Origin of the sequence: Pseudomonas sp. Os17 (assembly GCF_001547895.1) — a bacterium.
Lineage (GTDB): Bacteria > Pseudomonadota > Gammaproteobacteria > Pseudomonadales > Pseudomonadaceae > Aquipseudomonas.
The window spans coordinates 2,980,075-3,037,745 of record NZ_AP014627.1 but is presented as its reverse complement, the minus strand read 5'-3'; the positions used below and the strand labels follow the sequence as shown (position 1 = coordinate 3,037,745).

Below are 57,671 nucleotides of genomic sequence, written 5' to 3'. Positions count from 1 at the left end.
CTGCTGCCCCAGTGCATCGCCGCCCTGCGGCGGCGCTTTCCCGATACCCCTTGCAGTCTCCTCAGCCACGGCACCCGGGACATGGTCGAGCGCCTGCTGCTGCGCGATTGCGACCTGGGCCTGAGCCTGCATGACCCCGAACACCCGGACATCCACAGCCAGGCTCTGGCCCAGGGCAAGCTGTTCCTGCTGGCCCCCCACGGCTGGCTGCAACCCCGGCAGAAATACGCCGCCCTGCAGGATCTGGCCGGCCAGGCCATGCTCGGCCTGGAAGGCCAGGACCCGCTGAGCGTGATGCTCGCCAGTAAATTGCAGAATCTGCGGCCAAGCCCGGTGATCCAGACCCGGGTGCAGACCTATCAGATGATGCGCAGCCTGGTGGAAGCCGGTGAAGGGCTGGCCATTGTCGACCCCTTCACCGCCGTCGGCGCCCGCAGTGCCGGGCTCGATGCATGCCCGCTGTCGCCGCCGATCGGCGTCACCCTGTACGCCCTGCGCCGCCAGGGCAGCGAAGTCTCGCCCCTGCTCAATGCCCTGCTGGAACTGCTGACGCAACAGGCCGAGTCCCTGCTGGCGGGCTAAGGCTGGCGGACCTGGGGTTCATCGGCAAACAGGCAATACCAGAAGATCGCCACTTCGCGGGTCTGCGGATCGATGCCGCGATAACGCAGTTGATCCACCCCGCCCACCACATAGCCGCACTGCTCGTACAGGCGACAGGCCCCCAGGTTGTTGTTCTGGGTTTCCAGCATCACCCCCGGCAGTTGCTTCTTGCGACTCCAGAACTGCGCCACCTCCAGCAGTGCCCGGGCCACGCCGTGGCGTCGGGCCGGTGCATGCACCGCCAGTTCGTCGACATGCCCGTAGCCGTTCCAGTTGGTGCTGACCACCACATGCCCCACGGGCTGGTCATCGAGATAGGCCATGAAGATCTCGCTGTCCGCGGCATTGCGGTAGCTGCCGAACTCCTCCGGATCGATGCCATAGCACTTGCGATACGGCACCACCTTGCGCAGCGGCCAGTCCGCCACCGCCTGGCTTGGCGCAGGCTCGGCGTAGGCGCTGACCTCGAAGCTGAAGTCGCTGCCCCAGACATAGGCGGCGAACCCCTGGTCGGCCACACGGATCGCCAGCCCCGGGTGCACGGGGTTCACAACAGGCTGCATAGCGGGAAAACTCCTCATGCTTTGATGCAATCGACGGTGTAGTGGCGCCCGTCGCCCAGATCCTCATGCTGCAGACCGTGCACATCGGCGACAAAGCCCGGGAAGCTGCTGTCGAAGGCCCGGGCGAAAGCCAGGTAATCGATGATCGAGCGGGTCGACTCGGTGAAGCGCTCGCCGGGCATGATCAACGGAATGCCCGGCGGATACGGCACCAGCATCACCGCGGCGATACGGCCCTGCAACTGATCGATGGACACCGCCTCGACTTCGCCGCGCACCAGTTGGTCGTAGGCATCGGCAGGCTTCATCGCCACCTCCGGCAGCACGGTGTACATGCGTTTGAGGTGCTTGGCCGTGGCGTTGCTGCGGTAACAGGCATGCAACTGGTCGCACAGGTCCTGCAAACCCATGCCCTGATAGCGCTGCGGGTCCTGACTGGCGACGCTGGGCAGGCAACTGGCGAGGCTGACATTGGCGTCGTAGTTGCGCTTGAACTCCAGCAGCTCGGTCAGCAGCGTGCTCCACTTGCCCTTGGTGATGCCCATGGAGAACAGCACCAGGAACGAATAGAGCCCGGTCTTTTCCACCACCAGCCCGCGCTCCCAGAGAAACTTGCTGACCACCGCCGCCGGAATCCCGTGCTCGCTCAGGGCCCCGCCTGCGGTCAGCCCGGGCATTACCAGGGTCACCTTGATCGGGTCCAGCAGCACATAGTCGTCGGTGACGCCGGCAAAGCCGTGCCACTCGCCTTCGGGTTCCAGCAGCCAGTCGCCGGTGCGCACCTGATCGATGCCTTCGACGCGCTCCGGCTGCCAGATCGAGAACCACCAGTCATCGGCGGCGATGTGCTGCCGCAGGTTGGCCAGGGCCCGGCGGAAGCTCAGGGCCTCATCGAACATTTCCTGCAGCAGCGAGCGCCCCGCCGGCCCTTCCATCATCGCCGAGGCCACATCCAGCGAGGCGATGATGCTGTATTGCGGCGACGTGGAGATATGCATCATGAACGCTTCGTTGAAACGGTCCCGATCCAGTTGTCGGGCGCCGCCATCCTGGACATGGATCATCGACGCCTGGCTGAAGGCCGCCAGCAGCTTGTGGGTGGAATGGGTGGTGAACACCAGCGGGCTGTCGGCGCTGCGCGAGGTGCCCATGCCATAGCGCCCGGAAAAGAATTCGTGGAAAGCGGCGTAGGCATACCAGGCCTCGTCGAAATGCAGCACCTCGACACTGTTGCCCAGGCTTTGCTTGATCAGTTCGGCGTTGTAGCACAGGCCGTCATAGGTGGAGTTGGTGACCACCGCCAGCTTGACCTTGGGCGGCCGGCCACGGGTCAGCGGACTGGCGTCGATCTTGGCCTGGATCGACTCGGGGCTGAACTCGCTCAAGGGAATCGGCCCGATAATCCCCAGTTCATTGCGTTCGGGACACAGGTACAGGGGGATGGCCCCGGTCATGATGATCGAGTGCAACACCGATTTATGGCAGTTGCGATCCACCAGCACCAGGTCATCGCGCCCCACCATGGAATGCCAGACGATCTTGTTGGCGGTGGACGTGCCATTGATCACGAAGAAGGTATGGTCGGCACCAAAATTGCGCGCCGCCCGCGCCTCGGCTTCCGCCAGGGGCCCGGTGTGATCCAGCAGCGAGCCCAGTTCCGGCACCGATACCGACAGGTCGGAACGCAAGGTGTTCTCGCCGAAAAACTGGTGGAACGCCTGCCCCACCGGGCTCTTGCGATAAGCCACGCCACCGCCGTGCCCCGGGGTATGCCAGGAATAGTTGGAGTCGGCAGTGTGCTGCACCAGGGCCTTGAAGAACGGCGGCAGCAGGCCGTCGAGATAATTGCGCGCGGCCCGGGCCACCTGCCGGGCCAGAAAGGGCACCGTGTCCTCGAACAGGTAGAGAATGCCTCGCAGCTGGTTGAGCTCGCTCATGGCATCGGCCGGAGCGTTCTCCAGGGTCATCTGCTCCCCCAGGGCGAAGATCGGCAACAGGGGCGCGCGCACCCGGGCCAGGCGGATCAGCTCCACCATGTTTTGCAGCAGATGGGTGTTTTCCCCGGCGCCCTCGGCGGCGATCAACATGCAGGCCAGGCCGTGGTGGGTAGCGGCCACCAGGCGCCCTTCGGCGTAGTTGACCGCCGAGAAGATGCTGAAGCCGTCCTTCTCCAGCTCCCGGGCGATGCCCCGCACCCGGTCCCCGGCCACCGTATCGGCCTTGATATCGCGGTGCACGATCAGGATCGGAAACTGCAGGTCTTTGTACATGGGGCAGGCTGTCCTGAGGCGGCGGGTAGGTCCCGCCAATGGACTCAGGGTAGAAGCTCCTGGCGTCGCCTGTCACCCCGAGCACAGACTGGATGTAACAAAAGGTCGCACAGGCACAATTGCCGGCCCACGCCCCACACACCTGTAGCCGCTGCTGAGCCATGGCGAAGCTGCGTGAAGGCCCACAGGGCCTTGCTTGGCGATCTCCCGGCAAACCTCTGTCGCCTTCGGAGCCGTTCGCAGCCTGCGGCAGCGGCTACAGGGCCACGGATGACAACGGCTTAGTGTTGGTTTTCGAGCAACTGGGTCCACAGGGCCGGGCCGCCGGCAGACTTGGCGATGATTTCCAGACGCGTCTGGTGCTCGGCCAATTCGGCTTCGCTGGCCTGGATGATCCGCCCCCGTGGACGATCGGCCGGCAGACGGCGGATTTCCGTGGCGCGGTTGCCCGAGCCTTCGCCGGAACCGTTGCCGTCCGAAGCGTTGCCCGCCAGGGACAGGCTGGTCTGGCCACCGGTCATGGTCAGGTAGACGTCGGCCAGGATCTCCGAGTCGAGCAAGGCGCCGTGCAGTTCACGACCGGAGTTGTCGACGCCATAGCGCTTGCACAGGGCATCGAGGCTGTTGCGCTGGCCCGGGTGACGCTCACGGGCCATCAACAGGGTGTCGAGGATGCTGCAGTGCTGGGTGATGTCCGCGCGGTCGTGGCGCCCCATCAGGGCGAATTCGTTGTTGATGAAGCCAACGTCGAACGCCGCGTTGTGGATGATCAGCTGAGCACCCTGGATAAAGTCGAAGAACTCATCGGCGACTTCGGCAAAGCGCGGCTTGCCCACCAGGAACTCGTTGGTGATGCCGTGGACGCCGATGGCGCCCTCATCGCTCTCGCGATCCGGTTGCAGGTAAACGTGGAAGTGCCGCCCGGTCAGGCGCCGACCGATCAACTCGACGCAGCCGATTTCAATGATCCGGTGGCCGTCGGTCACCGGCATACCGGTGGTTTCGGTATCGAGTACAACAGATCTGTTGGCCATCAGTGGTCCGTTCTCAATCTGGCAAAGGGCGGGATTTTAGCATGCCCGGCCCAGGGACAGCGCGCCGCAGGGAACAGGCCGCTGCCGCGCACTTTTTAACAGTTATTCGCAAAGCTGATGAGGTTCGCCCAAGGCCCGGCTGCTAGGGTGCCGCCGATCTTTTCCAGGGAAACTCGCGGTCATGAAGACTCTCCGGCGCCGTCTGCAAAACCTGCTGTTCATCGCCCTGCTCATTGCAATGTTCAGCAGTTCCAGCCTTGCCACCAGCCTGGTGATCAGCACCGACCTGAGCATGAGCGGACTGCTGAGCAGCAGCCAAGGCACGGCCAAGATCAGCAGTTCGTTCAGGGATGACAAGCTTGTCCTGGAAGCCCGCAGCGACGCCGCGGCCTTCGTCGCCAGCGACGGCGCGATTCGCGGGGCGCGACTGGAATCGGCGTTGCGGCACATTCGCCGGACACTGCACAACCCGCCCTACAGCGACGAACAACTGGCGGCGGCGATTCTCACCCTGTAACGCCCTCAGCCCTTGTAGCCGCGAACCTCATCCACGCCGCGGTTGGCCAACTGGTCGGCCCGCTCGTTGCCGTGGTGACCGGTGTGGCCGCGGACCCATTTCCAGGTGACCTTGTGCCGGTTGACCTGCTCGTCCAGCTGCTGCCACAGGTCGGCGTTCTTCACCGGCTCCTTGGCCGCGGTCTTCCAGCCGCGCTTCTTCCAGTTGGCCATCCACTCGTTGATGCCCTTCATCACGTACTGCGAGTCGGTGACCAGCAGCACGTCGCACTCGCGCTTGAGTTCTTCCAGGCCGCGAATCGCCGCCATCAGCTCCATGCGGTTGTTGGTGGTGTTGGCCTCGCCTCCCCAGAGCTCCTTCTCGACGCCCTTGAACACCAGCAACGCACCCCAGCCACCCGGGCCGGGATTGCCCTTGCAGGCACCGTCGGTAAAGATTTCTACGCTATCGCTCATCCACGCCTTCCATCAGAAAATTGCCAGTGGCCTGCCGATTGCGGTCGACAGCGCCCAAGGCCGAGGTCACTCGGCCGGTCTATATAAAAAGAAGGTTGCTGCAGGTCATCAGGGTTCGCTGTTACGGCGATTGACCTTGGCCATGGGCAGCGGCACCAGCTTGCCCATGGGTTCGCGTCGCACCTGGCGCACCGGGCGCAGGCCGACGGCGATCTTGCGCGCCACCAGCAGGTAAAAGCCGCCGCCGGCCAGTTGCCACTGCCCGGCCTTGCGCTCCCAGCCGGCCAGTCGCGCCTGCCATGCCTGTGAGGCAAGCGGCGGACGATAGCACCCGAAGCGGCGTTTCTCCAGCGCGAAGCCCAGCAGGTTGAGCCAGTCGCCAACCCGCGAAGGCGAGATGCAACGGGCCTGGCGCAAGGCGTCGTGGGCGAACACATGGCGCAGGCCCCAGGTGCTCCAGGGGTTGATGCCGACAATCAGCAGATGACCACCGGGGCGCACGCTACTGGCGGCCTCGCGCAGCAGGCCGTGGGGCGACAGGCAGAAATCCAGGCCATGCTGCAGCACCACCACATCGGCGGCATGCTCGCTCAGGGGCCAGGCCTGTTCCTCGCAGACGATCTCCACCCCCGGCAGCGGTGCCCCCAGGCGCACGTTGCGCTGCACCTGAGGCGCCACCGGCGGGTTTTGCGCCGAAGGCCCGTAATGCACCAGGTAACCGCCGAAGAAACGCCCCAGTTCCTCTTCGAGCATGCGCCGCTCTTCGTCCAGCAAAAATTGCCCCAGGGGACCGGACAGCCAGTCCCGGGCCGCACTGATCAGGGCCAGCCAGTCGGGATCTGCCTGAGCGAAGGCTTTATCGGTCATTGCATTCTCCAACACGCCAAGAAGCTCTAAGATGCGCCATTGTTTTCCGCTTGGCGAATCCGAAGATGATACAGATCAGTGCCCTGCCCGCCTTCACCGACAACTACATCTGGTTGTTACAAGATCATCGCAGCCAGCGCTGCGCGGTCGTCGATCCGGGCGATGCGGCGCCGGTCCTGGCCTGGCTGGAGCAGCACCCGGGCTGGGTCCTGAGCGACATCCTGGTGACCCATCACCACCACGACCACGTCGGTGGTGTCGAGCGTCTGAAGCAGCACAGCGGCGCCACCGTGTATGGCCCGGCGCAGGAAAAAATCCCCGGTCGCGATGTGGCCCTGGACGACGCCCAGCGCATCAGCGTCCTCGGCTGGGAATTCCAGGTGCTGGCCGTCCCCGGCCATACCCTGGGGCATATCGCCTATTACCACCACGGCCTGCTGTTCTGCGGCGACACCCTGTTCGCCGCCGGATGCGGGCGCCTTTTCGAAGGCACCCCGGAACAGATGCACCAGTCCCTCGGCCGTCTCGCCGCGCTGCCGGAGGACACCCTGATCTACTGCACCCACGAATACACCCTGAGCAACCTGCGCTTCGCCCAGGCGGTGGAGCCGGCCAACCCGGAGATCGCCCAGCGCCTGGAGAAGGTCACGCAATTGCGCGAGCACGGGCGCATGACCCTGCCTTCGACCCTGGCCCTGGAGAAACTGACCAACCCGTTCCTGCGGACTGGCGAAACATCCGTTAAACAAAAAGTGGACGAACGGACCGGCTCGGATAACCCGTCGCAGAGTGCGGTCTTTGCGGCCCTGAGGGCTTGGAAAGATAAATTCTAAGCAAGCTATCTATTGGTACAAAAATTCTGAATGGTTGACCGCACCCCGGGTGCTTTCTAGAATCGCCCGACATTTTTGCCCGGAACTTACTTCCAGCCAATGTCGTCATCTATTCGTTATTCCATCAGTTCAGACGCATTGACGCGCTTGGCCCAGGCCATCGCGGTAGCTGTGTCAGCGACTCTTGCGGGCTGCCAAAGCACCGGCCATGCCCCGCAGAGCGACGCGACACACACCCAGAATTTCAACGCCCGCATCAAGCAAAAACCCATCTGGCTGAGCAACAAGCCAAGCCCGCAAGTGCCCCAGGATGTCTGGGAACGCATGCGCCAGGGGTTCCAATTGCAAGAAGGCCTGGGCGTCAACCCGCGTATTGAACAGCAGCGCCTGTGGTTCGCCAGCAACCCTTCCTTCCTGGAAAACGCCGGCGAACGCGGCAGTCTCTATATCCACTACATCGTCGAACGTCTCGAAGAGCGCAACATGCCGCTGGAGCTGGCCCTGTTGCCGGTGATCGAAAGCGCCTACAACCCGCTGGCCTATTCCCGGGCCGATGCCGTGGGCCTGTGGCAATTCGTCCCGGCCACCGGACGCTACTTCAACCTGCGCCAGACCCGCTTCTACGATGGCCGGCGCGACATCACCGCCTCCACCACCGCCGCCCTGGACTACCTGACCCGCCTGCACGACATGTTCAACGGTGACTGGTTGCTGGCCCTGGCCGCCTACAACGCCGGCGAAGGCACCGTGAGCCGGGCCATCGAGCGCAATGACAAGCTCGGCCTGCCCACCGACTACTGGAACCTGCCACTGCCGGCCGAGACTCAAGCCTACGTGCCCAAGCTGTTGGCCCTGTCCCAGGTGGTGCTGGCCCCACAGGCCTACGGCGTGAACCTCAACCCGATCGCCAACGAGCCGTACTTCCAGGTGGTGGAAATCAACCAGCGCATGGACCTGTCCAAGGTCGCGGCGGTGGCCAACATCGACGAAGACGAGCTGTTCCAGCTCAACCCGGCGTTCAAGCAGCGCACCACCGTCGATGGTCCCCAGCACCTGCTGGTGCCCACGTCCAAGGCCCAGCTGCTGACCACCAGCCTGTCCACCATGAAACCCGAAGAGCTGATCAGCAAGCGCTCCCTCAAGCCGGTCTTCGACCGCGACGATGGCCGCGACTCGCTGCGGCCCAAGCGCATCTACCGGGTCAAGAACGGCGACAACCTGACGCTGATCGCCAAGGCCAACAAGGTGGATGTGCAGGACCTGCAACGCTGGAACAAGCTCAGCGGCAAGGACCTCAAGGTCGGCCAGACCCTGGTGATGCAGGACACCCGCAAGAGCGCCGGCAAGAAAACCACCGTGGCCAGCAGCGGCAAGCAGAAGTCGACCCGCTACAAGGTCAAGCAAGGCGACTCGCTGTACATCGTGGCCAAGCGCTTCAATGTCGAGATGCAGCACCTCAAGCGCTGGAACCCTCGGGCGGCCCAGGCCCTCAAGCCCGGCCAGATGCTCACGGTCTACCTGCCGCACTGAAATCCGCCCCTGTAGAAGCCGGCTCGCCAGCCAACAACCTTCGCCGGCAAGCCGGCTTCTACAGGAGGTTTCAATTGCACGAAGCTCGCGCCAGCGAGCTTTTTCCTGCTGATACAAGCTGTTACTGTACGGAGCATTAAGCCCAAGCCGCCTGGAACGGATCTCTGACTCGATGCGTCCCCTCCTTCTGCTCTTCTTCAGTCTGGCCTTGAGCTTTCCCGCAAGCGCGACGATCACCGAAAGTCATGGTTATGCGCAGTTTGGCACGCTCAAGTACCCGGCCAAGTTCACCCACTTCGACTGGGTCAATCCCGCTGCGCCCAAAGGCGGCACCTTGCGGGTCATGGCCTTTGGCACCTTCGACACCCTCAACCCCTACACCTTCAAGGGCACCAGCCCGGTCGCCACGCCGAACTTCCTGCAATACGGGGTCAACGAACTCAACGAACCCCTGATGGTAGGCACCGGCCTCTACGCGCCCTCCGGCGACGAGCCCACCTCCAGCTACGGCCTGATCGCCCGCTCCGTGGAATACAGCGAGGACCGCAGCTGGGTGGTGTTCAACCTGCGGCCCGAGGCACGCTTTCACGACGGCCAGCCGATCACCGCCTATGACGTGGCGTTTTCCTACCGCCTGCTGCTCAAGGAAGGCCACCCGCAATACCGCACCAACCTGCAGGAAGTGCAACGGGTGGACATCCTCGGCCCGCAGCGCATCCGCTTCGTGTTCAAGCGCGCCGGCAACCCGCTGCTGATCCTGCGCCTAGGGGAGTTGCCGGTCCTGCCTCAGCACTACTGGAAAGACCGCGACTTCAAGGCCACCACCTTCACCCCGCCCCTGGGCAGCGGCCCCTATCGCATCACCCAGGTCCAGCCCGGACGCCAACTGGTGTTCGAACGGGTCCAGGACTACTGGGGCAAGGACTTGCCGGTCAACCGCGGCTTCAACAACTTCGACCGGGTCGAGGTGGAGTTCTACCGCGACAGCGACGTGGCCTTCGAAGCCTTCAAGGCCGGCGAGTTCGACATCTACATCGAGCACCAGGCCAAGAACTGGGCCAACGGCTACAACTTCCCCGCGGTCAATCGCGGCGAGGTGATCAAGGCCCAGGTGGCGCACCAGATCCCCACCCAGACCCAGGGCCTGTTCATGAACACCCGGCGCAGCCTCTTCGCCGACGTGCGAGTGCGTGAAGCCCTGGGCCTGATGTTCGACTTCGAATGGACCAACCGCACCCTGTTCAGCGGTGCCTACCAGCGCGCCCTGAGCTACTACCCCAACAGCGAATTCTCCGCCACGGGCCTGCCGGTGGGACACGAATGGCTGCTGCTGTCGCCTTACCGCGACCAATTGCCGGCCAGCCTGTTCACCCAGGCCTTCGGCCTGCCCCGCACCGAGGGCCGCGGCATTCCCCGGGAAACCCTGCGCCGCGCCCTGGGGCTTTTGGCCGACGCCGGCTGGAAGCTCAACGGCCAGCGCCTGCAGAACAGCACCGGGCAGCCGCTGCGTTTCGAGCTGATGCTGGTCAATCCCAACCTGGAACGGATTCTCCAGCCCTATGTGGAGAACCTGGCGAGCATCGGCATCGAGGCGCGCCTGCGCACCGTGGACCGGGCGCAATACAAGCAGCGCCTGGACCAGTTCGACTACGACATGATCCTCATGACCCTCAACCAGACCCTGAGCCCGGGCCTGGAGCAATGGCAGTACTTCCACTCCAGCCAGGTTTCGGTCAAGGGCAGCAAGAACTATGCAGGCATCAACAACCCGATCGTCGATCACCTGCTGGAGCAACTGCTGGCCGCCCAGAGCCGCGACGACCAACTGGCCGCCGGCCGCGCCCTGGACCGGGTGCTGCTGTGGCAGCACTACATGATTCCCAACTGGTACCTCAACTATCACCGACTGGCCTACCGAAACCGGTTCGCCTTCGTCACCACGCCGCCCTACAACCTGGGCCTGAACGCCTGGTGGCTGAAGTCCCTGGAGACTCCCCAATGATGCCTCTGCGAGCCCTGCTCCTGCGCACCGGCGGCCTGTTGTTCGGCGTCATCGCCTGCTGTGCCCAGGCTGCGCCGCAACATGCCCTGACCCTGTACAACGAAGCGCCGAAATACCCGGCGAACTTCCAGCACTTCGACTTCGTCGATCCCCAGGCCCCCAAGGGCGGCACCTTCCGCATGGCCGGCTTCGGCAGCTTCGACAGCCTCAACCCCTTCATCAGCAAGGGCGTGCCCGAGCAGAACATCGGCCTGATCTACGACACCCTGATGACCCAGAGCCTGGACGAACCCTTCACCGAATATGGACTGGTGGCGGGCAAGATCGAGAAAGCCCCGGACAACAGCTGGGTGCGTTTCTACCTGCGCCCGGAAGCGCGTTTCAATGACGGCCAGCCGATTCGTGCCGAGGACGTGGTGTTCAGCTTCCAGACCCTGATGAGCGCCGGCTCGCCGCTGTACCGCGGCTACTACGCCGACGTCGACCAGGTGATCGCCGAAGACCCGCTGCGGGTGCTGTTCAAGTTCAAGCACAACAACAACCGCGAGTTGCCGCTGATCCTCGGCCAGCTGACGGTCCTGCCCAAGCACTGGTGGGAAAGCCGCGACTTTGCCAAGAGCAACCTGGAAGTGCCCCTGGGCAGCGGCCCCTACCGGGTCACCGCGGTCAAGGCCGGACGCTCGATTCGCTACGAGCGGGTCAAGGACTACTGGGGCCGCGACCTGCCGGTGAACCGCGGCTTCTACAATTTCGACGTGATCACCAGCGACTACTACCGCGACAACACCGTGGCCCTGGAAGCGCTCAAGGCCGGCCAGTTCGACTACTGGCTGGAAATCAGCGCGAAGAACTGGGCCAACGCCTACAACATCCCGGCCGTGGCCCAGGGCCGCTTGATCAAGGAACAGATCGCCAACGGCAACCCCACCGGCATGCAGGGCTTTGTCTTCAACACCCGCCGGCCGATGTTCCAGGATGTGCGGGTGCGCCATGCCCTGAGCCTGCTGCTGGACTTCGAGTGGAGCAACAAGCAGCTGTTCAACGGGGCCTACACCCGCACCCGCAGCTACTTCGAGAACTCGGAGATGGCCGCCACCGGCCTGCCGGGCCCGGAGGAGCTGGCGATCCTCGAACCGCTGCGGGGCAAAATCCCGCCACAGGTGTTCGACCAGGCCTTCTCGCCTTCGGTGTGCGACGGCAGCGGCATGATCCGCGCCCAGCAGCGCCAGGCCTACCAACTGCTGCAGGAAGCCGGCTGGCGCATCGTCGACGACAAGATGGTCGACGCCCAGGGCAAGCCGGTGGTGATCGAGTTCCTCCTGGCCCAGACCGAGTTCGAGCGGGTGCTGCTGCCGTTCAAGCGCAACCTGGCCGACCTGGGCATCGACCTGGTGATTCGCCGGGTCGACGTGTCCCAGTACATCACCCGGGTGCGTTCGCGGGACTTCGACATGATCGTCGGCAGCTTTCCCCAGTCCAACTCCCCGGGCAACGAGCAGCGCGAGTTCTGGATGTCCTCCAGCGCCGACAAGCCCGGCAGCCGCAACTACATCGGCCTCAAGGACCCGGCCATCGACAGCCTGGTGGAAAGCCTGATCAACGCCGATTCGCGCAGCAGCCTGGTGGCCCACGCCAAGGCCCTGGACCGGGTCCTGCAATGGGGCTACTACGTGATCCCCAACTGGCACATCAAGACCTGGCGCGTGGCCTACTGGGACCACATCGGCCACCCGCAAGTCGCGCCCAAGTACGACATCGGCATCAACACCTGGTGGATCAAGCCCGATGCCAAGCCCGCCGTAGAACCGGCCCCGGACCAGGCGGCCCCGGCCGACAGGGAGCAATGACATGCTGGCCTATATCTTTCGCCGACTGCTGCTGATCATCCCCACCCTGCTGGGCATCCTGCTGATCAACTTCGTGATCATCCAGGCCGCCCCCGGCGGCCCGGTGGAGCAGATGATCGCCAAGCTCGAAGGCTTCGACGGCGCCACCAGCCGCATCGCCGGCGGCGGCGCCGAAGTCTCGGTGGCCGGTTCCAGCTACCGCGGCGCCCAGGGCCTGGACCCGGCGCTGATCAAGGAAATCGAGCACATGTACGGCTTCGACAAGTCGGCGCCGGAACGCCTGTGGATCATGATCAAGAACTACGCCACCCTGGATTTCGGCAACAGCTTCTTCCGTGACGCCAAGGTGGTGGACCTGATCAAGGAGAAGATGCCGGTGTCCATCTCCCTCGGGCTGTGGAGCACCCTGATCATGTACCTGGTGTCGATCCCCCTGGGGATCGCCAAGGCCACCCGCCACGGCAGCCACTTCGATGTCTGGACCAGCTCGGCGATCATCGTCGGCTACGCGATCCCGGCCTTCCTGTTCGCCATCCTGCTGATCGTGGTGTTCGCCGGCGGCAGCTATTTCAACTGGTTCCCGTTGCGCGGCCTGACCTCCAACGACTTCGACCAGCTGAGCTGGGGGCGCAAGATCCTCGACTACTTCTGGCACCTGGCGCTGCCGGTCACCGCCCTGGTGATCGGCCACTTCGCCACCATGACCCTGCTGACCAAGAACAGCTTCCTCGACGAGATCAACAAGCAGTACGTGGTCACCGCCAAGGCCAAGGGCCTGACCCAGCGCCGGGTGCTCTACGGCCACGTGTTCCGCAACGCCATGCTGCTGGTGATCGCCGGCTTCCCCTCGGCCTTCATCGGCATCTTCTTCACCGGCTCCCTGCTGGTGGAAGTGATCTTCTCCCTCGACGGCCTGGGCCTGATGAGCTTCGAGGCGGCGATCAACCGCGACTACCCGGTGGTGTTCGGCACCCTGTTCATCTTCACCCTGCTGGGGCTGGTGGTGAAACTGATCGGCGACCTGACCTACACCCTGGTCGACCCACGCATCGACTTCGACAGCCGGGAGCATTGAGATGAACCTGTCCCCCCTCAATCGCCGGCGCTTCGAACGCTTCAAGGCCAACAAGCGCGGCTGGTGGTCGCTGTGGCTGTTCCTGGTGCTGTTCATCCTCAGCCTGGGCGCCGAGCTGATCGCCAACGACAAGCCGCTGGTGGTGCACTACGAAGGCGGCTGGTACTTCCCGGCCCTCAAGCGCTACCCGGAAACCACCTTCGGCGGCGAATTCCCCCTGGAAGCCAACTACAAGAGCCCGTACATCCGCGAGCTTTTGGCACAGAAGGACGCCTGGGTGCTCTGGGCACCGATCCCCTACAGCTACCAGAGCATCAACTACGACCTGCGGGTGCCGGCCCCGGCGCCGCCCTCGGCGGACAACCTGCTGGGCACCGACGACCAGGGCCGCGATGTGCTGGCCCGGGTCATCTACGGCTTTCGCATCTCGGTGCTGTTCGCCCTGACCCTGACCGTCCTGAGTTCCATCATCGGGGTCATCGCCGGCGCCCTGCAGGGCTTCTACGGCGGCTGGGTGGACCTGGCCGGGCAGCGCTTCCTGGAAATCTGGTCCGGGCTGCCGGTGCTCTACCTGCTGATCATCCTCGCCAGTTTCGTGCAACCGAACTTCTGGTGGCTGCTGGGGATCATGCTGCTGTTTTCCTGGATGAGCCTGGTGGACGTGGTGCGCGCCGAGTTCCTGCGCGGGCGCAACCTGGAATACGTGCGCGCGGCCCGGGCCCTGGGCATGCAGAACGGCGCCATCATGTTCCGCCACATCCTGCCCAACGCCATGGTCTCCACCATGACCTTCATGCCCTTCATCCTCACCGGGGCCATCGGCACCCTCACCGCCCTGGACTTCCTCGGCTTCGGCCTGCCGCCGGGGGCGCCGTCCCTGGGCGAGCTGGTGGCCCAGGGCAAGTCCAACCTGCAGGCGCCGTGGCTGGGCATCAGTGCCTTTGCCGTGCTGGCGATCATGCTCAGCCTGCTGGTGTTTATCGGCGAATCCGCCCGCGATGCCTTCGACCCGAGGAAATGACATGACCCAGGACACTCTGATCGAAGTCCGCGACCTGGCGGTGGAATTCGTCGCCGGCGCCCAGTGCCAGCGCGTGGTGGAAGGCATCAGCTTCGACATCAAGCGCGGCGAAACCCTGGCCCTGGTAGGGGAAAGCGGCTCCGGCAAATCGGTGACCGCCCACTCGATCCTGCGCCTGTTGCCCTACCCCCTGGCCCAGCACCCGTCCGGCAGCATCCAGTACGCCGGGCACGACCTGCTGACCCTGAAGGAAAAGACCATTCGCCACATTCGCGGCAACCGCATCGCCATGATCTTCCAGGAGCCCATGACGTCGCTGAACCCGCTGCACAGCATCGAGAAGCAGATCAACGAGGTGCTGGGCATCCACAAGGGCCTGACCGGCAAGGTCGCCAGCAGGCGCACCCTGGAACTGCTGGAACTGGTGGGCATTCCCGAGCCGCACAAGCGCCTCAAGGCCCTGCCCCACGAACTGTCCGGCGGCCAGCGGCAACGGGTGATGATCGCCATGGCCCTGGCCAACGAGCCGGAGCTGCTGATCGCCGACGAGCCGACCACCGCCCTGGACGTCACCGTGCAGTTGAAGATCCTCGAACTGCTCAAGGAACTGCAGGCGCGCCTGGGCATGGCCTTGCTGCTGATCAGCCACGATCTGAACCTGGTGCGGCGCATTGCCCACCGGGTCTGTGTCATGCAGAAAGGCCGCATCGTCGAGCAGGCGTCCTGCGAGGAGCTGTTCCGCGCGCCGCAGCACCCCTACACCCGGGAACTGCTGGCCGCGGAGCCCAGCGGCTTGCCGGCGAGCAATGAAGTCGGCCCGCCGTTGCTGCAAGTGGACAACCTCAAGGTCTGGTTCCCGATCAAGAAGGGCCTGCTGCGCCGCACCGTGGATCACGTCAAGGCGGTGGACGGCATCCACTTCAGCCTGCCCCAGGGCCAGACCCTGGGCATCGTCGGCGAGAGCGGCTCGGGCAAGTCGACCCTGGGCCTGGCGATCCTGCGCCTGATCGCCAGCCAGGGCGGCATTCGTTTCGAGGGCCAGCAGCTCGACGCCCTGAGCCAGCAACAGGTACGGCCGCTACGGCGGGAAATGCAGGTGGTGTTCCAGGACCCCTTCGGCAGCCTCAGCCCGCGCATGAGCGTGAGCCAGATCGTGGGCGAAGGCTTGCGCATCCACAGGATCGGCAACGAACAGGAGCAGGAACAGGCGATCATCGAAGCGCTCAAGGAAGTGGGCCTGGACCCGGACACCCGACACCGCTACCCCCACGAATTCTCCGGCGGGCAACGCCAGCGCATCGCCATCGCCCGGGCCCTGGTGCTCAAGCCGCGGCTGATCCTGCTGGACGAGCCGACCTCGGCCCTGGACCGCACCGTGCAGCGCCAGGTAGTGGAGCTGCTGCGCAACCTGCAACGCAAGTACAACCTGACCTACCTGTTCATCAGCCACGACCTGGCAGTGGTCAAGGCCCTGAGCCACCAGTTGATGGTGATCAAGCACGGCCAGGTGGTGGAACAAGGGGACGCCCAGGCAATCTTCGGCGCCCCGCAACACCCTTACACACAGCAACTGCTGGAAGCCGCCTTCCTGGCTCCGGCACACACCCAATAACCTGCAACAGGAGTAGCCACTTATGGGTTTTCTCGCTGGGAAGCGTGTCCTGATCGTCGGTGTCGCCAGCAAGCTGTCGATCGCCTCCGGCATTGCCGCCGCCATGCACCGTGAAGGCGCCGAGCTGGCCTTCACCTATCAGAACGAAAAACTCAAGGGCCGGGTCGAGGAATTCGCCGCCGGCTGGGGTTCCAGCGCCGAGCTGTGCTTCCCCTGCGATGTGGCCAGCGACGAGCAGATCGCCCAGGTGTTCAGCGAGCTGGGCAAGCACTGGGACGGCCTGGACTGCATCGTCCACTCCGTGGGCTTCGCCCCCGGCGACCAGCTCGAAGGCGACTTCACCGACGCCACCACCCGCGAAGGTTTTCGCATCGCCCACGACATCAGCGCCTACAGCTTCGTGGCCCTGGCCAAGGCCGGCCGCGACATGATGAAGGGCCGCAACGGCAGCCTGTTGACCCTGTCCTACCTGGGCGCCGAGCGCACCATGCCCAACTACAACGTGATGGGCATGGCCAAGGCCTCGCTGGAAGCCGGCGTGCGCTACCTGGCCGGTTCCCTGGGCCCGGAAGGCACCCGGGTCAACGCGGTCTCCGCCGGGCCGATCCGCACCCTGGCCGCCTCGGGCATCAAGAACTTCCGCAAGATGCTGGCGGCCAACGAAGCCCAGACCCCGCTGCGGCGCAACGTCACCATCGAGGAAGTCGGCAACGCCGGGGCCTTCCTCTGCTCGGACCTGGCCTCGGGCATCAGCGGCGAGATCATGTACGTCGACGGCGGCTTCAACACCACCGCCATGGGCAACCTCGACGAATGACTCCCGGCTGTGGCGAGGGCCCTCAGGCCCTCGTCGCAGCGCCGCGACATTGGCTGATCACCGATCCAGGCTCACCGGCCGCAGTGCAGATACCTGCCCCTCACGGATGCCCGATGCAAAGAACCCCATGGAAAACCCGGCCGGCTGCTCGCCCGCCGAAACCGTCCGGCATCAAGCTGCCGTGCCTGCTGCTGGTGATCTTTCTCGCCGGCTGCGACAAGCCTCAAGACACCCAGCCCAATCGCCTGACCGACACAGTCGCCAGCCTGCACATCCCGTTGGCCGCAACGGTTGACGAGGTCATTGCAAACAGCCCGGTACGCTTTGGCGCCGACTGCCTGGAGGCGGTGGACATGTGCTGGTATGAAGCCGATCGCCAAGGCGCGCTCCTTGACCTGAGCCTTTCCCAGCCCGAGGGCACGCTTGAGCTGGATCAGGTGTCCGGGCTGAGCATGGCCGTGGATGGCCGGGTTTCGAACAACATCCAGGCATTGAACATCGACCTGCGCGGCCTGCCGGACAACAGCACGCACAAGCAGAACAAGGACCTGATCTATCGCCTCATCGGGAACTTGAAGAGCGCCGGCTGGCAAACCTACTACTTCCCTTCAGACCCGCGGATACCCGGCACGCAATGGCACAAGCTCGACGGGCAGGAGAGCCTCCTGGGCATGACCCCGCTCAGCCATCCCCTGTTCGATGCCAAGCGTGAAATGAGCCTGGAAGAATGGCTCGGCGTCGGCACCTTCTATGACTGGTATCTCTACCAGGGCAACTTCATCGCCCATGTCCGGGCCCTGCGCTACGACTCGAAAAGCGCGCCCCTGGAAACCGCTGTCTACCTGATCAGCGTCAACCTGATGTCCCTGGACAGGTTCTGGGCGAGCCATTTTGCCGAGCACCAGCGAGCACACTGGAAAGCCCTGCTCCCGGCTCAATTACAAGCCCTGCTGCAGCGGCGCTCGCAAGCGGAAACCCGCGCCAGGGCCGCCGGGGTGACCCTCGAGGAAGGCTATGCGCCACCGGCCATCGAGCGCGCCCCGTAGCGGCCGGCCAGCGCCTTGGGTTGCAGCCCCGCTCCACGCTGCCGGCCTTGCCGGCAGCAGATTCAGTGGCTGCGCTTGCCGGCCTGCTTGTGCAGGTACATGGCCTGGTCGGCATCGGCCAGCAGCGCTTCGATACCGGCGTGGCGCTCGGGGTCGTATGCGATCTGGCCGACGCTGAAGCGGATGTCGTAGCCGCGTTTCAGGGAAGCGTTGCGCTCATCGAGGATCTCCCGCAGGCGCGCCATGATCGCCGACGTCTCGACGTCATCGGTCCCGGTCAGCAGGGCCACGAACTCATCGCCGCCCAGACGGCCGATCACATCACTCTCGCGAAAGGCAATACGCAGCACATCGGCAAAGGTCTTCAAGGCCCCGTCCCCTTCGGCATGACCGTAGCTGTCGTTGATCCGCTTGAACTCGTTGAGATCGAAAAACAGCAGGGTCGCCGACTTGTCCAGACGCGTGCACGCCGCCAGGGCATGCCGGGCCAGGGCTTCGAAGCCGCGCCGATTGGACAGCAGGGTCATCTCGTCCATGCTGGCCATCTGCACGGCCGCCAGTTCCTGCTCGGCCATGCGGGCCAGGTCTCGCAGCAGGGCACGCTCTTCGTCGTCCAGGTCCCGGGGCCGGGTATCGATCAGGCACAGGGTGCCCAGCTTGCTGCCATTGGGCACGCTCAGGGGACAACCGGCGTAGAAACGGATCCGCGGTTCGCCAGTGACCAGTGGGTTGTCCTGGAAACGTTCGTCGCACTCGGCGTCGCGGACCATGAAGATCTGGTCATCCAGGATCGCGTGGCCGCAAAACGAAATGTCCCGGGAGGTCTGGCTGGCCTCCAGCCCCGCGGCGGACTTGAACCACTGGCGATCGCTGTCCACCAGGCTGATCAGGGCAATGGGCACATTGAACAGGCGCTTGGCCAGTCGGGTCACCCGGTCGAAACGCTCCTCCGGCAAGGTGTCGAGCACATTCAGTTCGCGCAGGGTCTGGACTCGCCGGGCCTCATCACTGGGTTTGCTGGGATACAACATCGCGGACTCCATTCGCGGCTAAGACCGCAAGCGTAGTCCAGTTTCACCGCCAGCCCCTGGCGAGGCGGCTGGCGGTCCTCGATCGCGGCCTGTCACAGCCGCGCGGTCAACAGGATCCGCGCGTAGCCGCCGACGAACAGGGCAAAGGCCAAGGCGCCCAACAGCGCCGAAATCCCCAGGCCCAGGGCGCTGAATGGCACCAGCAGCACCCGGCACAGGGCCGCCAGGAACAGCAAGGCAAAGGCCCCGACCATGGCCCGGGTCACCTGCAGCGGCCGGCCGCTATGGCCCAGGCTGACCCGGGCGATCATGCCCAGCACCAGCCCGCCGAGGCCGCCTAGCGCCAGGGCGTGGGTCACCAGACTCTGCGACGACAGACCGCCCAGGTGCCACAGCGCCATGCCCAGGGTGGCCAGCGCCAGCCACAGGTAGCCCAGGTACAGCGACCACAGCAGCGGCAGCCGCCACAGCCCCGGCTGGTGCCAGCGCCACAGGCGCCACAGATGCAGGGCCGCCAGCACTGCGAACAACGCTGCCAGCCAGGGCCGTGGCGCGTCACCGCCGCCCAGGGCCATGGAGATTGCCGCCAGCAGGCTGCCCAGCAGCAACACGCGAGTGGGCCAGGGCGAAGCCGGTGGCGCCGGCGGCCGATTGAGCCCGCGCTGGATGAAGAACGGAATGACCCGGCCGCCGATCACCGTCATCAGGGCCGCCACCAGCCACAGCGCCCCCAGCTCGCCGTGGCGCTGCCAGAGTTCCTGCGCCGCCAGCAGGCCCAGCAGGGTCTGCCCCTGAAACAGCGTCAACAGGCCCAGGATCAGCACCATGGGGTAGTTGTCGCGCTTGCCCGCACGCCACAGCTCATGCCCCACCACCGCGGCCAGCGCCGGCATGAAGGCCAGTTGCAGCACCAGGAACAACGGCAGCGGCAGCGCCAGCCACCAGGCCAGCCGCGCCAGCAGCCAGAGCAGCCACAACAGGATCAACGGCGTGCGACTCAGTGCCGGGCGCCCGGTCCAGTTGGCCACCGCCGTCAGCAGAAATCCGGCGATGATCGCCACGGCGAAGCCGAACAGCATCTCGTGCCGATGCCACGCCAGCATGCCGCCCAGCGGCTGGCGGCCGCTCCAGCCGCCGTGCAGCCACAGGCCCCAGCCCAGCAGGGCGAGGCAGGCAAACGCCGCTCCGGCGAGGAAAAACGGCCGGAAGCCCAGGCTCCACAGCGGCTGCGCGGCCCATTGCCGCCAACGTTCAGGCAGCGACACAGGCATCCCTCCCCTGGCTCGGGACAGGCAACGGCGAATTGCAGCGACGAATCATGCTCGGAACTCCTTGGCCAATCAGCGATGCATCAGCCCCATCAGGTTTCATGCCAAGACCGCCGCCCGGCAAAACCGCGGCCGCCAGCCGCACCGAGTCTTTATGACCCGAAAAAATCAGGTCATAACGACCACACAACAGGTCAATCCGACTCGATTATGCGAGCTGCGTTTTTCCGCCCAAGGGCGTAGATTGGCAGCCCTTGCCATCCCCCTACGCCACAAGGATGTCCCCGGTGCCCTCCCGTCCCAGCGCCCCGTCCGAAAAAAGCCTGTCGCGCCTGTTGCTGGAACTGCTCTGGCAGTTGAGCGCCCTGCTGATCCCGATCTTCCTGGTCACCGTGCTGCCGCCGCCCCTGGCCCTGGCCGTGGTGCTGGGCTGCGCCGCCGGCATGGTCCTGGCGGCTCGCCTGGGCTGGCCCCGCACCGGCCGCGCCATGGCCCGGCTGATGATCAGCGCGGTGTTCGGCCTGGGCTTCAGCCTGGGGCGGGCATTGCCGGCGTACTGGGACATCGCCGCGGCCTTCGCCAGCATCCTGGTTGGCATGGGCACCATCAGCCACCTGGAGCGCCGCCTGGGCCTGGTCCAGGCCTCCGCGGCCAGCACCAGCGCCTGGGGCGGCAGCGAACCGCAGAGCACCCCGGAAGGCCTGCCGATCCGGGTGTTCAACCAGGGCGAGATCGCCATGGGCGGCCCCACCTATTGCGACTACCTGTTTCCGGACGGCGTGTTGCTGCAAGGACTGGGGTCGTCGGCGCGCTTCTCCAGCGATGGACGCTACTTCGCGGCGCCCTTGCCATCGCGGCAACGCTGGGGCCTGGCGATCCTCGATCGCTCGCTGCGCCGGCTGTACCGCTGCGACTACAGCGAGTTCTGGGAGCTGGACGCCTTCAGCGAAGAGCGCCTGAGCGGGCGGTACAGTCCCCTGGTGGACAACGGCTCGCGCCACGCCAGCCTGGCCACGCTGCTGGAGGGCGCCGAAGCGATCGACCTGCTGGCGGTGGCCGATCTGTGGCTGGAGCCCGGTGCCTGGGTCGACAGCCTGGCCCGGCAGTGCTTCGAGGAACAGTCCCCGGACGGACGTCACCGGCTCCAGGCGCGGATGCTCCTGCCCCGTTGCTTGCGAGACTTGCCCCAACCCCTGGAACCCCTGCGGGCACCGCCTTACCAACTGAGCCTGGACGGCCAGCCCACTGGCCTGCTGATCGGCGCCGACAGCCCCCGCTGCTGGAGCCGCGACAGCCGCTCCCTGGCCTGCAGCGCCCGCGAGGAACAACAACCCGATCTGGCCGCGACCTGGCTGTGGCAGGCAGACCACGGCTGGCGCCCGCTGCCGGCGCCCTGGGTTGCCAGTCCGGCGGAACCCTCCTTTTACCCCGGCCCCCTGCTGGAGCTGGACAGCCACTACCTGCGCCACGCGGCCTACCTGGACTGCGCCGAAGCCGACCGGGGCCGCTACGGCTATCGCCTGCACAGCATCCACAGCGACACCGAGACCGGCGTCGGCCACGACCCCGAAGGTTGCCTGCAGGTCGCACCGCTGCCCCTAGTGCGGACCCGAGTGCGCCAGCCCCTGGACAGCGGCGGCCAGCGCGGTGACAGCCAGATCGAGTCGGAGCCGCTGCTGGACGGCCAGCGGGCGCTGTTCAGCTGGCTGGCCGACGATGAACACGGCCTGGGCGCCTACGCCTGCCGGATCGGCGACTGGCAACTGCCCGGGCACTGGCGGCTGGACCATCGGGTTTCCGACTGCCGGCGCTACCTGGCCCTGCTGCCTGTTGCCCGGCTTCCCCTGGTCAGCGACCGGGCGGTGGTGGCCGACCTGCAACAGCGACGCCTGCTGCACAGCCCGCCGCTGCTGGCGGCGCGCCTGCTGGACCTGCGCCATGGCCAGTTGAGCCTGGCGGTGATCGTCGGCCGCCTCGATCAGGACCTGCCAAGCAGCCCCCTGCAACGCTTCAATCAGCCCGCGCCGGCACCCGACGACGCTGCCGCGTTCTGCGCCGAGCAAGACGGCTCCCAGCTGTGCTACCAACGCCAGCGCTTGCAGATCACCGAGCAGCAGCTGCTGCCGCTGGCCGACTGGCGCCTGGTGGACCGGCCCCAGGCCGCGGTGGCTGAAGGCGACTTCATCCAGCCGGCCCCCGACGGCCGGGATGCCGCGTGGCTGTTCGGCAGCGAAACCGAATACGCCGACAGCTGGCTGCGGGAAGGCAGCCCGCGCCTGGGCGGCCACTTGCTCACCGCCAGCGGCTGCGCCCTGACGGACCTGGCACCGTCGCTGATCTGGTCCGCCGATGGCCGTTACCTGGCCCTGACCCGGCTGCGCCTCGACGTCGAGGACGGCCACCGCGCCTGGCAGCTGTTGCTGCTGGACGTGCACCAGCGCAGCCTGCGCATCGCACCGCAATGGCTGCGCCACCGGCCGCTGTTGCGGCACTTCGACCACCAGGACCTGGAGTTGCGCCTGTTCGAACGGGATTGGCAGGCCGCGGACGACGCCGATCCGGGCCGCAGCCTGCGCCTGCCCCTGGCCGAGCTGCTCGCCCTGCCCGCCCAGGCCCTGGAGCCCCATCAGGGCCTGTGGCTGCTCGCCGCCGACGCGCACCTGGCCGGCGCCTGGCAGGCCCTGGCGCGCCCGGAACATCCGGCGTTTGGTCCCGCAGCCTGAAGCGCCGCCTCAGTCCTCGCGGGCGGCCAGGGCACTGTGCGCCCGCTGGCTGACAAAACCGGGGATCTGCTCCCCGGGCAGGGACTTGCTGTAGTACCAGCCCTGGATGATCAGCTCCGAGCTCGATTGCAGAAAGTCCAGTTGCTCCCGGGTTTCCACCCCTTCCACCACCACCTTGAGCTTGAGCGTCTCGCAAAAGCGCAACAGACCGTTGAGCACTTGGGCGCCCCTGGGCTCGCGCTGGGCCAGGACGAAGCTGCGGTCGATCTTGATCCCGTCCACCGGAAACTGGTGCAGGTAGCTCAAGGCGGAAAAACCGGTGCCGAAGTCATCGATGTAGACCCGCGCCCCCAGGGCGTGCAGCTTGCCGATCCATTGCTGGGTCAGCAGGGCATCGCCCACCAGCGCGTCCTCGGTGATCTCCACTGACACCTGCCCCTGGGCCCAGGCGAGAATCTCCAGCAGGCGCCGACCATGCTCCGCCGAGGCCAGGGTGGCACTGGAGATATTGATGGTGATGGGCAGTTGGAAACCGCTCTTGCTCCAGGCCAGGTGCTGGCGCACCGCCTGGGAGGCGACCCAGAAATCCACCTCGGGCATCAGCCCGGCCTGCCCCAGCCATTGCAACAGCTCCCAGGGCGACTGCACCTTGCCCTCGCCGTCCCGGGCGCGGATCAGCGCCTCGCAGCCGGTGCACAGGCCACTGCCCTTGGCCACCTGGGGCTGGTACTCCAGGTGAAAGTCGTAGCCGCTCAGTTGCTGGATCCGCGCCAGTTGCAGGGACTGCTGCGCGGCCTGCCGGTAGGCCGCCACCATCGGGTCCAGCTCGAACAGCCTGCCGCGCTCCTCCAGGCCGCGGAAGGTGGTGTCGAAGGTTTTCAGGTAGACCTGCCCGGCGCCTTCGCCCTGGCGCTGGATGCTGCGCACATAAGGCAGGTAGATCAGGGTACCGATCCCCAGCAACAGCAGTTGCAGAAGCACCGCGCCCCAGTCGCCCTGGGTGCTCAGGTAGGCATTGAGCAGCACCGGCGAGGTAAAGGGCAGGCTGACCAGCGCCGGGCTGACCCAGCCCAGTTGCACCACCAGCAGGGCCAGGCAGGCGTTGACCATGGGCACCAGCATGAAGGGCACCAGCAGGCGCGGGTTGAGGATGATCGGCAGGCCGAACAGCAGCAGTTCGTTGACGTTGAACAGCGACAGCGCCAGGCTCGCCATGGCCAGCAGGCGCATGGAACGGTTGCGGGAAAAGCCGAGGATCGCCAGCACCAGGGCCAGGGATCCGCCGGAACCACCGATAAAGGCGAAACAGCCCAGCAGCCCGCTGTTGAGGGCAAAGCGCAGGGGCTGCCCGGCAGCGTGATCGGCGGCATTGAGGGCCACCGCCTGATCCATCACCTCCATCAATGGCTGCATGGCGTAGGTGCCGTGAATGCCGAAGAACCACAGCAGGGAGTTGGTCGAGGTCAGGAGAATCGCGTTGAGGTAGGGGTGATCCAGGCTGTCGATGTCGAGCGGGCGCTGGATGTAGGCAAAGTCGTGGACCTGCAACAGCAGTTGCAGCACGGCCACCAGCGCCAGGCAGGTCAGCCCTCCCGGCAGCACCATGTTGATGGTGCCCTTGAGGTTGTGCCCCACCAGGCCTTCGTCCACCAGCCGGGTCCAGCGTCGGCGGTGCAGCCAGGCCATGACCGGGACATTGACCAGGGGCGAGGCGATGGCGATGAACAGCACGAAGGTCGCCGACGCCAGCGGATAGTCCCGCAGCAGGTAGATGGCGATCACCACATGGGCCAGGCAGAGAAAGGCCACCGGCAGCTGGGGCAAGCGGTGCTGGATCGCCAGCATGTAACCGATGGACGCCGCCACCAGCAGGGGAATGATCGAACTGATGCGGTTGTGCAGCCCGGTCAGCAGGTCCACCAGGGAGCCGGGGGCGCCCAGGGCCTGGGCGCATTGCGCGAGGATCAGGAACAGTGCCGACACCAGCAGGCAAGGCAATAGCCAGAGCAGGCCTTCGCGAATCGAGCGCAACGACTCGGCGCCCGCCAGCAACGCCAGGCGGTGGGTGAAAAACAGCTTGAACCCCAGTTGCCGCATCGGCCTCTCCCCTCTGCCAGCACACGTCCGTCCCCCGCAGACGGCCCCCGCCACGGCCGCCCGGCGTCTGGCGGCGCCGTGAGGCAAACAGGGGGTGCAGGCGAAGATACCACTGTAGAAACCCTGGTCGGCAAGCACTCGATGGCACTGCCTTGAGTGTTTTATCGCCCCGGTGGCGCCAGACTTGACCCCGACGCCGCGCCTCGGGCCCGGCTGCACCCCGGTATAACGGCGAATCAATATCATTTGCAGCGTATCAGGGGTTTTGCTTTAATCGCGAGCAATTCCCATTTGCAACGCCACCCGCCACCGGACCACGCCCTTGCCTTCCATGCCGCCCGCCAGCCCCGCTCTGGTCCACAACCTCTATGACGCCCATCACCCCTGGCTCTATGAACTGTTGCGGCGCCGCCTGAACCACGCCTGGGATGCCGCCGATCTGGCCCACGAAATCTTCGTCCGGGTACTCAAGCGCCCGCCGCAGCTGGACGGCGAGGTGCAGCAGCGCTCCTACCTGGCCACCATCGCCCGGGGCCTGTGCATCGATCACTGGCGCCGCCGCCAGCTGGAACAGGCCTGGCTGCAGGCCCTGGCGGCGCGTCCGCCGGCGTTGCAACCGTCTCCGGAGCAGCGGGCGATCATCGTCGAGACCCTACACGAAGTGGACGCCATGCTCGGCCGCCTGCCCCAGCGGGTGCGCGAGGCCTTTCTCCTGGCGCAGTTGCATGGCCGTCCCTACAAGGCCATTGCCGAAGAACTGGGGGTCTCGGAGCGCATGGTGAAGAAATACCTGGCCCAGGCCCTGTTGCATTGCGCGCTGCTGGAGTCCGAACTCGACGGCCTGCTGATCGAGTAGAGACCCATGAGCGAACACGGCGCCCAGCGCTTGAGCCACGCCAGCCTGCAACAGGCCGCGCACTGGTACGTGCAATTGCAGGACGAGGCCGTCAGCGACGAACAACGCCGCCACTGGCAGGCCTGGCTCGAACAGCACCCGGAACACCGTCGGGCCTGGGGCTACGTCGAGCGGGTCAGCCAGTGCCTGCTGCCGCTGCAGGAGGCCGGCGCCCAGCAAGCCGCCGGCCAGGCCCTGCGCGGTGGCCGGCGAGCGCCACTGGGGCGGCGCCAGGTGCTCGGCGCCTTGCTGCTGCTCGGCCTGGGCTGGGGCACTTGGCGCGGTACGCCGCTGCCCCAGGCTCTGGGTCGCTGGCGGGCCGACTACGCCACCGGCACCGGGGAGATCCGCGAGGTCCGGCTCAGCGACGGCACCCACCTCTGGCTCAATGCCCTGAGCGCGCTGGATGTGCGCTACAGCGCCCGGGAGCGACTGTTGCAACTGCACCAGGGCGAAATCCTCATCGACACCGCCAGGGATCCGCAGCGACCGCTGCGGGTGGACACCGAACACGGACGGCTGCAGGCCCTGGGCACGCGCTTCAGCGTGCGCCGGGAGGGCGCCCGCACCCTGCTCAACGTCTACGCCGGCGCGGTGCAAGTGCACAGCGCCAAGAGCGGCCGGCAGCAGCGAGTCGACGCCGGCCAGCAGCTGGCCTTCGACGCCGTCGCGCTGGGTCCGCTGCAAGGCGCCAGCGCCGCTCGCGAAGCCTGGAGTCGCGGGCTGCTGCTGGCCGACAACCTGCCCCTGGCGCAACTGCTCGAAGAGTTGGGGCGCTATCGCCCGGGGCATCTGGGCTGTGACCCGGCCCTGGGTCGCTTGCCGGTGATGGGCGCCTTCCCCTTGCACGATTCCGACCAGGCCCTGGCCCTGCTGGAAGCCGCCCTGCCGGTGCGGGTCCAGCGCCTGACTGCCTGGTGGGTGACCCTTGAGCCTCGGGCCTGAACCCCGCGCCTGAACATCCGGCGAACATTTTTTTAAGGTTGCGGTTCCCTTTTGCCTGTCTGGTTCGGTTAACCGGGTAACAGCACTCACATTGCCGATCCACAAGGGAGCCCCATGCCAACCCCCAACCGTCCCCGCTTGCGCCCGTCCCTGCGTCCCCTGACCCTGTGCAGCGCCCTGCTGTGCCTGCCCGCCCCCTGGGCCCAGGCCACCGAAAACCCCGCCAGCCAGCAGGCGGACAGCCAGCGCCGGAGCTACGACATCGGCCCCGGCCCACTGGTCAGCGTGCTCAATCGCTTCGCCGAACAGAGCGCGGTCTTTGTCGCCGGGCACAACGACCTCGCCGCCGGCAAGCAGAGCCCAGGGCTGCGGGGCCGCTACAGCGTCGAACAAGCCCTGCAGCAGTTGCTCAAGGACAGCGGCCTGCAAGCCCAGGCCGTCAGCGGCGGGTATGTGCTGCAAGCGCTGCCGACCGCCAGCGGCCCGTTGCAGCTGGGCACCACTCAGGTGTCCGCCCAGGGCCTGGGCAGCGTCACCGAAGACAGCCGCAGCTACACCACCGGGGCCAGCGCCTCGGCCACCGGCCTCAACCTGTCGCTGCGGGAAACCCCGCAATCGGTGACGGTGATCACCCGCCAGCAACTGGACGACCAGGGCAGCAACAGCATCGCCGATGCCCTGCGCCGGGCCCCGGGGGTCAGCGTGCAGAACTACGACAGCGAACGCTGGGAGTTTTCCAGCCGCGGCCTGCCGATCACCAACTTCCAGTACGACGGGGTCAACGTCACCTACGACGGGGTCTACGACTACGGCACCACCAGCACCGACATGGCGACCTTCGACCGGGTGGAAATCATCAAGGGCGCCACCGGCCTGATGACCGGCTCCGGCGACCCCTCGGCCACCGTCAACCTGATCCGCAAGCGGCCGACCAAGGACTTCAAGGCCTCGGTCACCGGCACCCTCGGCTCCTGGGACAACTACCGCAGCGAAGGCGATATCTCCGGGCCACTGACCGAGACCGGCAACCTGCGCGGGCGCTTCGTCGGCGTCTACCAGGACCGCAGCTCGTACCTGGACCACTACCAGAACAGCAAGGACATCGCCTACGGCGTGCTGGAGGCCGACCTGACCCCCGACACCCTGCTGACGGTGGGCCTGGACCAGCAGAACACCCGCTCCCGGGGCGCCACCTGGACCGGCTTCCCGATGTACTTCAGCAACGGCTCGCGCACACACTTTTCCCGCTCGTTCAACCCGGCCACCGACTGGAGCCGTCGCGACTTCAAGAACCAGACCCTGTTCACCTCCCTGGAACAGCAACTGGCCCATGACTGGACCCTCAAGGTCAGCTACGACCACCTGCGCCGCGAGCACGACACCCTGCTGGGCTCGGCCAGCGGCGGCAACCCGGACCAGGCCAGCGGCGACGGCATGTTCATGTACATGGGCAAGTTCAAGGGCGAGCAGACCCAGGACAACCTCGACATCAACCTGCACGGCCCCTTCAGCCTGCTGGGCCGCGAACACGAGCTGATCGCCGGCTTCATGCTGATGAACGCCAAGCAGGACATCCCGGTCCACGGTTCGGTGTACCCGCCGGTGGGCGGCAGCATCTATCAGTGGCGCGGCGAATTCGCCAAGCCGGACATCCCGCAGATCGGCGACAACGACATCCTCCAGCGCCAGACCGGTGCCTACCTGGCCACCCGGCTCAAGCCCAGCGACGACCTGGCGGTGATCCTCGGCACCCGGGTCAGCGACTTCAAGGGCATCGACAACACCCGCTACTTCGAGCCCGGCCGCGCCGACGCGCGCCAGCGCTACCAGCAGACTGGAGTGGTCACGCCCTATGCCGGGCTGGTCTATGACCTCAACGACCGCTACTCGCTGTACACCAGCTACACCAGCATCTATCAGCCGCAGATGAGCAAGGACGCCGACGGCAGGATCCTCGACCCGGTGCAGGGCGACAGCTACGAAGCCGGGATCAAGGCCGAATACCTGGACGGCCGGGTCAATGCCAGCTTCGCGGTGTTTCATGTGCAGCAGGACAATGTCGCGCAACTGGTGGACGGCTGGGGCACCGATGCCGTCTACCGCCCGACCAAGGGCGCAACCACCAAGGGCTTCGAGGTCGAGGTGGCCGGCGAGCTGCTGGACGGCTGGAACCTGTCCGCCGGCTACAGCTACAACCACACCCGCGACGCCAATCACGACTACGTCTACGGCTCGGTCCTGCAAACCACCGAGCCGCAGCAGGTGGCGCGGCTGTTCAGCAGCTACCGCCTGCCCGGCGCCTGGGACCGCCTGACCCTGGGCGGCGGGGTCAACTGGCAGAGCCAATTCTTCGGCAAGGTCTACCAGCCCGACCCGAGCGACGCGGTCAACGGCGGGCATGACTCGCGCATCACCCAGGACGGCTACTTCCTGGTGGACGCCATGGCCCGCTACCAGTTCAGCCAGCACCTGAGCTCGACCCTGAACGTGAAGAACCTCTTCGACAAGAAGTACTACACCGGCATCGGCAACTTCGGCACCGGTTTCTACGGCGAGCCACGCAGCCTGCAACTGGCGACCCGCTGGGACTTCTGAGCGCGCCGATCCACGGTCGCGCTGCGCGGCAGCGGGTTGACTACGCTTGAGCCAGCGTGATCAACCCGCAGAGGACCGACACCATGCCACGTATCCAGACCATCACTCCGTGCCTGTGGTTCGACCACCAGGCACACGAGGCGGCACAGTTCTACTGCTCGGTCTTCGAACAGTCGCACATCACCCACATCAGCCACTACGGCAAGGCCGGCTTCGACATTCACGGACGCCCCGAGGGCTCGGTGATGAGCGTGGCGTTCGAACTCGACGGCCAGGGTTTCACCGCCCTCAACGGTGGCCCGCTGTTCTGCTTCAACGAAGCCATCTCCCTGCAAGTGCATTGCCGCAGCCAGGCCGAGCTGGATCACTACTGGAACGCCCTGGGTTTTGGCGGCCCGCCACAGGCGCAGCGCTGCGGCTGGCTCAAGGACCGCTTCGGGCTGTCCTGGCAGATCGTGCCGCAGTGCCTCACGCCGATGATCTGCGACCCCGACCCGGCCCGTTCGCAACGGGTGATGCAGGCCCTGCTGGGGATGAAAAAACTCGATATCGCGACGCTGCAACGCGCCTTCGACGGCCAGAGCTAATACAATCGCGCCAGCTTTCGCAGACGGACAACCTCAATGAAGCCTGCCCTCACCGCCGACCAGGAACCGCAGTTCTGGCGCGACCCTGCCCTGCCGTTCATCGAAGCCCGCTCCATCGCCGATGGCCGCAAGGTCTGCTACAGCCGCCATGCCCACCAACAGTTCTCCATCGGCAGCATCACCGCGGGTGTCAGCACTTACCTCAGCGGCCACTCGCAGTGGCGGGTCAGCCGCGGCACCGTGGTGCTGATGAACCCGGGGGTGGTGCACGCCTGCAACCCGATCGACGATCAGCCCTGGTCCTATCGCATGCTGTATGTCGACACGCCCTGGCTGACCGCCCTGCAGCACGACCTGGGCTTTTGCGCCGAGCTGGGCTTTCGGCCGTTTCGCGAGACTCACAGCCGCGACCCGCAGCTGTTCGCCGAGCTGGAGCAGCTGTACCGGACCCTGGTGGCCGCCGAGGCCGAGCCTCTGCTCAAGCACAGCGCCGTGGTGAGCTTTTTCAGCGACCTGCAGCAGCGCCTGAACCCCGCCGAGGCGCCGCCCCGGGGCGACAACCGCAAACTGCAGGAAGCCGCCGACTACATCCGCCGGCATTGCACCCAGGCCCTGAGCCTGGACGACCTGTGCCAGGCGGCGCAGCTGTCACCGTCCTACCTGATCCGCGCTTTCAAGCAGCAGTTCGGCATGCCGCCCCACGCCTACCTGGTGAACCAGCGGGTGCAGTTCGCCCAGGCCCGCCTGCGCAGCGGCGCGCCGATCGCCGAGGTGGCGCTGGAGGCCGGCTTTGCCGATCAGGCGCATTTCCAGCGCGCCTTCAAACAGCACCTGGCGGCCACTCCCGGCCAGTACCGCGGCCAGCGCTAGAACAGCAGATAAGCCGCGCTGGCAGCCAGCAACGCCGCCATGCTGCGGTTGAACAGACGCACCCCCGGCGGATGACTCAGGTAGTGGCGCAGGCAGCTGCCGACATAGGCCCAGCAGGCAATCGACAGGTAGCAGATCACCAGGTACACCGCGGTAAACAGCCACACCTGGCGCAGCTCGCCGTCGGCGGCAAAGGCCCCCATGCCGGCCACGCAGGCCAGCCAGGCCTTGGGATTGAGCCACTGCATCAGCGCGCCATACCAGGCCGAAGGCGCCCGCGCCTGGTCCTGGGTGTCGAGCCGGCCATCGTCGCTGGCCAGTTTCCAGGCCATGAACAGCAGGAAGGCCACGCCAAACAGGCGAATGCCCTGGGTCAGGATCGGCCATTGGCGCAGCAGTTCGTGCAGCCCCAGGCCGATCAGCACCAGCAGCCCGACGAAGCCCAAGGTGGCTCCGGTCACATGGCGCATGCTGCTGCGCAAGCCAAAACGCGCGCCGCTGCTGAGGGCGACGATGTTCACCGGCCCCGGGGTGATGGAAGCGGCCAGGGCAAAGGCCGCCATGGAAAACACCAGGCTCATGTCTTGTTTCTCCAATCTGGGTCGGATTGACCGCCGCCCAGATTAGGGAGCCAGGATCGCGGCGTATTGAAGAAAACTGCCCTCGTCGGCCTCTAGCAGTGCAAGTGATTGAGCTGGCAATACTGGTCCCACTCCATGTCCACCATCTCGGCGATTTCCCGATGTGCCTCGAGGGTCATCCGCTTCAGTTCCTGGGGCGTGCGGGCAATGAACGACAGCGCCAGCTCCCAGTTGCCCATGCCGCGCAAGCGGGCTTCTTCGTCAAACAGCCGACTGGCGTGCTGGATCTGCAACTCGCTCAAGTCCCCGGGTTGCCAGGGGCGTCCCGAGGATGGGCCAAGCCCCAGCTGGGCCGCGAGCTCCGGACGTTCGGCGAGGTAACGCAGCAAGGCTTGCTGATAGTCGAGTTCAGACATTTGCATGACGCTCACTCCCACCATGAAGTCAATCCCGGGCACTGCCTCACTGCCCCGGGGGGCCGGCTCACGCCGGCGTCAGGCTGGCGATCCGGTCCACCACCCGCCCGGCCAGATCGTCGGGGCGGAACTTGGCGAGAAAATCATCGGCACCGACCTTCTTCACCATGGCCTGGTTGAAGGCCCCGGACAGCGAGGTATGGAGCACGATGTAGAGTTGCCTCATGCGCGGGTCGTTGCGCACTTGCGCGGTGAGGGTGTAGCCGTCCATTTCCGGCATTTCGATATCGGAGATCATCATCAGGAACTCCTCGTCCGGGCGCTTGCCCGCGTCGAGCAGGGCCTGCAGGTACTCCAGCGCCTCGCGGCCGTCCTTCAACGACACCACTTGCACCCCGACGCTCTCCAGGCAGCGGGTCACCTGCTTGCGTGCCACCGCCGAGTCGTCCACCGTCAGCACCCGCCAATGGGCCGCAGCGACCTGGGTCTGCGGCGGGATCACCCCCTGGGAGATGTCCTCGCAGACCGGCGACACCTCGGCCAGGACCTTCTCCACGTCGATGATCTCCACCATGCGCTCGCCGACCCGGGTCACCGCCGTCAGGTAGTTGTCCAGGCCGCTGCCTTTGGGTGGCGGGTGAATTTCCTCCCAGTTCAGGTTGACGATGTGCTCCACCGCACTGACCAGGAAACCCTGGGTCTTGTTGTTGTACTCGGTAATGATCACGTAAGCGTTGTCGATATCCTCGACTCCGGGCAAACCGGTGGCCAGTGCCAGGTCAAGTATCGGAATGGATACACCGCGAACATTGGCCACGCCACACACCACCGAATGTGACATGGGCAGTACATTCAACTTGGGGCACTTGAGAACTTCTCTGACTTTAAAGACGTTGATGCCGTACAACTGTGACTCATTAAAACGAAACAACAATAGTTCCAGACGATTCTGCCCGGCCAACTGAGTACGGCTATTCACCGCTTCCATCACACTGGACATATGAACCCCCTGCCCTGATCTAGTTGATCAATCGGCGATTAAATGAAAGTTGCTGACTGCTGTTGGCGTTCAACTATTGAAACGGGTCACCAAGGCGTTCAGTTCGTGAGCGGTAGACTCCAGATCGCCGCCCACGGTGGACGAATGCACGGCAATCTCGGCGTTCTGGTCCGAAACCCGGGCAATTTTGGTGATCTGCTCGGAGATTTCCTCGGCGACATGGGCTTGCTGCTCCGAGGCGGCGGCCATTTGCTGGCTCATCTGGTGAATGCGTTCCACCGCCGAGTTGATGCCATTCAGGGCTTCCTGGGTGCTGATCACCTGGGCCACCCCGGACCGCGCTTCGACGCTGCCCTGGCGCGCCACTTCCACTGCCTGGGTGGCCACTTCCTGCAGGGTAACGATGATGCGCTGGATGCTCTGGGTCGACTCCTGGGTCTTGGAGGCCAGGGCCCGGACCTCGTCGGCCACCACCGCGAAACCGCGGCCCTGCTCACCGGCCCGGGCGGCCTCGATCGCCGCGTTGAGGGCCAGCAAATTGGTCTGCTCGGCAATGGAGCGGATCATGTTGGCCGCCTGCTGGATCGACTGGGTTTCCGCGGCCAGGCCCTCCACGGACTGGCTGACCGCATCCACGGTGTCCGCCAGCTTCTCGATCACCACCCGGGTTTTCTGGGCTTCCTCGGAGCCCACCTGGGTCAGGTTGTTGACCTGATCGGCGGCCGAGGCGGTGTCGTGGATATGCACCGACACCTCGGAAATCGACGAGGCCATCTGGTTCATCGCGGTGGCCGCCATGTCCGCTTCGTCGCGCTGCTTGCCCAGGGCGGTTTCCGCCTGCTTGGACAGACTCTGGCTGGTGGATGCCAGGGACGCCGCCTGGTTGGCGTAGTCGCCAAGCCGGCTGAGGGCGGTGCGGATTTTCGCCGATTCGCTGATCAGGATCATCTGCAACTGGGCCACCGGGCCGTGTTCGTCGGTGTAGGTACGCGCGATCAGCTCGCTGTCGAAACTGCCCAGAGACACCGAGCTGATGCGCTGCAACATCTGCCGCGCGCGATAGAAGGCATACCCCTGTACCGCGAAATAACCGGGAACCGCCGCCCCCAGTGCCGCCCAGGGGCCACCCAGCCAATAGGCCCCGGCCGTAGCCGCGAGGGCCAGCAGCGGCGGCAAGGCAAAGCCGCAGACGCTGGCCACCCGGTAGCTCCAGGGCAAGGCCAGGTTGTCGCTGCGCATGCGTTGATAGAGGGCGCCGGCGCGTTCCACCTGTTCGCGCTCAGGCTTGACCCGCACCGACTCGTAGCCGGCAATCACGCCCTTGCTGAAGATCGGCGTGACGTAGGCGTTGACCCAGTAGTGGTCACCGTTGCTGCTGCGGTTCTTGACGATGCCCATCCAGCTCTTGCCGTCCTTGAGGTAGGACCACATGTGCGCGAACACCGCTTCGGGCATGTCCGGATGGCGCACGATATTGTGCGGGCTGCCGATCAGTTCTTCGCGGCTGAAACCACTGACCGCAACAAACTCGTCATTGCAGTAAGTGATCTTGCCGTGAACATCAGTGGCGGAAATCAGCCGTTGTTCTGCAGGAAACACCAGCTCGCGCTGGGTCACAGGAAGATTGTTTCTCATCTAAAGAGCCTCGCAGGAAAGTGTTCATTTTCCATTCGGTATCAAATAAAGATTTCCGCATCCTGCGATGACTCGAAGACTTCCTCTGCCGACTTGCAGAACTTTTCAGAGCCAAGTGGATTATTGCAAATGGCCATTATCAATCCAGTCGAGGCAAGTCTAGATTCCGGCGTCAAAAAAAGTGTGAAAATTTCATAAAGCCATTCAACTTAGAGGGCAAAAAATCAAAGATTTTCTGATGTAAATCAACAATTGAAGCCAGAATAGAAAGCTAGCTTTCTAGTTGTTGAGAAGCATTCTTTCCAAAACACTTTGCGCCCGCACAAACTCCATCCGCTGAACATGGGCCACGAACTCGTCGAACGTCGTTCTATCGACCGGCAACGCATGTTGCGCCAGGGCTTCAGTGAGCGTCAGGGCCTGCAAGTTGCTCTGCCGCAACAGCGGCAGAATCTCCTGCAGGGCGCTCTGGAAAAGCGCCAGGTGCAAAATGTCTTGAGAGGCGCGGGCCATCTCCGGTGAAACACGGCCGAACTCCACCTGCAAGCTCGCCAACGTGCTGGCCAGCAACCGTTGCAGTTCATCCAGATGGCCCTCGGTGAGGGTCAGCTGCAGCGCCGCGCCGTCTCGCAGGGGCTGTTCCAGCTCTGCGCAGTAGAGCGCGAACCCGCGTCCCCCGAGGTTGCCGGCAGCGCCCTTGAGGGTATGCAGCAGGTAGCAGGCGTCCTTGGCGTTGTCCTGGGCAAGACTCTGGCGCAGCCGTTCGAGCAGTTCTCCCAGCGTGGCCTCCGAGCCCTCGAGCACCTGCTTGAGCAAGTCACGGTTACCGCCGAAGCGTTCGAGAATCAGCGTCGGATCCTCGAGCAGGCCGGTGTCCGTGGAGGGCTCGGCAACCTGCGCGGCCCGCACCGCACCACCGGTCCAGAACAACAGGCTGTTGACCAACTGCGGCAGGTTGATCGGTTTGCCGACGTGGTCATCCATGCCCGCGGCCAGGCAGCTCTGGCGGTCGGCCTGGGAGGCATTGGCGGTCATGGCAATGATCGGCAGGCGGGCAAAGCGCGCATCGGCGCGGATCCGCCGGGTGGCTTCATAACCATCGATATCAGGCATCTGGATGTCCATCAGCACCGCCGAAAAGGGCTCTTGGGCATCAAGGGCCATCTGCACCCCCTGCAGCCCGCCGTCGGCCAACTGTACCTGGGCCCCTTCCAGGGTCAGCAGTTCCCGGGCGATCTGCCGGTTCAAGGCGTTGTCTTCCACCACCAGCAACCGCAGGCCACTGAGGGTCGAGCGCCGTACGGGCGTCTTGGCCGGCGGGTCATCGAGGGCGGCAGTGCGCTCGGCCAGCAGCGCCTGCGCCAGTTGCCGGGGGGTAAAGGGCTTGCTCAGGTAGTGGGCAAAGGGCGCCTCGGCGCAGTCCAGCCGGACCAGCAGCGCCGTGGCATCGTGGTGACTGAGCATCACCACTATCGGCGGTGCTTCAAGTCTCATGTCCTTGATCAGTTGGGCGGCGTGCAGGCCGTCCATGCCCGGCATCAGCCAATCCAGCAGGACCAGATCGAACGCCTCGCCCCGGGCCGCGGCGGCATCCACGACGAGCAAGGCCTGAGCGCCGCTGGCGGCGTGTTCGACGCTCCAGCCGAAGTTGCGCAAGGTGCGCACATTCAGCGCCAGCGCCAGGGGGTGGTCATCCACCACCAGTACCCGCAGGGCCTTGCCGCCCAAGGGCAGGGTTTCGGCGACACAGGCGCCGTCCAGCCCCAGCTCCAGTTCGAAGCTGAAACAGCTGCCGGCGCCAAGCTGGCTGCGCACCTGCAACTGCCCGCCCATCAGCCGCACCAGGTGCTTGCAGATCGCCAGCCCCAGGCCGGTGCCGCCAAAACGCCGGGTGGTCGAGGCCTCGGCCTGATGGAAGCCTTCGAAAATCACCTGCAGGTGTTCGGCGCTGATGCCTATGCCGCTGTCACTCACCGCCACTTGCAAACGCACGCTGTGCTCGCGCTGTTCAAGCAGCTTCAGGGCCACCACCACCTGGCCCTGGGCGGTGAACTTCAGGGCATTGCCCGCCAGGTTGATCAGCACCTGCTGCAGGCGCAGGCTGTCGCCCACCAGGTTCAGCGGCAACTGCGGGTCGAGATCGAAGATCAGCTCGATATCGCCCACGCCCTGGTTGCCGGCCAGCACCACCGCCAGATCGCGCAGCAGCTGGTCGAGGTCGAAGGCGTGTTCCTCCAGCTGCAACTTGCCGGCCTCGATCTTCGAGTAGTCGAGAATGTCGTTGAGCAGCCCCAGCAGCGACTTGGCGGCGGTCTGCGCCTTGGTCGCGTAGTCCAGCTGGCGCGGCTCCAGGCCGGCCAGCTGCAGCAGTTGCAGCATGCCCAGCACGGCGTTCATCGGCGTACGGATCTCATGGCTCATGTTGGCCAGGAACGAAGACTTGGCCTGGCTCGCGGCATCCGCCTGCTCCTTGGCGTAGAGCAACTGGGACTGCAGTTCGCGCTGGGCGGTGATGTCCAGGTTGATCCCGGTCACCCGCAGCGCCTTGCCATCGGCGTTGCGCTCCACATAGGCCCCGGACTGGATGAAACGCACCTGCCCGCTGGGACTGACCACGCGAAAGATCGGATCGTAGATACCCTGGCCCGCCACCGCCTCTTCCAGCTTGCGTTGGGTCAGCTCCCGGTCCTCCGGGTGCACCCGGGCCAGCCAGTGCTCATAGTTCAAACCGTTGCCCCGCAGTTCCAGCGGCTGCTCGTAGAGCTCGAACATGCGCTCGTTCCAGTCCAGCGAGTGGTCATCGAGGTTCCAGGACCAGATCCCCAGCCTGGCCACTTCGGCGGCCATCAACAGTTGGTCGCGGGCGGCAGCCAGGGTCTTTTCCGCGGCCTTGCGCTCGGTGATGTCCACGGCGATGCCCAGGTAGCCGGTCAGTTGCCCGCCTTCATCACGCAAGGCACTGACCACCAGGGTCGCGGCGAAGTGCGAACCGTCCTTGCGCACCATGGTCCATTCGCGGGTTTGCGCCCCTTCGGTTTCCGACTGCTGGACGAACACGCGAAAGCCTTCGATGGGGCGCTGATGCTGGGCACTGAGTTCGATGCCGCGCTGGCGGACCTCTTCCGGCAGGTGGATCACCTCCGGGGTGTGCAGCCCCACCAGCTCCTCGGCCAGGTAGCCCGACAGGCGCTCGGCGCCGCGATTGAACACACGGATGATGCCGTCGCGGTCGGTGGCGATGATCGCCACCTCCGAGGCCGAGCGCAGCACGCTGGAGAGCAGCAGGTTGATCTGCCCCAGTTCGGCGGTGCGTGCCGCCACCTGGTCCTCCAGGCTGGCGTTGAGCTCCAGAATCCGCGCCTCGGCGGCTTTCTGCGCGGTGATGTCACGGACCGTCTTCGAGGCGCCGATGACCTGACCGCGCTCATTGAGAATCGGCGAAGCGTTGATCGATACCTCCACCCGGCTGCCGTCCCGACGCAGGCGTTGGGTATCGAAGCTGTGCACCCGTTCGCCATTGCGCAGCTTGCGCAGGATCTGCTGTTCTTCCTGCGCCAGCTCCGGCGGCACGATCAGTTCCAGGATCAAGCGCCCCCGCGCCTGTTCGGCGCTATAGCCGAAAATCTCTTCGGCGCCGCGGTTCCAGCTGGTGACGCGCCCTTCCAGGGTCTTGCCGATGATGCCGTCGGTGGAGCTCTCGACGATGGCCGCGAGCCGGGTCTGGTCACGGCGCAAGCGGTTCTGCCGGTTGACCCCCAGGGCGATGATGGTGCCCACCACCACGAGAAACAGGGTCAACAGGCCACCGACCCACAGGACCCAGGCCAACGAGGTCTGATGCAGCGGCTCGACGAACCCCGGCCCCACGCTGAACTCGAAGGCCCAGCGCCGCCCGAACACCTGTTCCTCACGGGTCCGCAAGGCCAGCGTGTCCTGCAACGGCTGGGTCGAGCTGGCAAAAAAGCTGCCGGCGTCGGCGTCATCGGTGATGTCGCGCAACACCAGGCGCTGGCTGGCAGGATCGAACGACAGATCCTTGAGCACCTGGTTCATCACCAGGGGCGCAAAGGTCCAGCCAAGGAGCTGGGCCTCACGCTCCTGCGGCGAGGGCGGCACTTCGGCGCTGCGGTACACCGGCAACAGGAACAGCAACGAGCCCATCACCACGCCGGGCTCCTGGCGCAGCGACAAGGGCCCGGTCAGCCGCGGCTCGCCACTGCGCATCGCGGCCACCGCGGCCGCCCGGCGCACCGGCTCCGACGCCAGGTCCAGGCCCAGGGCCGACTGGTTCGGCGCCAGCGGTTCGATGTACTGCACCACGTAACGATCACCGTGGTGGGGCTGCCATTGCTGCAGGTGAAAGCCCGGCGCGCCGTCGAGTTGCGCCGCGGCCAGGAACGAGCTCTCCTGCGCCTCGGGCACACGCCGGACAAAGCCGAAACCGTGGGCGCCGAAAAACTCCCTGTGCAGGTCCCGACCCTGGCTATAGCGATAGAAGATCTCCCGGCTCACGCCATCTGCACCGGCCGTGACAATCACCCCGCGGGCGCCGCGCAAGCCGTACTGGTACAAGGTCATGCGCTCCAGCACATGGTGCGCGGCGTCCTCGGCGGCCCGCGACACCGCCTGTTCCAGCTGATGGGCGTTGACCCGTGCCACCAGCCAGTAAACCGCGGCGGTGGCGCTGCTACCCAGGACACTGATCAGCGCCAGGTAGACAAATCCCATTTGCACAGTGCGTCCAGGCTTCACGGGCGATCCTCGTCGGGGCCGGCAGGGTTCAGGGCAGCGCCGGCAGGCGGCCCGCGGCCAGGTACTCACTCATGTTGGGGTACGACAGCGGACGGCAGTACAGAAAACCCTGCATCACGTGGCAGCCCTGGGCGGACAGGGCCCGGGCCTGTTCCTCGGTCTCCACGCCCTCGGCGACCAGCTGCAGGCCCAGGGCCAGCCCCAGCTGGATGATGGCCTGGGTAATCGCCGCGTCACTGGGATCGCTGACCATGTCCCGCACGAAACTCTGGTCGATCTTCAGCACATCGATGGGCAAGCGCTTGAGGTAGGCCAGGCTGGAATAGCCAGTGCCAAAATCATCGATGGCGATGCTCACCCCCAGGGCCTTCAGGTCGCTGAGCAAGTCGCAGCTGTGCTCGCCGTCCACCAGCGCCAGCACCCCTTCGGTGATTTCCAGTTCCAGGGTCCGGGGTTCGATGGCGCTTTCCGCGAGCGCCTGCTTGACCAGATCGAGAAACTGCGGATCGGAAAACTGCAGCGGCGAGATGTTCACGCTGACGCTGATGGCATGCCCCTGTTCGTTCCATTGGCGGATCGCCCGACACGCCTGGCGCAACACCCAGCGCCCCAGGGGCACGATCAGCCCGCAATCCTCGGCCAGGGGAATGAACTCGGCGGGAGAGATCATCCTGCCGTGCTCGTCGCGCAAACGCAGCAGGGCTTCGACGCCGACCACCCGCTGCAGGCGCAGATCGACCTTGGCCTGATAGAACACCTCGAAGCGCTCCTGCTCCAGCGCGGTGCGCATCTCCTGTTCCAACTGATGCCGGGCACGGACCCGCTGATGGGTCGGGTGGTCGAAGAAGCGGTACTGCCCGCGCCCCGCCTGCTTGGCCTGATGCGCTGCGGCGTCGGCGTGCTGCAGCAGGGACTCGGCGTCCAGGCTGTCATCGGGATAGACACTGATGCCGATGCTGGCGGTCAGGTCATAGCGCGACGGGCCGATCACCAGCGGCTGGGCGATGGTCTGCATGACCCGCTCGGCGCATTCGCTCAAGTCGTCCACGGTGTTCAGCTCGGGCACCAACAGCATGAACTCATCGCCGCCCTGGCGGCTCAGGGTGTCGGTCAGGCGGCAGCAATGGCGCAGGCGCAGGGCGATTTCCTGCAGCACCGCGTCGCCTTCGCGATGGCTGCTGGTGTCATTGATGACCTTGAAGTGGTCGATATCGATCGACAGCAAGCCGACCAGCCCCTGGCCCGCGGCGGCCTGGCGAATGGCCTGTTCCGTGCGGTCGTGCAGCAATTGACGGTTGGGCAACTGGGTCAGGGGGTCGTAGTTGGCCAGGCGCCGGGACTCTTCGCCCAGCTTGATATGGGCTTCGACCCGCGCCCGGGCAATGGGCACATTGATCGGTTTTTGCAGAAAATCGGCGCCGCCCAGGCGCAATGCGCGCAATTCGTGCTCGGTCTGGCGGTGCGAGGTGACGAAGATCACCGAGGCCTGGCACAGCCGCGGGTCGGACTTGATCAGCTCGCACACCGAGTAGCCATCCATGTCGGGCATTTCGATGTCCAGCAGGACAATGTCCGGGTGGCATTGGCGGGCCACTTCCAGGGCCTGGCTCCCCTGGGTGGCGACATAGACCTCGCCCAGGTCCTGAAGCGCCTGACCGAGTATCCGCAGGTCATTGACCTGATCGTCCACGATCAGAATGATCGGCTTGTGATTGAGCATCGCGCTGGTCCCTCTGCCCGATTCTCCGAGATGAATATCCTCCCCCGGCCAGAGAATCCTAGACCAAGATCCATGAGCACAATGCCACTACCTTGGTATAGGCCTGCAAGCCAGCATTTTTTAACGGTTCAAGCCAATGGGACGCAGTTGCACATACCCTGTCCACGCCCCGGACCCCGGCGCTGCCGGCGTCCCACAACGCCCCGGACCGACCGGAGCTGGAGTGAACGTTGATGGAACACCTCGAACTGCGCCCGGCCGCTCGCGACGACTGGCCCTGCCTGGAAAACCTCATGCAGTTCTATCTCTATGAGCTGAGCCGGTGGCTGCCCATCAAACTGGCGGCCCAGGGGCTGTATGCCCTGCAGTCCCTGGACGACTACTGGCGCCACCCGGCCACCCATCCCTGGCTGATCCTGGTGGCGGGAGAGCTGGCGGGCTTTGCCGTCGTCGACCAGCAACGCTGCGACAGCGATGCCCGCCACAATCTCGGCTACCTGTTCATTGCCCGACGGTTCCGGCGCCTGGGCGTCGGCCGGCAGGTGGCGCAACAGCTGTTCGAGCAGCACAAGGGGCCCTGGCAGGTGATGCACTTCGAGGCCAACCTGCCCGCCCGGGATTTCTGGCAGGCCATGCTGGCGGGGCAAACCCCGACCTCGATCGTCGCCCAGGGCTATCCCGCCAGCCTGTACCGTTGGCCGGGCTGACGCCGCACCGGCACCCGCGCCGGGTTGCCCAGGCTGCGCTGGCGCGCGGCTTCCGGCACCGCACCTTGACGACATTGGCAACGTCCGCGCCGATCGCCTACCTTCTCCGGGACCACCCGCACAGGCCCGGCCCCCCCCGCCGCCTGGCGCTCCACCTGCGCTTGATGCAAAGAGCCTCGTCCATGTCATCGTCCACCACCCGCACCACACGCCTGCTGTTACGTCCACCGACCCTGGCCGACCTGCCGCAGGCCTGCGCCATCCACGGCGACCCGCAGACCCACCGCTTCAACCCCAGCGGCCCCGACAGCGCCGAAGCCACCAGCGACCGGCTGCACAGCTGGATTGCCCATTGGCAGCAGTACGGCTTTGGCTACTGGGCCATCGCCCGGCTGGACGCACCGCAGCAGCTCATCGGCTTTGGCGGGCTCATGCGGGCGCACTTCGGGCAGGAGGCCGGGCTGAACCTGTACTTTCGCTTCACCCCCCAAGCCTGGGGCCAGGGTTTCGCCAACGAGATGGCCCAGGCGGCCCTGCAACTGGCCTTCGGCGAACTGCTGGCGCCCCGGGTCACCGGCCTGGTACGGCCCGACAACCTGCCGTCCAGGCGGGCCCTGGAACGCCTGGGGATGACCCTGGACGGCGAGCTGGAGGATTTTCCCGGGCAGCCACCGAGCCTGCTGTACCGGCTCAACGCCCAGGATCACCGGATGATCCGCAGCGGATGATATGCCGCTGCGCTGAATATTTTTTCTCGGCGCTGCATCCAGATACGTCGCTCAGGGGTAGTACCCATAGCAGTCCTGAAAACTGCCGAACCGATCCCCAATGGAGAGCCACCATGCACGCCAGACAACGTCTTCTCTGCCTCAGCGCAACCCTGACCATCGCCTGCCTCGGCGCCCTGCCCGCCGCCCAGGCGCAGAGCGCATTGCCCGACAGCATCAAGGTGCCAGAGGGCCACAAAGTTGCCCTGGAAACCGTGGGCACCGGTGAAATCACCTACGAATGCCGGGACAAGGCCAACGCACCGGGCGAGACCGAGTGGTTCTTCGTCGGTCCCAAGGCGGTGCTCAGCGATCGCGGCGGCAAAGTGCTGGGTGACTACTTCGGCCCACCGGCCACCTGGCAGGCCAAGGACGGTTCGAAGATCACCGGGACCCAGGTCGCCGTGGCACCGTCCAGCCCCGGCAACCTGCCCTATCAACTGGTCAAGGCCAATCCGGCCGAAGGCAAGGGGCTGATGAGCGGCATCAGCTACATTCAGCGAGTGGCCCTCAAGGGCGGCGTGGCCCCCGGCAGTGCTTGTACCGCGGCCAACAAGGGCACCCGCGAAACAGTGAAATACCAGGCGGACTACATCTTCTGGGCGGCCCGCTGACTCGCCCCGCAAGATGCCAGTACCGGCACCGGCAACTGGTCTACGCTGCTGACAGCCACCGCGCCGCCAGGGTGGCGGTGGCTGTCATCTGTCGCAGGTAAACGCCCTTGTCTCTACCCGAATCCCTGTTTGACCACGCAGGCTGTATCGCCGCTTGTGCCCGAGGCGAGCGCCAGGCCCTGGAGGCCCTCTATCACGAGGAAGGGCCGCGCCTGCTTGGCGTCGCCAGACGCCTGGTACGCGACACGGCCCTGGCTGAAGACATCCTGCACGACGCCTTCATTCGAATCTGGCAAGGGGCAAGCAGTTTCGACCCGGAACGGGGCAGTGCCCGCGGCTGGATGTTCAGCATCACCCGGCATCTGGCGCTGAATTTCCTGCGCCGCCATGGCCGTGAGGTGCCCATTGATGAACCCTATCCCGAATACCCCCAAGCCCTTGATGTGCTGGCCATGAGCACGGCGCCAGCCACCGCGCTGGCTGATGCCGGACGTCTTGAGCATTGCCTGGGGCAACTGCCCTCGCAACGCCGCGAGTGTCTCCTGCAGGCCTATGTGGACGGTTATTCACACGGGGAGATTGCCGCCAGGATGGCCACCCCGCTGGGGACGGTCAAAGCCTGGATCAAACGCAGCCTCAGTGCTTTACGGGAGTGCCTGGGATGAAGATCGCGCCACGGGACGACAGCGATCCCGCGCTCCAGGCCCTGGCCAGTGAATATGTCCTGGGCACCCTGGACGCCGAACAACGGCGCCTGCTCGAACAGCGCCTGCCCCATGAGCCCGCCTTGCGTAACGCCGTGCACAGCTGGGAACAACGCCTGCATCCACTCACCGCTTTGGCCGCTCCCGTCACGCCGTCGCCCCGGCTCTGGCGGCGTATAGAACGCAGCCTGGAGCAACTGGCTGAACCTGGGCCGGTTTCGGCTTCCGGCAACCCCGGGCGCTTCAACTCCCTGGCGCTGTGGCGCGGACTGGCCGCTGCCGGCCTGGCCGCCAGTGTCCTGTTGGCCAGCCTGCTGATGCTGCGCCCCCCTGCCCCGCCCGGTTACCTGGTGGTGCTGGTCGCCCCTCAGGACAAATCACCCGGTTGGGTGGTGCAGGCCAATGACACCCGGGAGTTGCAGTTGATTCCACTGGGCAGCATCGAGGTTCCGGCGGACAAGGCCCTGGAGTTCTGGACCAAGGCCGACGATTGGCAGGGCCCGGTGTCTCTAGGACTGGTCAAGCCCGGTCAGCCGCTACGTGTGCCGCTTGATCACCTGCCGCCCCTGCAAACCAATCAGTTGTTCGAATTGACCCTGGAGGACCGCCAAGGCTCGGCGCTAGGCAGGCCCAGCGGCCCGGTGCAGTTCATTGGGCGCGCGGTAAAAACCCTGTAGCCAGGGTCAATCCCGTCTCGCCCCGGCGTGGCCACACCCCGGCAAGCGAGTCGGGTTCGAGGATTGACAAAGCCCGCGCCGGCTTTTACAACTGTGCACCTGATTTCAGAGTCTGCCGAACCATGTCCCAAGCCCCGACCCTCGATTCTCGCGCCATTGGCCTGCTGGCCAAGGCCGGAGCCTGGGTGGCTTGCAACTCTAAATCGAAGAAACAGTCGCTCATGTGACCGGGGCGCTGTGTCCCGTCAGATGAGCTGACAGGACATCAAGCGCGACGGACCTCCCCCCTGCTTACCGCCCTTCTACTCTTCTGACGACGACCCGACGGTCAACCTTCAGGAGAACACGCATGTCATCGTTTCAAGGAATCTGGGTCCCCATCGTCACGCCCTTTCACAATGGCGCCATCGACTTTGCCGCCCTGCGCCGACTCAGCGCCCATCTGCTGGAAAGCGGCGTGGCCGGGCTGGTGGTCTGCGGCACCACCGGCGAGGCCGCGGCCCTGGACAAGGACGAGCAACTGGCGGTGCTCGACGCCGTGCTCGAACAGGCCCCCGCCGGGCGCGTCATCATGGGCCTGGCGGGCAACAACCTGAAATCGCTGCTGAGCCTGCAGCAGGAAATCCTCAAGCGCCCGGTGGCGGCCCTGCTGGTGCCCGCGCCCTATTACATCCGCCCCTCCCAGGCGGCCCTGGAAAGCTTCTTCCACAGCGTCGCCGATGCCTCCAGCGTGCCGCTGATCGTCTACGACATTCCCTACCGCACCGGGGTCAACCTGGACAAGGACACCCTGCTCAACATCGTGCGCCATCCGCGGATCGCCGCCGTCAAGGACTGTGGCGGCAGCCTGGACAAGACCCTGGCGCTGCTGGCCAGCGGCGCGGTAGAGGTGCTGTGCGGCGAGGACCTGCAACTGTTCAATGCCCTGTGCCTGGGGGCCAGCGGCGCCATTGCGGCGGCGGCGCACATTCGTCCGGAGTTGTTCGTGCAGTTGCAGCGCCAGGTCATGGACCAGCAGCTGGATGCCGCCAGGGCCAGCTTCCGGCAACTGGTGCCCTTGATCCAGGCGCTGTTCGCCGAACCCAACCCGGCGCCGGTGAAGGCCCTGCTGGCCCATCAGGGTCTGATCGAGCCACACCTGCGGGCCCCGATGCAGGATTGCAGCGCTGCCACCGCCGCCCACCTGCAACACCTGCTGGCCGGCCTGCCCTGAAGGGCTTGCCCTACGGATCATCGGCATTGCCGTGCCTGCGGCCCGTAGGAGCTGGCTTGCCAGCGAAAGCGTCCTCAAGCCCGATGCAAGGTGCGAGGGCCTCTTCGCCGGCAAGCCGGCTCCTACAGAGGCGGGGGGGCACAGTGGCGCGGCAATCCCGATGCCCGCAAACGCCGATCGCTGCGGCGCGCGGGCGCTCTCAGCGGATCGGCGGGATGCGGATGTCGCCGGCCCGACACTGGGTCTTCACCCCTTTGCCGCACGGGCCGAACTCCAGGTCCCGGGTCAGGCACACGCGCACCTCGGACAGCTCGGGACCGCTGCAGAGAATGGCCACGCCGTTTTCCCCGATGCCCGGGTTGCTCTGGCGCAACTGCCGGGCAATTTCAGTGGCAGGCAAGTAGCGCACCGTGGTCGAAGGCTGCAGGACCTCGGGAATCTTGACCGAGCCCAGGGCCCTGTCCGCCGCGTCCAGGTAACCCATGCCCCCCAGGCCGCTGCAGGTGCCGTGCTTGGTCCACTCATGGTTCATCAGCTTGGCGGTGGGAAACAGGGTCAGGCCCTTGGCCCGCTCTTGCGGGGTCAACGGGGTCAGGGGTGGACAGGATTCGGGCCAGCCGCCCTTGGCGTACTGCGGCCACAGGCCGTGGAGGACCAGGCCGTAGCCCTTGCCCGAGCATTGCTCGTTTTCCGGGTGCATCAGGCAGAAAGTCGGCGACCAGGACAGGGTCAGCAGGTAGTAGTCGAAGGTCCCCGCCACCGAGTCCCGCTGCTGTTTGGGCTGACGTGCGTCGCTGATGCCCACCAGCCCCAGGGTCAGCACCAGGGCCGCCATCAGGGCAAAAAACTTTCTCATCGTGACCTCTCCTTGTGGAATCGAATCGTCCTGGCCCCGCCATCGGGGTGGAGCCGCCGGCACACCGCTCCACCTTCTTGGCATGCCGGGGTTGCAGGAACATGACATGCGCCGCGCCTGTCCCGGCAAAGCCGGCCAGGCGCGGCGGCGACAATACAACAGGCAGGCGCTCAGGCGCGATCAGTGACCAACATCCAGTGCCGCGACCTGCTCGGGCACGCTGACAAAGACGCTGTAGCGGGCCCCTTCCATGGCCTCGAAGGCGATCAGCTTGTGCACCAGCGGCTCGCTGAGCACCTTGCCGGCATTGAGCAGCAACATGCCGTTGTCGGCATTGAGGTTGCGACGCAGGACCATCCCGGCCTGCAACTCCCGGGTGCCCAGGACCCTGACGCTTGGATCATCGACGGTCACGTCACTCAGATAGGCCGCGCAGACCTGGACGAAGCTTTCCACCAGATTGGGGTCGTACAGGCGACCGGCGTACTTGCGAATGAACAGCAGGGCTTCGTCGCTGTTCATGTGGCGCTCCAGGATCAGCCCGCACTGCAACTCGATGAAATCCACCGCCAGCTTGAGCAGGCGCGAGCCCCAGGGAATCGCCTCGCCCTTGAGGTGCCGGGGAAAACCGCTGCCGTCCCAGCGTTCCTGGTGATGCAGGATCAGGCGTGCCGCGTCCTGCATCGGCTCCAGGGCCATCAGCACCGACTCGCTCTGCTCGGGATAGGCCCGGTAGCGCTCCTGTTCGGTATGGCGCAACAGGTCCGCGGGGGCGACCAGCATGGCATCGCTCCAGCTCAGCTTGCCGATGTTGTACAGGGCGGCGGCCATGGCCAGGTCGCGGCTGGCGCTCTCATCCAGGCCATGGGCTGTGCAGCAGGCGCGCACCAGCTCGATGATCTTGCGGTTGGTCTGCTTGTCCGCCGGCAGGCGCAGGTTGGCCAGCAGCGAGAACACCTCGGTGGCGGTGACGTAACTGTGCTTGAGCTCCTCATAGGCCAGGTCCAGCATGTCGGCGGTCTGCTGCAGCTCCGCGGTGCGTGACGCCACCCGCTGTTCCAGCCCGGCATTGCTGGCCTTGAGCTGGCGGTTCTGCTCCAGCACCAGTTGCTGCAGGCGCTTGAGTTCACGTTCGGCCTGCTGGTGCTCCAGCCCCTGACGCAGGATCAGCAGCAGTTCTTCGTCATTCCAGGGTTTGCTCAGGTATTGGTGGATCTGCCCCTGGTTGACCGCCTTTATGATGGTGCTCACGTCGGCGTAGCCGGTCAGCAGAATGCGCCGGGTGCCCGGATAGCTCTCGCGCACCCGGGCCAGCAAGGTGGCGCCGTCCATGTTGGGCATGCGCGCGTCGCTCATCACCAGGTCAACCGGACGCTCGGCGAGCATCTCCAGGGCCCTGGCGCCGCTGTCGGCCAGTAGCACGTCATAAGGTTGGCCGCGCAGCAGGCGCCGCAGGCTGTTGAGAATCGATTCTTCGTCATCCACCAGCAACAGGCAGGGACGCCGGCCAGGTTCGACGGACTGCGGCTCTTCCATGTGATGCATCTCCCGGTGATCCCTTGGATTGGCCGGACACCCCTGACAGGCCACCGGCCAGTTGCTCGATTGCCTTGGCAATCCTAGTCATATTTTGCTTTTGCGCTCTGGCCCAACGTTAAAAAAACCTCCGCAGGTGCAGAACACAGTGACTATGCTCACAGCGTTGAACGCAGGCTCAGGGCACTAGGGACGGTCTATGGATACTGGCTGCGACCCGCAGACAACAGCGCAAGACACTCCGGGCCCGCCCTCTGCGCGGGTCAATCGGCGAGTGCTGATCGTCGATGACAGCCCGGAGATCCACGAAGACTTCTACAAGATCCTCGCCCCGCGGCAGGCACCGGACCTGGGCCCGCTTGAGGAGCAACTGTTCGGTCAAGCCGCGCCTGGCCCCGCGCCGACCTTCAGCCTGGACTCGGCATTCCAGGGCCGCGAAGCCCTGGCCAGGGTCGAGGCGGCACTGGCCCAGGGCACGCCTTATGCCATGGCCTTCATCGACATGCGCATGCCGCCGGGCTGGGACGGCCTGCAAACCATCGAACAGCTGTGGCTGGCCGACCCCGAGCTGCAGATCGCCCTGTGCACCGCCTACTCCGACTACTCCTGGGAGGCCCTGGCCGAGCGCCTGGACTTCGGCGATCGCCTGCTGATTCTGAAAAAGCCCTTCGACAGCCTGGAAATCCGCCAGATGGCCAGCGCCCTGACCTGGAAATGGCAGATGGCCCAGGACGCACGGAACAAGCTCGACGACCTGCAGCGGACCATCGAGGAGCGGGTCGCCGAACTGCTCAAGGTCTCGCACCTGCTGCACTACGATGCGCTCACCGGGCTGCCCTCCAGCACCCTGCTGGGCGACCGCCTGAGCCAGGCCATGGCCCGGGCCCGGCGCTATGGGCAACAGCTGGCGGTGCTGTTCCTGGGCCTGGACCGTTTCAAGCGGATCAACCAGGCCCTGGGCTACCCGGCCGGCGATGAACTGCTCAAGCGTATCGCCCAGGGCCTGCAGCAAAGCATGCGCGAGTCGGACTCGGTCTTCCGCTACGGCTCCGACGAGTTCGTGGTGCTGGTGCATGACCAGCAGCCGCCGCCCCAGGTGCGCAGCGTCGCGCAAAAACTCCTGGCCACGGTGAACCAGGTGCACGACATCGCCGGGCACGAACTGCAGGTCACCGCCAGCCTGGGGATCAGCCTGTATCCCGAGGATGGCCAGGACGCCCTGACCCTGATCAAGAAGGCCGAGATGGCCATGCGCAACAGCAAGGACCAGGCACCGGGCCGCTACGGTTTCTTTACCGAGGACATGACCCATCGGGCCCGGGAACAGCAACACCTGGAGTCGGGCATTCGCCAGGCCCTGGAGCATCGGGAGTTTGTTTTGCACTACCAGCCAAAAATCCACCTGGCCTCGGGCCAGGTGGTGGGGGCCGAAGCGCTGATCCGCTGGTTCAGCCCGCAACGGGGCTGGGTCAGCCCGGCCCAGTTCATCCCGGTGGCCGAGGACAGCGGCCTGATCAACGCCGTCAGTCGGTGGGTGCTGGGCGAGGCCACCCGCCAGTCCCGCGCCTGGCAACAGGCCGGGCTCGCACCGATCCGCCTGTCGGTCAATCTGTCGCCCAGCGATTTCCGCCAGCCGCAGTTGCTCGCCCAGTTGCAGAGCGCTCTGCAGGACAGCGGCCTGGACCCGACCCTGCTGGAGCTGGAAATCACCGAAGGGGTGCTGATGCAGAACGTCGAGGCAACCCTGGTCACCCTGCTGGCCATCAAGACCCTGGGGGTGCGCCTGGCGGTGGACGACTTCGGCACCGGTTACTCCAGCCTCAGCTACCTGCGCAAGTTTCCGCTGGACGTGCTGAAGATCGACCAGTCCTTCGTCCACGGCCTGAGCCACGACCCCAAGGATGCGACCCTGGTCAGCGCCATCATCCAGCTGGGGCGCAACCTCAACCTGAACGTGATTGCCGAAGGGGTGGAGACGGCGCAGCAGCTGGCCTTCCTGACCCAGCAAGGCTGTGAGGAAGGCCAGGGCTACTACTTCAGCAAGGCCCTGCCGGCGGCAGACTTCGCCCGGTTCCTGCAAGGGCGGGCCGCACCCGCCGGGCAGGGCCAGCCATGAACCGCGCAGCACCTGCGGGCCGGCCGCGGCGGCGCCACCTGGGCGTGGCGCTCTGGTTGCTGCTCGGCATCGCCCTGCCCGCCGTCCCGGCGCCCCTGGACGAACCGCTCAAACCCCTGCCCGCGGCCCCCGACCTCGACCCGGGGCGGGTGGAACTGGGGCGCCGGCTGTTCAACGAGCCGCGCCTGTCCCAGGACCACAGCCGCTCCTGCGCCAGCTGTCACCGGCTGGACCACGGCGGCGCCGACACTCAGGCCAAGTCCCTGGGCATCAAGGGCCAACCGACCCTGGTCAACGCTCCCAGCGTATTCAACGCCGCGCTGAACTTTCGGCAGTTCTGGGACGCCCGCGCCGACAGCCTCGAAGCGCAGATCGACCAGGTGGTGCAAAGCCCGATCGAGATGGGCAACAACTGGCCCGACCTGCTCCGCACCCTGAGTGACGACCCCGACTACCGCCAGCGCTTCGCCGAGCTGTACCCGGATGCGCTGACCGCGGCCAACGTGCAGGACGCCCTGGCCAGCTACGAACGCACCCTGCTCAGCAGCGGCTCGCGCTTCGACCAGTACCTGCAAGGCAACACCGAGATCCTCAGCCTGGACGAGAAATACGGCTACCAGCGCTTCAAGGACTACGGCTGCATCGCCTGTCATCAAGGGGTCAACATCGGCGGCAACATGCTGCAGAAATTCGGCGTGATGGGCGACTACTTCGCCGCCCGGGGCAACCCCACCCAGGCCGACCTGGGCCGCTTCCTGATCACCGGCGACGAGCAGGACCGCAACGTCTTCAAGGTGCCGAGCCTGCGCAATGTGGCGGTCACCGGGCCCTACTTCCACGATGGCTCGGCGCAGACCCTGGAACAGGCGGTCGAGGTGATGTTCAAGTACCAGCTGGGCCGGACCCCAAGCCCCCAGGACACCGGCCTGATCGTCAAGTTTCTCAAGACCCTGACCGGGCAATGGCAGGACAAGCCCCTATGAAGCTGCCCCGCCTGCCCGTCACCCTGTTCACCCTGCTGATCCTGGGCCTGGTCCTGGCGCTGGCGTTCCTCTACGTGAAGACGGTCATCGGCCAGACGGCGAACTACACCCTGTCCCGGGACCTGATCGGTCACATCAAGCAACTGAATGCCCAGTGGGAAACCGAGGTGCTCAAGGCCCGCATCGCCATCACCCATGACTACGATCCACTGGTGCTGCCGGTGCAGCAGATCAATCAGCTGTGGAGTCGCTTCGATCAGGTGTCGCAGCAGGAGCACATCGACCCCGAGGCGTGGCAGGCCAGTCATCAGGCCTTCCTCGCCGCGTTCAAGGAAAAGGCCGACCTGGTGGAGCGCTTCAAGTCCCACAACTCGGTGCTGCGCAACTCCCTGGCCTTCCTGCCCACCGCCGAGGACGACATCCAGAGCCGCCTGGCCGGGCTGGATGACAGCCAGCGCCTGTCGCAGCAGAGCATCGCCATCGACACCTACGACCTGCTGCTCAGCAGCCTGGAGTTCGCCCAGGTATCCAGCGACGACAAGGCCGCCGACATTCTGGTGGGGCTGAACAAGCTGGAGGTGAACAAGGAGCGCCTGCCCGAGGCCATGCACGAACCGGTGGCCATCCTCAGCAACCACGTCTCGGTGATCCTGCGCGAACAGCCAGTGGTCAACCAACTGCTGGAGAAAATCACCTCGATCCCGGTGGCCCAGCGCCTGGACGAGATCAACGCCCTGCTCAACCGCGACCAGCTCCAGGCCGACCTGCAGGACCAGAAGGCCCATCAGTACCTGCTGCTGTTTTCGACGCTGCTGGTGCTGTTGATCCTCTATCTGGTGATCCATCTGGTGCGCAGCTACGGGGTGATCCGCCGGGTCAACACCGCCCTGCAGAGCGCCAACGAACACCTGGAGCAACGGGTCGAGGAACGCACCCACGAGCTCAAGGAAGCCCAGAGCGAACTGCTGCACGCCGCGCGCCAGGCGGGCATGGCGGAAATCGCCACCAATGTGCTGCACAACGTCGGCAACGTGCTCAACAGCGTGAACATCTCCAGCGAACTGCTGAGCCGTACCCTGCGCTCCAGCAAGGCTCAGGGCCTGGGCAAGGCGATGCAGCTGATCAACCAGCACCAGGACGACCTGGGGCAGTTCTTCACTGAAGACGAAAAGGGCAAGCTGCTCCCCGGCTACCTCAACCAACTGGTCGCGGCCATCGCCAGCGAGCAACAGGGCATGAGCGACGAGCTGGCCCAGCTCGGGCGCAGTATCGATCACATCAAGGAGATCGTCGCCACCCAGCAGTCCTATGCCGGCGCCTCACGGCTGATCGAACCCCTGCGGGTCAACGAACTGATCGACGACGCCCTGCGCATGAACGCCGGGGCCCTGGTCCGGCACCAGGTCACGGTGGTCAAGGACTACGCCGAAGTGCCCGCGGTGATGGGCGACAAGCACCGCATGCTGCTGATCCTGATCAACCTGATCAGCAATGCCAAATACGCCATGTCCGACCTCGACGAGCAGTCCCGCACCCTGACCATTCGCGCCCGGGTGCTGGAGGGCCGGACCCTGCGCATCCAGGTTCAGGACCAGGGCGAAGGCATCGCCGCCGAAAACCTCACGCGGATCTTTGCCCACGGCTTCACCACCCGCAAGGAGGGCCACGGCTTTGGCCTGCACAGTTGCGCCCTGGCCGCCATGGAGATGGACGGCCAGCTCAGCGTGCACAGCGACGGGCCGGGACTGGGCGCCACCTTCACTCTTGACATCCCGCTGATCGACGCCGAGAACCCCACATGGACTCATTGATCAACCGCCGGATTCTGCTGATCGACGACACCCCCGCGATCCACGAAGACTTTCGCAAGATCCTCATGCCGCAGAGCCAGGACGCTGGCCTCGACGATCTGGAGGCGCAGTTGTTCGGCGCCCCGACCCGCACCCGCCAGCAGCCCTTCGAACTGGACTCGGCCTACGGCGGCGAGGAAGGCCTGAACAAGGTCACCCAGGCCCTGGCGCAGCAGCGCCCCTATGCCCTGGCGTTCGTCGACATGCGCATGCCCCAGGGCTGGGACGGGGTGCAGACCATCGAACGGCTGTGGCAGGAGGACCCGCGCCTGCAGGTGGTGGTGTGCACCGCCTACTCCGACTATTCCTGGGAAGACCTGCTGGAGCGTCTGCAGGGCCACAACCGCCTGCTGATCCTGAAGAAGCCCTTCGACAATATCGAAGTCCAGCAGATGGCCAGCACCCTCACCAGCAAGTGGGAGATGACCGCCCGTGCCCTGCTGCAGATGCATCACCTGGAGAACCTGGTGGCCCGGCGTACCGCGGACCTGGAACGTGCCGGAACCGCCCTGCAACAGGAGATCGACGAGCGCAAGCAACTGGAGAACCAGCTGGTGCAGTCGGAAAAGCTCGCCTCCCTCGGGCAACTGGCCGCGGGCGTGGCCCACGAGATCAACAACCCCATCGGCTTCGTCGCCTCCAACCTCGGCAGCCTGGCCGGCTACCTGCAACAGATCGGCCAGATGCTCAGCGCCTACCGCCAGAGCGAAGAAGCCATCACCGCACCGCAAGTGCGCGAGCACCTGCAAAGCCTGCGCGAAAGCATCGACCTGGACTTTCTCCAGGAGGACATCCCGCTCTTGATCAAGGAATCCAAGGAAGGCATCGGCCGGGTCGAGCAGATCGTCAAGGACCTGAAGAACTTCTCCCGGGTCGACAGCGATCAGCAATGGCAACTGGCGGACCTGCAACAGGGCATCGACTCGACCCTGAACATCGTCGCCAACGAGATCAAGTACAAGGCCGACCTGGTCAAGGACTACCACGAGCTGCCGCAGATCGAGTGCCTGCCCTCCCAGCTCAATCAGGTGGTGATGAACCTGGTGGTCAACGCCGCCCAGGCCATCGGGCCGGAGCGCGGCACCATCACCCTGCGCAACGGGGTGGACGGCGAGCATGTCTGGCTGGAGGTGAGCGACACTGGCTGCGGCATCGATGCACAGCACCTGCAGAAGATTTTCGACCCCTTCTTCACCACCAAGCCGGTGGGCAAGGGCACCGGCCTGGGCCTGTCGCTGTCCTACGGGATCGTCAAGAAGCACGGCGGGCAGATCAGCGTCCGCAGCCAACCGGGGGTCGGCAGCACCTTTCGCGTGGAGCTGCCGATCCGCCAGGCGCCCCGGACAGCGACCGAGCAAGCGCACTGAAGCACCGCGCCCCTCCCCGGCCAAACACCCGCAACCCTTGCCCTCAGCTCATCGAGCTTCCGGCCCGGGGCGCTTGGGCGCAGAGGTGCAACAGGGCGTCGCCGTCCAGGGGCGGGCTCAGGTACCGCCCCTGAACCTCATCGCAGCGAATGTCCCGCAACGCGGCAAACTGCTCCGGGGTATCCACCCCTTCGGCCAGCACTTTCAGGCTCAGGGCATGCCCCAGGTCGACGATCGCCTGGACGATCGAACGGCCGGCCGGACTGCGACCCAGACCGGCCACCAGACCGCTGTCGATCTTCAGGCCGTCCAGGGGATAGGTCCGCAGGTCCTGCAACGCCGAACAGCCGCTGCCGAAATCGTCCAGCACCAGCTGCACCCCGAGGGCCTTGAGCCCGCCCATGATGTCCTGCACCGGGCGCCCGTCGTCCAGCAGCGCCTTGTCGGCCACCTCCAGCAGCAGACGCGAGGGAGCCAGCCCGCTCTGAGCGAGCACCGAGCGGATCCTGGCCACCAGCTGGCCGCGCTGGAACTCACAGGCCGACAGATGCACCGCCAGCTGCAGGTGTTCGGGCCAGGCCCGGGCCGCGCGGCAGGCCGCCTGCAGCACCCAGTTGCTCAGCGGCAGGATCAGTCCGGTGTCCTCGGCGATGGGCATGAACACCTCGGGCCCCAGCAGCCCGCGCTGTGGGTGCTGCCAGCGCACCAGCACCTCGGCGCCCTGCCATTGGCCGTCGCCCAGCCGATAGCGCGGCAGGAACTGCAGGCTCAACTGGTCCTGGTCGATGGCGTGACGCAGGTCGCGCTCCAGGCCGCGGCGCTCGATGATCCGCGCATTCATGTCGGCGGCGTAGAAACGCCAGGTGCTGCGCCCCGCCGCCTTGGCCTCGTACAGGGCCATGTCGGCAAAGCGCAGCAGTTCTTCGGCCTGGCTGGCATCGGCCGGGGCCCGGGCGACTCCGATGCTGGCGCTGATGAAGACTTCATGCTCGCCAATGTAGAACGGCTCCTCGATACGCTGGATCAAGCGCCGGCACAGGCCGTCGATTTCCGACTGGGCCATCTGCCCGGGCACCACCAGCACGAACTCGTCGCCACCGACCCGGGCCACCAGGTCCTCGCTGCGCAGGCAGTGGGACAGGCGCTGGGACACCTCGTGCAGCACCTGGTCGCCGGCGGCATGCCCCAGCAGATCGTTCACTGGCTTGAAGCGGTCGAGGTCGACGCTGAGCATCAACAGTGGCTCGCGCAGCACCCGCAGGGCCGACAGCCGATCTTCAAGGTATTCGCGCATGCGCATGCGATTGGCCAGGCCGGTGAGTGCATCGTGCTGGGACAGGTATTCGATGCGCCGCCGGGCCGCGACCTCCTCGGTGATATCGCTGGCGGTGCCACGGTAACCGCCGCCGTCCATGGCCCGTACCGAGAGGCGGCAGATCCGCGGCCGGCGCTGACCGTCCAGGTAGGCGCATTGCAGCAGGCTCTGGGAACGCCGCTGCGAGGCGCTCAGCCAGTGGCGCAGCGATCCCTGCTCGGCGCTCAGCAGCTCATGCATCGGCCGCCCCAGGGCCGCCTCCCGGGACAGGCCGGTAACCGCCTCGAAGCGCTCGGACAGGTAGGTGAAGCGCAACTGCGGATCCACTTCCCAGATCCAGTCGGAAGCCGCTTCGGCAACATCGCGAAAACGCTCCTCGCTGGCCTCCAGCGCGCCCCGACTGCTGCGCAGGGCCTGGACCTGATCATCGATGAGCCGCGCCGCCACCGCAGAGCGCCGCAGCAGCAGGATTGCCATCAGGCCCACCAGCAGTCCGGCCAGCAGCAACAGCGGGATCACCAGCACCAGCAACTGGTGCCCCGGTCGCGTCGGCTGCCAGTGCAGGGTTCCGGCACCGTCGGGCAGGCTCAGGGTCGGCTGCGGGCTCGGCGCCCCGGCGTCGACCCGCTGCAAGCGCTCGATGCCCGCCTCACGGCCCAGCACCAGCAAACGGCTCGGGTCCAGCCACACCACGAACACCAGCACCGACTGCGGGCCGTCATCGACCGGCACTTGCGGATCGTTGCCCGGGCTCAGCACGCTGGTGAACACCAGCGCCGGTGTCCCGCCGATCGCGTGATAACGGCTGAAGACCTTGCCATCGGGCGCCTGGCGCACCTGCGCCAGCCAGGGTTGCAGCGCATCGCCGAACCAGTCCCGGGCCTCCATCGCCTCCAGGCGACCGGACACCATCGCGTAGGCCGTGCGATCGGCCGGGTCGATGACGAACACCCCGTCAAAACCCAGGTCGCGGTACAGGGACGAACCGAAGTTGTGCCGGGTGTAGGCCCAGTCCGGATCGACCTTCAGGTGCAGGTGCTGATAGGCATCGCCCCACTGCGCATAGTCCTTGACGGTGCTACGGGCATGGTTTTTCAGCGATTGCAGGGCCTTTTCGATTTCCAGGCGGTTGTGCTGCTCGGCAGCCAGGTTCTGGTCGAGGGCGATGTACACCAGCAACACGCCGGTGAAGAGGAACAGCGCCAACAGCAATCCCGAGCATCCGAGCAAGGTGGCGCGGGCCAGCGCCTGATTCGAGATGCTGCGCACCGGCGTCAGATCAAGACCTAGGTTTTCCATAGTGCTCCAAGCGCCATAGCGAAAAACCGACCGGTGTGCTCCAAGCTCACGCGGCCCGAGATGAAGCTCCTGCTTGCCTATTAGACGATAGACAGTATTTCCCCCCCGGGCCTGAAGAAACGCCGGGGGCGAAAGCCGTGCAGCCATGGCGATGGGGTCAGGGCAGGACGCCGGCGACCGGGCAACGGGCCGGCGGCGTCCGACCAGAGGCGACCGGGGTCAGTCCCGGCCTGGGCGGGGAGTCACTTTGGGCAGCTGCTGCACCTGGTGATAGATGCTCAGGCCCAGCCTCTGGGCGATCTGCACCATGGCGTCGCAGCCGGCCGAGGCACCGCCGATGCGCAGCAGCGCGTCACAGCGCTGCAGCAGGCGCTCGGCATAGGCGTGGAAGCGCTGGTTGTAGACCTCATCGCCCACCGCCCGGGACCCGGCCAGACGGGTCATGGGCAAGGCCACCCAC

Annotated in this window: 45 protein-coding genes and 1 pseudogene (2 of these 46 only partly in view); 27 read left to right on the top strand and 19 right to left on the bottom strand. The window is 65.7% G+C overall.

From position 1 onward, the window contains the following. Window positions 1-582 carry the 3' portion of a LysR substrate-binding domain-containing protein gene (locus POS17_RS13750; protein ID WP_060839065.1) on the top strand. It extends 312 nt beyond the left edge of the window, so 582 of the gene's 894 nt are visible here — the last part of the coding sequence; the start codon falls outside the window, past its left edge; its stop codon occupies window positions 580-582. Here the strand turns inward: POS17_RS13750 and POS17_RS13745 are convergent. From POS17_RS13745 to dnaQ, 3 genes are all read right to left on the bottom strand, one after another. Then, complete coding sequence (locus POS17_RS13745; RefSeq protein WP_060839064.1) at window positions 579-1,166, bottom strand: GNAT family N-acetyltransferase; 588 nt, start codon at window positions 1,164-1,166, stop codon at window positions 579-581. The two genes, POS17_RS13750 and POS17_RS13745, sit on opposite strands and share 4 nt — an antisense overlap. A 14-nt stretch (window positions 1,167-1,180) precedes the next feature. Then, the gene (locus POS17_RS13740; protein WP_060839063.1) at window positions 1,181-3,436 is read right to left on the bottom strand and encodes an Orn/Lys/Arg decarboxylase N-terminal domain-containing protein; all 2,256 of its coding nucleotides are present in this window, start codon (window positions 3,434-3,436) and stop codon (window positions 1,181-1,183) included. Between the two features lie 281 nt (window positions 3,437-3,717). Beyond that, window positions 3,718-4,470 carry a DNA polymerase III subunit epsilon gene (gene dnaQ, locus POS17_RS13735; RefSeq protein WP_060839062.1) on the bottom strand — a complete coding sequence of 251 codons (753 nt, stop codon included), beginning with the start codon at window positions 4,468-4,470 and terminating at the stop codon, window positions 3,718-3,720. Between the two features lie 181 nt (window positions 4,471-4,651). Between dnaQ and POS17_RS13730 the strand changes: the two genes are divergently transcribed. Next, window positions 4,652-4,987 (top strand): DUF2388 domain-containing protein, encoded by a 336-nt coding sequence (locus POS17_RS13730; protein ID WP_060839061.1) that lies wholly within the window; start codon window positions 4,652-4,654, stop codon window positions 4,985-4,987. Between the two features lie 5 nt (window positions 4,988-4,992). On the opposite strand, the gene rnhA is transcribed toward POS17_RS13730, so the two are convergent. Next, window positions 4,993-5,442 (bottom strand): ribonuclease HI, encoded by a 450-nt coding sequence (rnhA, locus tag POS17_RS13725; protein ID WP_016964267.1) that lies wholly within the window; start codon window positions 5,440-5,442, stop codon window positions 4,993-4,995. A gap of 108 nt (window positions 5,443-5,550) precedes the next feature. Further along, the gene (locus tag POS17_RS13720) at window positions 5,551-6,309 is read right to left on the bottom strand and encodes a methyltransferase domain-containing protein (protein ID WP_060839060.1); all 759 of its coding nucleotides are present in this window, start codon (window positions 6,307-6,309) and stop codon (window positions 5,551-5,553) included. Window positions 6,310-6,374: 65 nt separating this feature from the next. On the opposite strand from POS17_RS13720, the gene gloB reads away from it, so the two are divergent. The 9 genes from gloB to POS17_RS13675 all read left to right on the top strand — a co-directional run bounded on the left by gloB (window position 6,375) and on the right by POS17_RS13675 (window position 18,092). After that, window positions 6,375-7,142, top strand: a complete 768-nt coding sequence (gloB, locus tag POS17_RS13715; protein ID WP_060841936.1) for a hydroxyacylglutathione hydrolase — start codon at window positions 6,375-6,377, stop codon at window positions 7,140-7,142. Between the two features lie 99 nt (window positions 7,143-7,241). Further along, window positions 7,242-8,672 (top strand): transglycosylase SLT domain-containing protein, encoded by a 1,431-nt coding sequence (locus POS17_RS13710; protein WP_060839059.1) that lies wholly within the window; start codon window positions 7,242-7,244, stop codon window positions 8,670-8,672. 172 nt (window positions 8,673-8,844) lie between these two features. After that, window positions 8,845-10,674 carry an extracellular solute-binding protein gene (locus tag POS17_RS13705; RefSeq protein ID WP_060839058.1) on the top strand — a complete coding sequence of 610 codons (1,830 nt, stop codon included), beginning with the start codon at window positions 8,845-8,847 and terminating at the stop codon, window positions 10,672-10,674. Then, window positions 10,671-12,521 (top strand): extracellular solute-binding protein, encoded by a 1,851-nt coding sequence (locus POS17_RS13700; RefSeq protein ID WP_060839057.1) that lies wholly within the window; start codon window positions 10,671-10,673, stop codon window positions 12,519-12,521. The genes POS17_RS13705 and POS17_RS13700 overlap by 4 nt, the downstream gene beginning before the upstream one ends. A 1-nt stretch (window position 12,522) precedes the next feature. After that, a complete protein-coding gene (locus tag POS17_RS13695) occupies window positions 12,523-13,596 on the top strand; it encodes a microcin C ABC transporter permease YejB (RefSeq protein ID WP_060839056.1) in 1,074 nt (357 codons plus the stop codon). Between the two features lies 1 nt (window position 13,597). Further along, window positions 13,598-14,617, top strand: coding sequence for an ABC transporter permease (locus tag POS17_RS13690; RefSeq protein WP_060839055.1), 1,020 nt, complete (start codon window positions 13,598-13,600; stop codon window positions 14,615-14,617). A 1-nt stretch (window position 14,618) separates the two neighbouring features. After that, window positions 14,619-16,229: an ABC transporter ATP-binding protein gene (locus tag POS17_RS13685; protein WP_060839054.1), complete on the top strand. Its 1,611-nt coding sequence runs from the start codon at window positions 14,619-14,621 to the stop codon at window positions 16,227-16,229. Between the two features lie 22 nt (window positions 16,230-16,251). Next, a complete protein-coding gene (gene fabI, locus POS17_RS13680; protein WP_060839053.1) occupies window positions 16,252-17,046 on the top strand; it encodes an enoyl-ACP reductase FabI in 795 nt (264 codons plus the stop codon). Between the two features lie 113 nt (window positions 17,047-17,159). Next, complete coding sequence (locus POS17_RS13675; protein WP_231979033.1) at window positions 17,160-18,092, top strand: hypothetical protein; 933 nt, start codon at window positions 17,160-17,162, stop codon at window positions 18,090-18,092. A gap of 62 nt (window positions 18,093-18,154) precedes the next feature. On the opposite strand, the gene POS17_RS13670 is transcribed toward POS17_RS13675, so the two are convergent. Next, window positions 18,155-19,123 carry a GGDEF domain-containing protein gene (locus POS17_RS13670; protein ID WP_060839052.1) on the bottom strand — a complete coding sequence of 323 codons (969 nt, stop codon included), beginning with the start codon at window positions 19,121-19,123 and terminating at the stop codon, window positions 18,155-18,157. Between the two features lie 92 nt (window positions 19,124-19,215). Continuing rightward, window positions 19,216-20,394, bottom strand: coding sequence for an NnrS family protein (locus POS17_RS13665; RefSeq protein ID WP_173655895.1), 1,179 nt, complete (start codon window positions 20,392-20,394; stop codon window positions 19,216-19,218). A gap of 275 nt (window positions 20,395-20,669) precedes the next feature. Between POS17_RS13665 and POS17_RS13660 the strand changes: the two genes are divergently transcribed. Beyond that, on the top strand, window positions 20,670-23,114 hold the full coding sequence (locus POS17_RS13660) for a hypothetical protein (protein WP_060839050.1): 2,445 nt from the start codon (window positions 20,670-20,672) through the stop codon (window positions 23,112-23,114). Window positions 23,115-23,123: 9 nt separating this feature from the next. Here POS17_RS13660 and POS17_RS13655 read toward each other — a convergent pair whose 3' ends face one another. After that, window positions 23,124-25,211 carry an EAL domain-containing protein gene (locus POS17_RS13655; protein ID WP_060839049.1) on the bottom strand — a complete coding sequence of 696 codons (2,088 nt, stop codon included), beginning with the start codon at window positions 25,209-25,211 and terminating at the stop codon, window positions 23,124-23,126. Window positions 25,212-25,542: 331 nt separating this feature from the next. Here POS17_RS13655 and POS17_RS13650 point away from each other — a divergent pair, with 331 nt between their 5' ends. The 5 genes from POS17_RS13650 to POS17_RS13630 all read left to right on the top strand — a co-directional run bounded on the left by POS17_RS13650 (window position 25,543) and on the right by POS17_RS13630 (window position 31,103). Beyond that, complete coding sequence (locus tag POS17_RS13650) at window positions 25,543-26,067, top strand: sigma-70 family RNA polymerase sigma factor (RefSeq protein WP_060839048.1); 525 nt, start codon at window positions 25,543-25,545, stop codon at window positions 26,065-26,067. 6 nt (window positions 26,068-26,073) lie between these two features. Then, on the top strand, window positions 26,074-27,051 hold the full coding sequence (locus tag POS17_RS13645) for a FecR domain-containing protein (protein WP_060839047.1): 978 nt from the start codon (window positions 26,074-26,076) through the stop codon (window positions 27,049-27,051). 114 nt (window positions 27,052-27,165) lie between these two features. Continuing rightward, window positions 27,166-29,646, top strand: a complete 2,481-nt coding sequence (locus POS17_RS13640) for a TonB-dependent siderophore receptor (RefSeq protein WP_060839046.1) — start codon at window positions 27,166-27,168, stop codon at window positions 29,644-29,646. Between the two features lie 83 nt (window positions 29,647-29,729). Then, complete coding sequence (locus POS17_RS13635) at window positions 29,730-30,233, top strand: VOC family protein (protein ID WP_060841934.1); 504 nt, start codon at window positions 29,730-29,732, stop codon at window positions 30,231-30,233. A 36-nt stretch (window positions 30,234-30,269) separates the two neighbouring features. Beyond that, entirely contained in the window at window positions 30,270-31,103 is an 834-nt protein-coding gene (locus POS17_RS13630) for an AraC family transcriptional regulator (RefSeq protein ID WP_060839045.1), read from the top strand. On the opposite strand, the gene POS17_RS13625 is transcribed toward POS17_RS13630, so the two are convergent. The 7 genes and pseudogenes from POS17_RS13625 to POS17_RS13600 form a co-directional block, all read right to left on the bottom strand. Then, the gene (locus tag POS17_RS13625) at window positions 31,100-31,684 is read right to left on the bottom strand and encodes a LysE family translocator (protein WP_060839044.1); all 585 of its coding nucleotides are present in this window, start codon (window positions 31,682-31,684) and stop codon (window positions 31,100-31,102) included. The two genes, POS17_RS13630 and POS17_RS13625, sit on opposite strands and share 4 nt — an antisense overlap. 92 nt (window positions 31,685-31,776) lie before the next feature. Continuing rightward, on the bottom strand, window positions 31,777-32,106 hold the full coding sequence (locus POS17_RS13620; RefSeq protein ID WP_060839043.1) for a DUF6388 family protein: 330 nt from the start codon (window positions 32,104-32,106) through the stop codon (window positions 31,777-31,779). Between the two features lie 61 nt (window positions 32,107-32,167). Further along, window positions 32,168-33,100 (bottom strand): chemotaxis protein CheV, encoded by a 933-nt coding sequence (locus tag POS17_RS13615; protein WP_060839042.1) that lies wholly within the window; start codon window positions 33,098-33,100, stop codon window positions 32,168-32,170. 69 nt (window positions 33,101-33,169) lie between these two features. Next, complete coding sequence (locus POS17_RS13610) at window positions 33,170-34,339, bottom strand: methyl-accepting chemotaxis protein (RefSeq protein WP_442963170.1); 1,170 nt, start codon at window positions 34,337-34,339, stop codon at window positions 33,170-33,172. 81 nt (window positions 34,340-34,420) lie between these two features. Continuing rightward, a pseudogene (locus POS17_RS32705) lies at window positions 34,421-34,735 on the bottom strand (PAS domain-containing protein); the annotation flags it as partial. Between the two features lie 279 nt (window positions 34,736-35,014). Continuing rightward, window positions 35,015-39,463: a PAS domain-containing hybrid sensor histidine kinase/response regulator gene (locus tag POS17_RS13605; protein ID WP_060839040.1), complete on the bottom strand. Its 4,449-nt coding sequence runs from the start codon at window positions 39,461-39,463 to the stop codon at window positions 35,015-35,017. Between the two features lie 52 nt (window positions 39,464-39,515). Continuing rightward, complete coding sequence (locus POS17_RS13600) at window positions 39,516-41,207, bottom strand: putative bifunctional diguanylate cyclase/phosphodiesterase (RefSeq protein ID WP_060839039.1); 1,692 nt, start codon at window positions 41,205-41,207, stop codon at window positions 39,516-39,518. 233 nt (window positions 41,208-41,440) lie between these two features. On the opposite strand from POS17_RS13600, the gene POS17_RS13595 reads away from it, so the two are divergent. The 6 genes from POS17_RS13595 (at window position 41,441) to dapA (ending at window position 45,889) form a co-directional block, all read left to right on the top strand. Next, window positions 41,441-41,914, top strand: coding sequence for a GNAT family N-acetyltransferase (locus POS17_RS13595; protein ID WP_060839038.1), 474 nt, complete (start codon window positions 41,441-41,443; stop codon window positions 41,912-41,914). Window positions 41,915-42,096: 182 nt separating this feature from the next. Continuing rightward, complete coding sequence (locus POS17_RS13590) at window positions 42,097-42,642, top strand: GNAT family N-acetyltransferase (protein WP_060839037.1); 546 nt, start codon at window positions 42,097-42,099, stop codon at window positions 42,640-42,642. 113 nt (window positions 42,643-42,755) lie between these two features. Continuing rightward, window positions 42,756-43,295 (top strand): DUF3455 domain-containing protein, encoded by a 540-nt coding sequence (locus POS17_RS13585; RefSeq protein ID WP_060839036.1) that lies wholly within the window; start codon window positions 42,756-42,758, stop codon window positions 43,293-43,295. 107 nt (window positions 43,296-43,402) lie between these two features. Further along, window positions 43,403-43,960, top strand: coding sequence for a sigma-70 family RNA polymerase sigma factor (locus tag POS17_RS13580; RefSeq protein ID WP_060839035.1), 558 nt, complete (start codon window positions 43,403-43,405; stop codon window positions 43,958-43,960). Beyond that, on the top strand, window positions 43,957-44,676 hold the full coding sequence (locus POS17_RS13575) for an anti-sigma factor (RefSeq protein ID WP_060839034.1): 720 nt from the start codon (window positions 43,957-43,959) through the stop codon (window positions 44,674-44,676). Before POS17_RS13580 ends, POS17_RS13575 begins: the two co-directional genes overlap by 4 nt. A 349-nt stretch (window positions 44,677-45,025) precedes the next feature. Further along, window positions 45,026-45,889, top strand: a complete 864-nt coding sequence (gene dapA, locus POS17_RS13570) for a 4-hydroxy-tetrahydrodipicolinate synthase (RefSeq protein ID WP_060839033.1) — start codon at window positions 45,026-45,028, stop codon at window positions 45,887-45,889. A gap of 199 nt (window positions 45,890-46,088) precedes the next feature. On the opposite strand, the gene POS17_RS13565 is transcribed toward dapA, so the two are convergent. Then, window positions 46,089-46,745: a ribonuclease T2 family protein gene (locus POS17_RS13565; RefSeq protein ID WP_060839032.1), complete on the bottom strand. Its 657-nt coding sequence runs from the start codon at window positions 46,743-46,745 to the stop codon at window positions 46,089-46,091. 180 nt (window positions 46,746-46,925) lie between these two features. Then, on the bottom strand, window positions 46,926-48,281 hold the full coding sequence (locus POS17_RS13560) for an HD domain-containing phosphohydrolase (protein WP_060839031.1): 1,356 nt from the start codon (window positions 48,279-48,281) through the stop codon (window positions 46,926-46,928). 199 nt (window positions 48,282-48,480) lie between these two features. Between POS17_RS13560 and POS17_RS13555 the strand changes: the two genes are divergently transcribed. Genes POS17_RS13555 through POS17_RS13540 form a run of 4 tightly spaced genes read left to right on the top strand, consistent with a single transcriptional unit; the run spans window position 48,481 to window position 54,597 of the window. After that, window positions 48,481-50,397 (top strand): GGDEF/EAL domain-containing response regulator, encoded by a 1,917-nt coding sequence (locus POS17_RS13555; RefSeq protein WP_060839030.1) that lies wholly within the window; start codon window positions 48,481-48,483, stop codon window positions 50,395-50,397. Further along, on the top strand, window positions 50,394-51,380 hold the full coding sequence (locus POS17_RS13550) for a cytochrome-c peroxidase (protein ID WP_060839029.1): 987 nt from the start codon (window positions 50,394-50,396) through the stop codon (window positions 51,378-51,380). Before POS17_RS13555 ends, POS17_RS13550 begins: the two co-directional genes overlap by 4 nt. After that, window positions 51,377-53,191, top strand: coding sequence for a DAHL domain-containing protein (locus tag POS17_RS13545; RefSeq protein WP_060839028.1), 1,815 nt, complete (start codon window positions 51,377-51,379; stop codon window positions 53,189-53,191). Before POS17_RS13550 ends, POS17_RS13545 begins: the two co-directional genes overlap by 4 nt. Continuing rightward, on the top strand, window positions 53,179-54,597 hold the full coding sequence (locus tag POS17_RS13540; protein WP_060839027.1) for an ATP-binding protein: 1,419 nt from the start codon (window positions 53,179-53,181) through the stop codon (window positions 54,595-54,597). The genes POS17_RS13545 and POS17_RS13540 overlap by 13 nt, the downstream gene beginning before the upstream one ends. 43 nt (window positions 54,598-54,640) lie before the next feature. Here the strand turns inward: POS17_RS13540 and POS17_RS13535 are convergent, their stop codons facing one another. Both POS17_RS13535 and nudK read right to left on the bottom strand, forming a co-directional pair. Then, the gene (locus POS17_RS13535; RefSeq protein ID WP_060839026.1) at window positions 54,641-57,211 is read right to left on the bottom strand and encodes a bifunctional diguanylate cyclase/phosphodiesterase; all 2,571 of its coding nucleotides are present in this window, start codon (window positions 57,209-57,211) and stop codon (window positions 54,641-54,643) included. A gap of 219 nt (window positions 57,212-57,430) precedes the next feature. Continuing rightward, window positions 57,431-57,671 carry the 3' end of a GDP-mannose pyrophosphatase NudK gene (nudK, locus tag POS17_RS13530; RefSeq protein WP_060839025.1) on the bottom strand. The gene runs 719 nt beyond the window's last position, so the window shows 241 of its 960 coding nt (coding positions 720-960); its start codon lies off the right edge, out of view; its stop codon occupies window positions 57,431-57,433.

What these genes read in the sequence shown, in the direction of transcription:
- POS17_RS13745 (WP_060839064.1), bottom strand. Translation starts at nt 1,166, where the DNA reads ATGCAGCCTGTTGTGAACCCCGTGCACCCGGGGCTGGCGATCCGTGTG.
- POS17_RS13740 (WP_060839063.1), bottom strand. Translation starts at nt 3,436, where the DNA reads ATGTACAAAGACCTGCAGTTTCCGATCCTGATCGTGCACCGCGATATC.
- dnaQ (WP_060839062.1), bottom strand. Translation starts at nt 4,470, where the DNA reads ATGGCCAACAGATCTGTTGTACTCGATACCGAAACCACCGGTATGCCG.
- POS17_RS13730 (WP_060839061.1), top strand. Translation starts at nt 4,652, where the DNA reads ATGAAGACTCTCCGGCGCCGTCTGCAAAACCTGCTGTTCATCGCCCTG.
- rnhA (WP_016964267.1), bottom strand. Translation starts at nt 5,442, where the DNA reads ATGAGCGATAGCGTAGAAATCTTTACCGACGGTGCCTGCAAGGGCAAT.
- POS17_RS13720 (WP_060839060.1), bottom strand. Translation starts at nt 6,309, where the DNA reads ATGACCGATAAAGCCTTCGCTCAGGCAGATCCCGACTGGCTGGCCCTG.
- gloB (WP_060841936.1), top strand. Translation starts at nt 6,375, where the DNA reads ATGATACAGATCAGTGCCCTGCCCGCCTTCACCGACAACTACATCTGG.
- POS17_RS13710 (WP_060839059.1), top strand. Translation starts at nt 7,242, where the DNA reads ATGTCGTCATCTATTCGTTATTCCATCAGTTCAGACGCATTGACGCGC.
- POS17_RS13705 (WP_060839058.1), top strand. Translation starts at nt 8,845, where the DNA reads ATGCGTCCCCTCCTTCTGCTCTTCTTCAGTCTGGCCTTGAGCTTTCCC.
- POS17_RS13700 (WP_060839057.1), top strand. Translation starts at nt 10,671, where the DNA reads ATGATGCCTCTGCGAGCCCTGCTCCTGCGCACCGGCGGCCTGTTGTTC.
- POS17_RS13695 (WP_060839056.1), top strand. Translation starts at nt 12,523, where the DNA reads ATGCTGGCCTATATCTTTCGCCGACTGCTGCTGATCATCCCCACCCTG.
- POS17_RS13690 (WP_060839055.1), top strand. Translation starts at nt 13,598, where the DNA reads ATGAACCTGTCCCCCCTCAATCGCCGGCGCTTCGAACGCTTCAAGGCC.
- POS17_RS13685 (WP_060839054.1), top strand. Translation starts at nt 14,619, where the DNA reads ATGACCCAGGACACTCTGATCGAAGTCCGCGACCTGGCGGTGGAATTC.
- fabI (WP_060839053.1), top strand. Translation starts at nt 16,252, where the DNA reads ATGGGTTTTCTCGCTGGGAAGCGTGTCCTGATCGTCGGTGTCGCCAGC.
- POS17_RS13675 (WP_231979033.1), top strand. Translation starts at nt 17,160, where the DNA reads ATGCAAAGAACCCCATGGAAAACCCGGCCGGCTGCTCGCCCGCCGAAA.
- POS17_RS13670 (WP_060839052.1), bottom strand. Translation starts at nt 19,123, where the DNA reads ATGTTGTATCCCAGCAAACCCAGTGATGAGGCCCGGCGAGTCCAGACC.
- POS17_RS13665 (WP_173655895.1), bottom strand. Translation starts at nt 20,394, where the DNA reads ATGCCTGTGTCGCTGCCTGAACGTTGGCGGCAATGGGCCGCGCAGCCG.
- POS17_RS13660 (WP_060839050.1), top strand. Translation starts at nt 20,670, where the DNA reads ATGTCCCCGGTGCCCTCCCGTCCCAGCGCCCCGTCCGAAAAAAGCCTG.
- POS17_RS13655 (WP_060839049.1), bottom strand. Translation starts at nt 25,211, where the DNA reads ATGCGGCAACTGGGGTTCAAGCTGTTTTTCACCCACCGCCTGGCGTTG.
- POS17_RS13650 (WP_060839048.1), top strand. Translation starts at nt 25,543, where the DNA reads ATGCCGCCCGCCAGCCCCGCTCTGGTCCACAACCTCTATGACGCCCAT.
- POS17_RS13645 (WP_060839047.1), top strand. Translation starts at nt 26,074, where the DNA reads ATGAGCGAACACGGCGCCCAGCGCTTGAGCCACGCCAGCCTGCAACAG.
- POS17_RS13640 (WP_060839046.1), top strand. Translation starts at nt 27,166, where the DNA reads ATGCCAACCCCCAACCGTCCCCGCTTGCGCCCGTCCCTGCGTCCCCTG.
- POS17_RS13635 (WP_060841934.1), top strand. Translation starts at nt 29,730, where the DNA reads ATGCCACGTATCCAGACCATCACTCCGTGCCTGTGGTTCGACCACCAG.
- POS17_RS13630 (WP_060839045.1), top strand. Translation starts at nt 30,270, where the DNA reads ATGAAGCCTGCCCTCACCGCCGACCAGGAACCGCAGTTCTGGCGCGAC.
- POS17_RS13625 (WP_060839044.1), bottom strand. Translation starts at nt 31,684, where the DNA reads ATGAGCCTGGTGTTTTCCATGGCGGCCTTTGCCCTGGCCGCTTCCATC.
- POS17_RS13620 (WP_060839043.1), bottom strand. Translation starts at nt 32,106, where the DNA reads ATGCAAATGTCTGAACTCGACTATCAGCAAGCCTTGCTGCGTTACCTC.
- POS17_RS13615 (WP_060839042.1), bottom strand. Translation starts at nt 33,100, where the DNA reads ATGTCCAGTGTGATGGAAGCGGTGAATAGCCGTACTCAGTTGGCCGGG.
- POS17_RS13610 (WP_442963170.1), bottom strand. Translation starts at nt 34,339, where the DNA reads ATGCGCAGCGACAACCTGGCCTTGCCCTGGAGCTACCGGGTGGCCAGC.
- POS17_RS13605 (WP_060839040.1), bottom strand. Translation starts at nt 39,463, where the DNA reads ATGGGATTTGTCTACCTGGCGCTGATCAGTGTCCTGGGTAGCAGCGCC.
- POS17_RS13600 (WP_060839039.1), bottom strand. Translation starts at nt 41,207, where the DNA reads ATGCTCAATCACAAGCCGATCATTCTGATCGTGGACGATCAGGTCAAT.
- POS17_RS13595 (WP_060839038.1), top strand. Translation starts at nt 41,441, where the DNA reads ATGGAACACCTCGAACTGCGCCCGGCCGCTCGCGACGACTGGCCCTGC.
- POS17_RS13590 (WP_060839037.1), top strand. Translation starts at nt 42,097, where the DNA reads ATGTCATCGTCCACCACCCGCACCACACGCCTGCTGTTACGTCCACCG.
- POS17_RS13585 (WP_060839036.1), top strand. Translation starts at nt 42,756, where the DNA reads ATGCACGCCAGACAACGTCTTCTCTGCCTCAGCGCAACCCTGACCATC.
- POS17_RS13575 (WP_060839034.1), top strand. Translation starts at nt 43,957, where the DNA reads ATGAAGATCGCGCCACGGGACGACAGCGATCCCGCGCTCCAGGCCCTG.
- dapA (WP_060839033.1), top strand. Translation starts at nt 45,026, where the DNA reads ATGTCATCGTTTCAAGGAATCTGGGTCCCCATCGTCACGCCCTTTCAC.
- POS17_RS13565 (WP_060839032.1), bottom strand. Translation starts at nt 46,745, where the DNA reads ATGAGAAAGTTTTTTGCCCTGATGGCGGCCCTGGTGCTGACCCTGGGG.
- POS17_RS13560 (WP_060839031.1), bottom strand. Translation starts at nt 48,281, where the DNA reads ATGGAAGAGCCGCAGTCCGTCGAACCTGGCCGGCGTCCCTGCCTGTTG.
- POS17_RS13555 (WP_060839030.1), top strand. Translation starts at nt 48,481, where the DNA reads ATGGATACTGGCTGCGACCCGCAGACAACAGCGCAAGACACTCCGGGC.
- POS17_RS13550 (WP_060839029.1), top strand. Translation starts at nt 50,394, where the DNA reads ATGAACCGCGCAGCACCTGCGGGCCGGCCGCGGCGGCGCCACCTGGGC.
- POS17_RS13545 (WP_060839028.1), top strand. Translation starts at nt 51,377, where the DNA reads ATGAAGCTGCCCCGCCTGCCCGTCACCCTGTTCACCCTGCTGATCCTG.
- POS17_RS13540 (WP_060839027.1), top strand. Translation starts at nt 53,179, where the DNA reads ATGGACTCATTGATCAACCGCCGGATTCTGCTGATCGACGACACCCCC.
- POS17_RS13535 (WP_060839026.1), bottom strand. Translation starts at nt 57,211, where the DNA reads ATGGAAAACCTAGGTCTTGATCTGACGCCGGTGCGCAGCATCTCGAAT.